The sequence below is a fragment of the Saccharopolyspora phatthalungensis genome, assembly GCF_014203395.1.
Lineage (GTDB): Bacteria > Actinomycetota > Actinomycetes > Mycobacteriales > Pseudonocardiaceae > Saccharopolyspora > Saccharopolyspora phatthalungensis.
This window is the reverse complement of sequence record NZ_JACHIW010000005.1, coordinates 1-53,811: the sequence shown is the minus strand read 5'-3', so window position 1 is coordinate 53,811 and position 53,811 is coordinate 1. Positions and strand designations below refer to the sequence as shown.

Genomic DNA, 53,811 nt, shown 5'->3' with positions numbered 1-53,811 from the left:
GAACTCCGCTAGCAGCCCATAACCCCAAGCCAAACTTTTGCCGAAATGCCTTGCCAAGGTCACGCCGCTGTGGGGCTCACCTGCCTCCTCAGCACGGCGCACCTCCGCCCACACCGCCTCCCGCTTCACCACATCCGCCCGGGTCGCCCCCTCCCGTTCCCTGGACTCCCCAAGCCGCTTCACACCCCACGACGCGCTCTTGCCGAACTTGGCCCCCAACGTCGCGCCGGTGTAAGGCTCACCCGCATCACGAGCACGACGAGCCTCCGCCCACACCGCCTCCAAATCCACACCCAACATCCGCTTTTTCACCCCCGCCTGGGGCACACGGTCGCCAGAAAGCGCCGCGGACTCCGCGCCCCCATCACCCAAACCATCACGCCGCCGCTTGCGCCCACTACGTCCACCCTCAGCCGATCCACCCACCTCCCCCGCCAACGACAACCCACCCGAACCACCCGCAAACCCCTCAGCCGCAACCACATCCGCTCCCGGAAGATCCGCACCCAGCACATCATCCATACGACCACCCGAAATCTCATCCCAGTCAAAACCCAACGACTGCTCAGCACTCGGCGGATCAACCAACCACGACCCCATACCAACCGTCGACTCAGCCCACTCCAGCAAAGCCCGCTCCGGATCAGACGCCAACGGATCGAACCCCGCCAAGCCCCCTACCGACTCGTCAGCCACCTGCGAATCAGCAACGCTTGCAAAACCCAGCGTGGCCGCCAACTCCCGAGAAAACCGCAACGCCTCTTCACGACCGAACTCACGAACCTTTTCTGCAACCTGATCCACCACCTCATTCAAAGAACCCGCACGCGCCAGCCGCACCACATCATGAGTCCCTCGCACAATCTCCACCGCAACAACAAACGAGCCCGGTGACACCCCCGACCCCACAACCTCCTCCCGCGCACTGGAATCGCCCACACCCGCATTCACCGAGAACAGCTCGGAAGCCTCGCCAGACCGACCAGCCACACCCACATCCACGGCCGACCCACCTTCCGCTGGCACACCAGCCCCAGACCCCACCAGGTCTGGAACAGAGCCAACCACCTCCCTCCTCTTGAACTCCGCAAGCCGCTGCCAACCCCACGCCGCGCTCTTCCCGAATTTGACGCCCAGCGACCGAGTCGTGTGGGGCTCACCCGCCTTCTCAGCACGACGCACCTCCGCCCACGTCTTCTCCGACTCCGCGTCCCGTGCCCCGGCAACCAACTGCGCCTGCGTCGTACCACCCTCCCTCCTCCTGAACTCCCTAAGCCGTTGCCGCCCCCAAGGCGCGCTCTTCCCAAACTTCGTCCCCAACGTCGCACCGGTGTGAGGCTCACCGGCCTCCTCAGCACGACGCAACTCCACCCATACCTTCTCCAACTCCGCGTCCCGCGCCTCGGCACGCAACGGCGCCTTTGACGTACCGCCCTCCCTCCTCTTGAATTCCGCAAGCCGCTCCTTACCCCACAGCACGCTCTTCTCGAACTTGACACCCAACGACCAACCCGTGTGGGGCTCACCCGCATCACGAGCACGACGCAACTCCACCCACACCGCCTCCAAATCCGCCTCTTGTATCCGCCTTTTCACACCCGCCCGGTGCACACCAGGACCAGACGGCCTCTCAGACTCCGCATCGTTAACACCCGAACCATCAACACGCCGCCGCTTGCGCCCACCACTTCCACCCTCGGCCGGTCCACCCGCCTCCCCCACCAACGACAACCCACCGGAAGCGCCCGCAAACCCCTCAGCCGCAACGACATCCGCTCCCGGAAGCTCCGCACCCAGCACATCCTCCGCACGAGCACCCGAAAACTCATCCCACCCAAAACCCAACGACTGCCCAGCACTCGGCGGATTAACCAACCACGATCCCATACCAACCGTCGACTGAGCCCACTCCAGCAAAACCCGTTCCGGATCAGACTCCAACGGAGCAAACTCCGCCAAGCCACCCAACGACTCGTCAGCATCCTGCGAATCAGCAATCCCCGCAAAGCAATCCTCGACATCCTGCGGAGAAGCCGACCCCGCCCCTGCGCGAACAGCAACCCCGTTCCCTTCGGTACCCTTCGCGGCCGCCAACTCCCGCGAAAACCGCAACCCCTCTTCACGACCCAACTCACGAGCTCGCTCCGCAACCCGCTCCACCACCTCGTCCAAGGAACCCGCACGCGCCAGCCGCACCACATCGTGTGTCCGCCGCACAATCTCCACCGCGACATCACGCCAGCCCAACGACTGCCCCACAACCTGCCCCTGAGCACTCGACCCAGCCACACCCACATCCACCGAGGGCGACTCGGAAGCCTCCGCAGATCGCCCAGCCGAAGCCACATCCACACCCGCACCCGCGGCCGACTCGCCTTCCGCCGGCACACCACCCTTGGCCCCCACCACCTCCGAACCAGAACCGCCCTCCCTCCTCCTGAACTCCGCAAGCCGCTCCTTGCCCCACGACGTGCCCTTTCCGAACGCCTTCCCCAATGACTTTCCTGTGTGAGGTTCACCGGCGTCACGGGCACGACGCAGTTCCGCCCATATCTTCTCCGACTGCGCCTGTGTCGTAGCCCCCTCCCTTCTCCCGAACTCCGCAAGCCGCTGGGCGCCCCACGACGTGCCCTTTCCGAACTTCCTCGCCAACGACACACCTGTGTGAGGCTCACCCGCATCACGCGCACGACGCACCTCCGCCCACACCTCCTCACCCTGGTCCCGCGTCACCCCACCCTCCTGCTCCCTGAACTCCCCAAGACGCAGATAACCCCATGAGCTGCTTTTTCCGAACTTCTTCGCCAAGGTCGAACCTGTGTGGGGCTCACCGGCCTCCTCAGCACGGCGCAACTCCGCCCACACCACCTCCCGCTGCACCACACCCGGCCGCCACACACCCCCCTCCTGCTCCCTGACCTCCGCAAGCCGTGCGTATCCCCATGTTTTGCGTTTTCCGAACTTCTTCGCCAAAGTCGAAGCTTTGTGGGGCGCACCGGCCTCCTCGGCACGACGCACCTCCGCCCACACCTCCTCCAACCCCGCGCCCCGCAGCCGCTTCCCCACACCCGGCCCGGACGCACGAGAACCAGACGTCCTCTCAGACCTCGCGCCCTCATCACCCGAGTCACCAACACGCCGCCGCTTGCGCCCACTAGCCCCACCCTCAGCCGATCCACCCACCACCCCCACCGAAGACAACCCGCCCAAAACGTCCGCAAACCCTTCAACCGCAACGACATCCGCTCCCGGAAGATCCGCACCCAGCACATCATCCACACGACCACCCGAAGCCCCCTCCCACACAGACCCCAACGACTGCCCAAAGCCCACCGGATCAACAGACCACGAATCCAGGTCCCCACCGAACGACAGACCACCCGAAGCATCCCCAAACCCAAAGACATCCGCACTCGCGATCGATGGATCAGCAAGCAGCACGTCGTCCATCCGACCACCCGATGCCTCATCCCACCCAACGCCGAACGACTCCCCAACACTCAACGGATCAACCCGCCACGACCCCAGGTCATCCGCACCCGCAACCGACAGATCCGTACCCGAAGTGGCCGCCAACTCCCGGGAAAACCGCACCGCCTCAGCACGACCAGACTCACGAACCCGCTCCGCAACCCGCCGCACTACATCATCCAAAGAACCCACACGCGCCAGCCGCACCACATCATTCGTCCCCCACACAATCCCCACCGCAACATCACGCGCACTCCTCGGCACCCCCGACTCCACAACCTCTTCCCGCGCACTGGAATCGCCCACACCCACATCCACCGAGAACAGCTCGGAAGCCACCCCAGACCGACCAGCCACAACCACATCCACACTCGCATCCACGGCCGACCCGCCTTCCGCCAGCACACCAACCCCAGACCCCAACACCTCCCGAGCAGAACCAACCCCCTCCACCCTCCTGAACTCCAAAAGCCGCAGATAACCCCACGACGCACTCTTCCCGAACTTCTCCCCCAACGACGCAGCCGTGTGAGGCTCACCCGCCTCCTCAGCACGACGCAACTCCACCCACACCTTCTCCAACTCCGCCGCCCGCACCCCACCCACCACCTGCGCCTGGGCCGTACCCCCCTCCATCCTCCTGAACTCCACAAGCCGCAGATAACCCCACGACGCACTCTTCCCGAACTTCTCCCCCAACGACGCAGCCGTGTGAGGCTCACCCGCCTCCTCAGCACGACGCAACTCCACCCACACCTTCTCCAACTCCGCCGCCCGCACCCCACCCACCACCTGCGCCTGGGCCGTGTCCCCCTCCTCCCTGAACTCCGCAAGCCGCCTCCCGCCCCACGACTTGCTCTTCCCGAACTTCTCCCCCAACGACGCAGCCGTGTGAGGCTCACCCGCCTCCTCAGCACGACGCAACTCCACCCACACCTTCTCCAACTCCGCCGCCCGCACCCCACTCACGACCTGCGCCTGGGCCGTACCCCCCTCCTCCCTGAACTCCGCAAGCCGCCTCCCGCCCCACGACTTGCTCTTCCCGAACTTCTCCCCCAACGACGCAGCCGTGTGAGGCTCACCGGCCTCATCAGCACGACGCAACTCCACCCACACCACCTCCCGCTCCCGGAACTCCCCAAGACGCGCAGTACCCCACGCACTGCTCTCCCAGAACTTCTCCCCCAACGACTCACCGGAGTGAGGCTCACCAGCCTCATCAGCACGACGCAACTCCGCCCACACCGCCTCCCTTTCCCGCTCCCGGAGCACCTTCGCCCGACTCGCACCCCCCTCCCGCGCCCTGAACTCGGCAAGCTGCGTATTACCCCACCTCCGGCTCTTCCCGAACTTCTCCCCCAACGACGCACCGGAGTGCGGCTCACCGGCCTCATCAGCACGACGCAACTCCGCCCACACCGCCTCCAAATCCACCCCCCGCACCCGCTTTCCCGCACCCGCCCCGGGCGCACGACCGCCCGCAGCCCCCTCAAACTCCGCACCCTCATCGTCCGCGTCATCAACACGCGCCCGCTTGCGCCCACTACTTCCACCCCCCGCGGCCGATCCGGCCACCTCACCCACCGAAGACAACCCACCCTGATCACCCTCAAAGCCCTCATGCCCAACGACATCCGCTCCCGAAAGCTCCACACCCACCACATCATCCACACGACCACCCGAAACCCCCTCCCACACAGAACCCAACGACTGCCCAAATCCCACCGGATCAACAGACCACGAATCCAGGCCCCCACCGAACGCCAGACCACCCAAAACGTCCGCAAACCCTTCAACCGCAACGACATCCGCACTCTCGATCGATGGATCAGCAAGCAGCACGTCATCCATCGGACCACCCGAAACACCACCCCACCCAACACCCAACGACTCCCCAACACGCAACGGATCAACCCGCGACGACCTCAGGTCATCCGCACCCGCAAGCAACAGATCCGCACCCGACACATCGACCGGTCGGCCATCCGAAACGCCATCCCAGGCAAAACCCAAAGACAGCCCAAAGTACGACGGATCAATCGTCAACGACCCCACATCGCCCGTCGGATCCGTCCACTCCGGTAAGGCGCGTCCCGGACCAGAGTCCACCGGACCAGACGCCACCAAGTCACCCATCAACTCGTCAGCATCACGCGAATCAGCAATACCCGCACGGGCATCCTCGAAACCGCCCGGCGAATCAGGCCCCGCTCCAGCACGAATAGCGAACCCTGACCCTTGCGAACCCAACGTGGCCGCCAACTCCCGAGAAAACCGCACCGCCTCAGCACGACCCGACTCACCAACCCGCTCCGCAACCCGCCACACCACATCATCCAAAGAACCCACACGCGCCAGCCGCACCACATCATGCGTCCCCCGCACAATCCCCACCGCAACATCACGCGAACCCGACGACACCTCCGCAGCCTCCCCCCGAACACTCGACCCAGCCACACTCGCCCCCTCGGCCGACTCACCTGCCGCCGGCACATCACCCGCGGACTCCAACGCCTCCAGCGCAGAACCACCACCCTCCATGCCCCTAAACTCCGCAAGCCGCTGCCTACCCCACCGCGCGGTCTTCCCGAACTTCTTCCCCAACGTCAGACCCGTGTGGGGCTCACCCACATCACGAGCACGACGCACCTCCACCCATACCTTCTCCAACTCCGCCTCCTGTGCCGCAGCAAGCAACTGCGCCTGGCTGGTGCTGCCCTCCCGCCTCCTGAACTCCGCAAGCCGCGCATAGCCCCACTGCTTACTCTTCCCGAACTTCTTCCCCAACGTCAGACCGGTGTGAGGCTCACCAGTCTCATCAGCACGACGCAACTCCGCCCACACCACCTCCCGCTCCGGCTGCGCCAACTCCAACCCACTCGCACTCCCCTCAATCTCCCGGAACTGCGCAAGCCGCTGCACACCCCACGGAGCACTCTTCCCGAACGCCGCCCCCAACGACCTGCCCGTGTGCGGTTCACCCGCATCACGGGCACGACGCACCTCCACCCATACCTTCTCCAACTCCGCCTCCCGCACTGCGGCAGCCGACTGCGCCGGGGGCATACGCCTCGCCTTCCTTCTGAACTCGGCAAGCCGCCTCCCGCCCCACGACGAGCCCTTTGCGAACTTGGCCGCCAATGACGGACCGGTGTGGGGCTCGCCCGCCTCCTCAGCACGACGCACCTCCGCCCACACCTCTTCCAGCGCCGCATCCCGCTTCCGCTGCGCGAACTCCGACGAATTCACACCCCCCTCGGTCTCCCTGAACTCCGCTAGCAGCGGATAAGCCCACGCCGTACGTTTGCCGAACTGCCTTGCCAATGTCACGCCACTGTGGGGCTTACCCGCCTCATCAGCACGACGCAACTCCGCCCACACCTCCTCCCGCCCCGGCAACTCCGCCCGCCCCGGACTCCCCTCCCGCTCCCTGAACTCCCGAAGACGCTCCTTACCCCACGACGAGTTCTTCCCGAACACCTTGCCCAACGACGCACCGGTGTGGGCCTCACCAGCGTCACGAGCACGACGCACCTCCACCCACGCCTCCTCCCGCTCCCGCAGCGCCAACTCCGCCCGACTCATACCCCCCTCCCGCTCCCTGAACTCCCGAAGACGCTCGATACCCCACGACGAGTTCTTCCCGAACACCTTGCCCAACGACGCACCGGTGTGGGCCTCACCAGCGTCACGAGCACGACGCACCTCCACCCACGCCTCCTCCCGCTCCCGCAGCGCCAACTCCGCCCGACTCATACCCCCCTCCCGCTCCCTGAACTCCCGAAGACGCTCGATACCCCACGACGAGTTCTTCCCGAACACCTTGCCCAACGACGCACCGGTGTGGGCCTCACCGGCCTCCTCAGCACGACGCAACTCCACCCAGACCGCCTCCAAATCCACCCCCCGCATCCGCCTTTTCACACCCGCCTGGGTCACACGATCGCCAGAAAGCGCCACAGACTCCGCATCGTCATCACCCGAACCATCACCACGACGCCGCTTGCGCCCACTACTTCCACCCTCAGCCGATCCACCCGCCTCCCCCACCGAAGACAACACACCCGGATCACCTTCAAACCCTTGAGCCGCAACCACATCCGCACCCGTAAGCTCCGCATCCAGCACATCATCCATACGACCACCCGAAATCTCATCCCACCCAAAACCCAACGACTGCCCAACACTCGGCGGATCAACCATCCACGAACCCATACCCACCGTCGACTCAGCCCACTCCCGCAATGCCCGCTCCGGATTGGGCTCCAACAAATCAAACTCCGCCACGCTACCCGCCGACTCATCAGGCACCTGCGAATCAGCAACACCTGCAAGAGGATCCTCGGCACCGGCCGGTGACTCCGGCCCTTCCCCAGCACGAATAGCCAACCCCGCACCCTCCGAACCCAACGTCACCGCCAACTCCCGAGAAAACCGCACCGCCTCGGCACGACCCGACTCGCGGACCCGCTCCGCAACCCGCTGCACCACCTCATCCAAAGAACCCACACGCGCCAGCCGCACCACATCATGCGTCCCCCGCACAATCCCCACCGCAACATCACGCCAACCCGACAACACCGCCGCAGGCTCCGCCTGAACACCCTGCTCAGCCAGACCCGCATCCTCGGTCGGCTCACCTTCTACCGGCACACCACCCCCAGGCTCCAACGCCTCCAGCCCGGAACCAACCCCCTCCCCCCTCCGGAACTGCGCTAGCCGCTGCTTACCCCACGACGCGCTCTTCCCGAACTTGACGCCCAACGATCGACCCGTGTGCGGCTCACCCGCCCCCTCAGCACGACGCACCTCCACCCACACCTGCTCCAACTCCGCCTCCCGCTCCTCGGCACGCAACTGCGCCCGGGTCGCACCCCGCTCCCTCCTCCTGAACTCCGCAAGCCACTCCTTACCCCACGTCACGCTCCTTCCGAACGCCTTCCCCAACGTCACCCCGTCGTAGGACTCACCTGCGTCACGAGCACGACGCAACTCCGCCATCACATTCTCCGACTCGTCGTCCCGCTTCCGCCTCGCCGCATCCACCGCCCTCAAGTCGCCCTCTTGCAGCCTGAAATCCGCAAGCCGCTTACAACCCCAGCTCGCGCTCTTTTCGAACTTGGCCCCCAACGACGCACCGGTGTGGGGTCCACCCGCATCACGAGCACGACGCACCTCCGCCCACACCGCCTCCCGCTCCCGCTTCTCCGCATCCGCCCGACTCACACCCCCCTCCCGCCCCCTGAACTCCCCAAGACGCGCCCCACCCCACCTCGCGCTCTTCCCGAACTTGGCGGCCAACGACGCACCGGTGTGGGGTTCACCCGCCTCCTCAGCACGACGCACCTCCGCCCACACCTCCTCGAACTCCGCCGTACCGCCCTCTCCCCTTCTGAACTCCGCAAGCCGTTCCTTACCCCACGTCTTGCTCTTTCCGAACTTGGCCGCCAACGTCACACCGGTGTGGGGCTCACCCGCATCACGAGCACGACGCACCTCCGCCCACACCTCCTCCCGCTCCCGCTGCGCCTCATCCGCCCGAGTAGCGCCCCCTTCCCACTCCCTGAACTCCCCAAGCCGCGCACAACCCCATGACACGCTCTTGCCGAAGTTGGCTGCCAAGGTCGCACCGCTGTGGGGTTTACCCGCATCACGAGCACGACGCACCTCCGCCCACACCGCCTCCAAACCCGCCCCCCACATCCGCTTTTTCGCACCCGTAGGAAGCACAGAACCGCCAGAAAGCGCCGCGGACTCCGCACCCTCATCACCCGATTCATCAACACGCCGCCGCTTGCGCCCACTACGTCCGCCCTCACCCGGTCCACCCGCCTCCCCCACCGAAGACAAACCGCCCTGATCACCCTCAAACCCCTCATCCGCAACCACATCCGCACCCGTAAGATCCACACCCAGCACATCCTCCGGTCGACCACCCGAAACCCCATCCCACCCAAAACCCCACGACTGCTCAGTACTCGGCGGATCAACCCACCACGACCCCAGATCAACCGTCGACTCAGCCCACTCCGGCAAGAAACCCTCCGGATCAGACACCAACGGAGCAAACGCCGCCAAGTCACCCAACGACTCATCAGGTGAATGCGAATCAGCAACACCTGCAAGAGGATTCTCGGCACCGGCCGGTGAATCCGGCCCCGCCCCAGCACGAACGGAAAGCCCCGTCCCCTGCGAACCCAATGTCGCAGCCAACTCGCGCGAAAACCGCAACGCCTCTTCACGACCCGACTCACGAACCTTCTCCGCAACCCGCCGCACCACCTCATCCAAAGAACCCGCACGCGCCAGCCGCACCACATCATGCGTCCCCTGTACGATCCCCACCGCAACATCACGCGAACTCCTCGGCGCCCCCGCCTCCGCCGTCTGCCCCGGAGCACTCGACTCAACCACGGCGGTATCTGCACCGGACAACTCGGAAACCAAGGGCTCAGCCTCAACCTCCTCCGTCGACATACCCTCGCCGCTCCCCAACGCCTCCGCGGCCGAAGCATCGCCCTGGCTCCTCCTGAACTCCGCAAGCCGCTCCGCACCCCACGACCTGCCCTTGTTGAACAACGCCCCCAGCGACCTGCTGGTGTGGGGCTCACCTGCGTCACGAGCACGACGCAACTCCGCCCACACCTGCTCCGACTCCGCATCCGGCGCCCCGGTCGTACCGCGCTCCCTCCTCCTGAACTCCGCAAGCCGCTCCTTGCCCCACGTCGCGCTCCTGCCGAACGCCCTCCCCAACGTCACCCCGTTGTAGGCCTGGCCCGCGTCACGAGCACGACGCAACTCCGCCATTACCTTCTCCGACTCGTCGTCCCGCTCCCGCCTCGCCGTAGCCACCAGACTCACGTCGCCCGATTGCAGCCGGAAATCCGCCAGCTGCCCATAACCCCACGACGTGCTCTTGCCGAACTTGGCTCCCAACGTCGCACCGGTGTGGGGCTCACCCGCCTCACGAGCACGACGAACCTCCGCCCACACCGCCTCCAAATCCCGCCCTCGCCGCCGCTTCATCACATTCGTCCGGGACGCACGACGACCAGCGTCCGCACCCTCTTCACCCGAGTCCTCGACACGCCCCTGTGTGCGCCCGCTCCCCACTCCAGAACCACCCACACCCGAAACCGAAGACAACTCAACCGAGCCATCCGCAACCGGCACAGTCGCAACCCGCACAGCCGCAACCCGCACAGCCGCACCCTCGACGGCACCGCCACCCACATTCCACCCCAACCGATCAGTCCTCACCCGCTCCAGCAATTGCGTGGCCTGCCCCAACCGCCTACGCAAGCCCGCCACATCCGCGCCAGCCAACTCACCCCGTCCCAACCGCGCCGACCAATCCTCGACCCGCGCACGTAATCCGGGCCGATACCCCTCCGGGGCAATAACCAAAAGCTCCCACAACGAACCCACCAACCCCACCAACTCCGAAACCAGGCCCAACCGCTCAACCTCAACCGCATCCGCCCTCCCCGACGGCCCAGCCTCCGCGGACGACCCAGGCTCCGCAGACCCCAACCGCTCCGAGGCTGAACCGCCACCTTCCATTTCCCAGAACCCGCCGATCCGCTGCTTACCCCACGACTTGCCCTTTCCGAACTTGGCCGCCAACGTCTCCCCGGTGTGGGGCTCACCCGCATCACGAGCACGACGCAGCTCCGCCTCCGCCTCCGCCAACTCCGCCTCCCGCCCTTCCCTCGTCATATTCGTCCGCGGGACACGCGGAGCAGATGACTTCTCGGACTCAGCATCTTCGTCAGCCGAGTCGTCAACCCGCCCCCGCTTGAGCCCGTGACTCTCCTCCACTGCGGACGCCCCACCCGCATCCGCGAAAGAAGACAACCCACCCGACTCACCCGCAAACCATTCAGCCCCGACCGCATCCCCGCCCGCTACCGACATACCCTCCGCCGACACGCCACCCATGTGACCGCCCTGAATGGCATCCCACCCAAAGCCCGACGACTGCCCGACGCTCGATGGATCGGCCCACCACGATTCATCTATAGCGGCCTGCGAATCCGCAAGGCGAACCTGAGGTTTCTCGGCATCTTCCGGCGAATCCGACCCCGCTCCGGCGCGAATGGACACCCCCGCCCCTTGCGTCCCCAGCGTGGCAGCCAACTCCCGAGAGAACCGCACCGCCTCAGCACGACCGGACTCACGAACCTTCTCCGCAACCTGGTCCACCACCCCGGCCAACGCGTCCTCACGCGCCAGCCGCACCACATCATGCGTCCCCCGCACAATCTCCACCGCAACAACAGACGAGCCCGACGACACCCCCAACTCCGCCGTCTCCCCCTGAACACCGGCACCCGGCTCAACCACAGCCGAACCTGCCCCGGACAATTCAGAAACCACCCCAGAATGCTCACCCGCACCCACACCAGCGGCCGACGCACCTTCGGCCGACACACCACTCCCAGACCCCACAACCTCCGCAGCCGAAACACCTCCCTCACTCGCCTTGAACTGCGCAATCAGCTGCTTACCCCACGCCCTGCTCTTCCCGAACTTTTTCCCCAATATCCCACCGCTGTAGTGCTCACCGGCGTCACGAGCACGACGCAGCTCCGCCCACGCCGCCTCCCGATCACGCTTCGCCAACTCCAGCGGACCCACACTCCCCTCCTGCTCCCGGAGCTCCGCAAGCCGCTCCGCACCCCACACCGCGCTCTTCCCGAACTTCTTCCCCAACGTCACACCCGTGTGAGGCTCACCGGCGTCACGAGCACGACGCAACTCCGCCCACGCCGCCTCCCGCTCACGCTTCATCAACTCCGCCCGACCCACACCCCCCGCCTGCTCCCGGAACTCCGCAAGCCGCTGGTGACCCCAAGACACGCTCTTACCGAACTTGGAGGCCAAAGACTTACCCGTGTGGGTCTCACCCGATCCATCAGCACGACGCAACTCCGCCCACACCGACTCCCGCTCCCGGAACTCCGCGAGCCGCTCATGGCCCCACGTCGCTCTCTTACCGAACTTGGCTGCCAAAGCCTCATCGGTGTGGGGCTCACCCGCCTCGTCAGCACGACGCAACTCCGCCCAAACCGCCCGACCCACACCCCCCGCCTGCTCCCGGAACTCCGAAAGCCGCGAACAACCCCACCTCGCTTTCTTTCCAAACGCATTCGCCAATGACCGACCGGTGTGGGGCTCACCCGCCTCGTCAGCACGACGCAGCTCCGCCCACACATCCGCCCTACGGACATGACGAGCAGGCGGACTCTCAGACCCAGCATCTTCCGCAGCCGGATCCGCACCCGCTACCGACACAACTCCCACCGGCCCATCATCGGTATGAACGCCCTGAACCTCCTCCCACCCAAAACCCAACGACTGCTGGAAACTCAACGGATCGGCCGACCACGATTCCGTCTCACCCACGGGCTCAGCCCAGTCCAGCAAAGCGCGAATCGGCTCCGAATTCCACGGATCAAACGCCACCAAGCCACCCTGCGACTCATCAACGGTCGCCCGCGAATCCACCACACCCGCCTGGGAACCCTCAGCACCCGGCAATGAGCTCGGTCCGGCCACCCCCGCCCGACGCGCTGCCCTTTGCTGCTGCCTGAATTCCCTAAGCCGCCGAAGGCCCCAACTCTCACTCTTCCCAAACGCCTTCCCCAACGATCGGCCATTGTGGACCTCGCCCGCGTCACGAGCACGACGCAACTCCACCCACACCTTCTCCAACTCCGCCTCCCGCATCCGCGTCCAGCGCACACGACAACTAGGCGGCCGCTCAAGCCCGGCAACCTCATCACCCAAGTCGTCGACACGACGGCGCTTGCTCCCGCTACGCTCGCCCACCCCAGAACCATCCACATCGCCAACCAAAGCCAACCGACCCGAATCATCCACAGGCCACTCGCCCGCCGCCTGATCCGCACCCGGCAAACCATCCGCCGACGCACCAGCCATGTCACCGCCCGCGACCTCGTCCCACCCCAATCCCGACGACTCCCCGGCGGTCAACAGGTCACCAGACCAAGAAACCAAATCGCCAACAAACGACAGGCCGCCCGGATCACCAGCAAACCCCTCAGCCGCAACCTCATCCCCACCCGCCATCGGCAGATCCGCTCCCAACACGTCGTCCCCTTGACCAGCCGGAAACTCACCGCGCCCAGAACCCGACGGCGCCATCGACGGATCAACCAACCACGACGCCGTACCAACCGCCGACGCAGCCCACTCCAGCAAAGCACGCTCCGGCTCAGACTCCCCCGGATCAAACTCCGCCAACCCGCTCACCGGCTCATCGGCAGCCACCTGCGAGTCAGCAATCCCCGCAGAGGAATCCTCCACACCCACCGGAGAATCCCCGCCCCCACCAGCGCGGACGGCCAGCCCCGATCCTTGCGTACCCATCGAGGCCGCCAACTCCCGCGAAAACCGCACCCCCTCAGCACGACCGGACTCACGAACCCGCTCCGCAACCCGCTCCACCACCCCATCCAACGCGTCCGCACGCGCCAGCCGCACCACATCATGCGTCCCCCGCACAATCCCCACCGCAACATCACGCAAACCCAACGACGCTCCCCCAGCCTCGCCCTGACTCACGCCCGCCGACACCTCCTCCGTCGACATACCCTCCCCACTCCCCAACGCCGCCGCGCCTGAACCAGCGCCCTCGCTCCTCTTGAACTCCGCAAGCCGCTCCACACCCCACGACCTGCCCTTTCCGAACAACGCCCCCAGCGACTGTCCGGTGTGCGGCTCACCCGCGTCACGAGCGCGACGCACCTCCGCCCACACCACCTCCCGCTTCCGCCTCGCCAAATCCGACTGAGTCGCGCCCCCCGCCCGCTCCCTGAACTCCGCAAGCCGCTGAGAACCCCACCTTGAGCTCTTTTCGAACGCCTTTCCCAACGACACACCGGTGTGCGGCATACCCGCCTCATCTGCACGGCGGACCTCCGCCCACACCTGCTCCAAATCCACCCCCCGCCGCCGCTTCACCACTTTGGTCCCGGACATCCCCTCCCGATCCCGGAACTCCGCAAGCCGCTTAACGCCCCACGACGCGCTCTTCCCGAACGCGTTTCCCAACGACGCACCGGTGTGGGGCTCACCCACCTCACGAGCACGACGCACCTCCGCCCACACCTCCGCCAGCCAGCCCGTCGACTCGGCAACAACCTGCGAATCAGCAACAGACGCCGGGAATATCTCGGCACCGGGCGGTGAACCCGAAGCTGCTTCCGGATGAAGGGACGACCCTGCCCCCTGAGTGCCGGCCGAGCGCGTAACCGCATCTACCCCCGCAGCCGACTCACCCTCGACGGCCCTCCCACCCACATTCCCGCCCAACCGATCGGTTCTCACCCGCTCCAGCAATTCCGCGGCCTGCGCCAGCCGCCTACGCAAACCCGTCACATCCGCGCCATCCAACTCACCCCTTCCCAACCGCGCCGACCAATCCTCAACCCGCGCACGCAACCCAGGCCGATACCCCTCTGGCGAATCCGTCAACAACCCCCGCAACGAACCCAGCAACCCCACCAGCTCCGAAAGCAACCTCAACCGCTCAACCCCAACCACATCCGTCTCCGCCGCCGGCACGGCCTCCGCCGACGACACGGCCTCCCCAGCCCCCAACGACTCCGAAGCCGAACCGCGACCCTCCATTTCCCGGAACTCGCCGAGCCGCTGCTTGCCCCACGTCGCGCTCTTGCCGAACGTCTCTCCCAACGACCTACCGCTGTGGGGCACCCCCGCGTCGCGTGCACAACGGATCTCCGCCCACACCGCCTCCAACTCCGCCTCCCGCTCCTGCTGCACCACATCCGCCCGACTCAGGCCCCCTTCCCTCGCCCTGAACTCCGCAAGCCGCATAGAACCCCACGACCCGCTCTTGCCGAACTCGGCCGCCAACGTCTCTCCGGTGTGGAGCTCACCCGCGTCACGAGCACGACGCAGCTCGGCCCACACCGCTTCCCGTTCCCGCACCGAAAGCTGCGCCCAGCTCATTTCCCCCTTGCTCGCCCTGAACTCCGCAAGACGCGCACAACCCCACGACTCACTCTTCCCGAACACCTTCCCCAACGACATACCGGTGTGGGACTCACCCGCGTCACGAGCACGACGAATCTCCGCCCATGCCTTCTCCAATTCCGCATTCCGCCCCCCGGAAGACGACTGCCTCTGGGTCGTATCCCCCTCCCTTTTCCTCAACTCGGCAAGCCGCTTCGCACCCCACGACGCGCTCTTCCCGAACACCTGCCCCAACGACACACCGGTGTAGGGCTCACCCGCATCACGCGCACGACGCAGCTCCGCCCACACCGCCTCCCGCTCCCACTCTGACAACTGCGCCCGACTAGCCCCGCCCTCCCTCGCTCGGAACTCCCCAAGCCGCGCATAACCCCACGACTCACTCTTCCCGAACGCCTTCCCCAACGACCCACTGGTGTGGGGCTCACCCGCGTCACGAGCACGACGAATCTCCGCCCGCACCTCCGCCAACTCCGCCTCTCGCCCCCGCTTGCGCCCGCGGCTTTCCCCCACCGCAGACGACCCACCCACATCCGCGACAGAAGAAAACCCACCCGAATCACCCGCAAACCACCCATCCTCAACCACATCCCCACCCGTTACCGACAAACCCTCCGCCGGCACGCCACCCGTTTGACCGCCCTGAATGTCACCCCACTCAAAACTTAACGACTGTCCGACGCTCAATGGGTCGGCCGACCACGGTTCCGCATCGCCCATCGACTCCGCCCACGCCAGCAAAGCATGCCCCGGCCAAGACTCCAACGGATCAAACATCATCAAGCCACTCATCGATTCATCAACAGTGGCCGATTCATCAACAGCTGCTAGCGAATCCGCAATGCGTACCTGGCCCCCTTGACCAACCGGAAACTCACCGTGCCCAGAACCCGACGGCTGCATCGACGGATCAACCAACCACGACGCCGTACCAACCGCCGACGCAGCCCACTCCTGCAGAGCACGCTCCGGCTCAGAGCCGCCCGGATCAAACGCCACCAACCCGCTCACCGGCTCATCGGCAGCCACCTGCGAATCAGCAATCCCCGCAGAGGAATCCTCCACACCCACCGGAGAACCCGCACCCCCACCAGCGCGGACGGCCAGCCCCGATCCTTGCGTACCCATCGAGGCCGCCAACTCCCGCGAAAAGCGCACCCCCTCACCAGGACCGGACTCGCGAACCCGCTCCACAACCCGCTCGACCACCCCATCCAACGCGCCCTCACCCGCCAGCCGCACCACATCATGCGTCCCCCGCACAATTCCCACCGCAACATCACGCGAACCCGGCGACACGCCCGCCGACGACATAGCCTGCTCTGCCCCCAAGCCCACTGCGGCTGAATCGCCGCCCTCCCGCCTCCTGAACTCCGCAAGCCGCGCATAACCCCACGACGCACCTTTTCCGAATGCCTTCCCCAGCGACGGACCGGTGTAGGGCCCACCCGCGTCACGAGCACGACGCACCTCCGCCCACACCTCCGCCAACTCCACATCCCGTTGCCCACCAACCAACTGCTCGTCTGTCGTAGCGCCCTCCTGCCTCCTGAACTCCGCGAGCCGCTCCCTTCCCCACGACGAGCCCCTTCCGAACGCCTCCCCCAACGACTTACCCGTGTGCGGTACATCCGCGGCGTCAGCACGACGCACCTCCGCCCACACTGCCTCCAACCCCATCTCCCGCAGTCGCTGCGCCAACTCCGCACTCGGATCCCCCTCGCTCTCCCTAAACTCCCTTAGCCGCGCATAACCCCACCGCGTACGCTTTTCGAATGCCTCCGCCAATGTCGCACCGGTGTGGGGTTCACCCGCGTCATCAGCACGACGCACCTCCGCCCAGACCTCCTCCAGCGCCGCATCGTGCTTCCGCTTGGCCGCCTCGGCCCGACTCTCTCCGCCCTCCCGCTCCCGGAACTCCGAAAGCCGTGTATTGCCCCACCGCACGCTCTTCCCGAACACCTCGGCCAACGACCGACCTGTGTGCGGCTGACCCTCCTCATCGGCCCGACCCACCTCCTCCAGTACCGCATCGTGCTTCCGCTTGGCCGCCTCGGCCCGACTCTCTCCGCCCTCCCGCTCCCGGAACTCCGCAAGCCGCTTATTGCCCCACCGGCCGCTCTTCCCGAACGCCTCCGCCAACGAGTTACCCGTGTGCGGCCGACCCTCCTCATCGGCCCGACGCACCTCCGCCCACACCCCTTCCAGTTCCGTCTCCCGCTCCCGCTTCATCAACTCCGCCCGGCCCACACCCCCCTCCCGCTGCCGGAACTCCGCAAGCCTCGCGACGCCCCACGATTTGCCCCTTCCGAACACCGTCGCCAAGGTCGTACCGCTGTGGGGCTTGCCCGCCTCATCGGCACGCTGCAGCTCCGCCCACACCTCCGCTAAGGTCGCACCGGTGTGCGGTTCACCCTTTTCACCAGCGCGACGCAGCTCCGCCCGCACATCCGCCAAATCCGCATCATGCTTCGGCTTCGCGACGTCCGCCTGGCTCACATCCCCCTCGTGCTGCCGGAACTCCGAAAGCCGCTTTTTGCCCCACGACTTGCTCTTGCCGAACGCCTCCGCCAACGACCGACCTGTGTGCGGCCGACCCGCCTCATCAGCCCGACGCAGCTCCGCCCACACCTCCCCCGGCCGCCTTCCCGCCACGACCGCCCGACCCGCCTCACCATCTCTCCTTCTGAACTCCGCTAGCCGCTCCTTGCCCCACGACTTGCTCTTTCCAAACTTGTCGCCCAACGTCGCACCGGTATGACGCTCGCCCACTTCGCCAGCACGACGCAGCTCCGCCCACACATCCGCAAAATCCACGGTCCGCTTCCGCTTCGCCACCTTCGCAGCCCGCCCATGACGCTCGGACTCAGCATCCTCATCACCCCCGTCTTCAACCCGCCCCCGCTTGCGCCCACTACTTTCACCCACCGAACCCGACCCGCCCGCATCCCGACGCGAAGGCACCTCTCCCGAAGCCTCCGCAGACCACACCGCCGCAACCACACCCGCGTCCGCTCCCGACACGCCCGCCGACACCCGATCCGTTTCACCACCCTGAAATTCATCCCACTCAAGGTCGAAGAACCGCCCGACGCTCAGCGGATCAGCCGACCAAGGTTCCGCCTCACCCGCCGGCTCAGTCCACTCCAACAAGGCGGTCCCGGACTCCAACGGATCAAACGCCAAGAAGCCATCCATCGGCTCATCAACAGCCGCCTGCGAATCAGCCTGCCCCGCGTCCCGCTCCGTCCTCTTCATCTTCGCAATCCACCTGCTACCCCACGACGAGCTCTTCCCGAACGCCTCCGCCAGCGACTTAGCTGTGTGTGGCTCACCCGCATCACGAGCACGACGCAGCTCCGCCCACACCTGCGCCGAACCCGCCTCCCGCTTCCGCTTCGCCGAATCCGCCCAGCTCTCGGCTCCTTCCCGCACCCTGAACTCCGCAAGCCGCTTCACGCCCCAACTCTCGCTCTTTCCGAACTTGCTCCCCAACGTCGCACCTGTGTGGGGCTCACCCGCGACTTCAGCTCGGCGTACCTCCGCCCACACCGCGTCCAGCTCCTCATCCGCTGTACGACCTTCCCGCCGCTTGAACTCCGCAAGCCGCTCCCTGCCCCACGACCTACCCATTCCGAACGCCTCCGCCAACGTCGTCCCGTTGTGGGGCTCACCCTCCTCAGCAGCACGACGCACCTCCGCCCACACATCCTCCAACTCCACCGTCGATTTACCCCCTTCCCGCCTCCTGAACTCCGCAAGCCGATCCCTACCCCACGACCCACTCTTTCCGAACACTTTCGCCAACGTCGTACCGTTGTGGGGCTGCCCCTCCTCAGCAGCACGACGCACCTCCGCCCACACATCCTCCAACTCCACCGTCGGCTGGCCACCTTCCGTAACCGCCGACCTACCCCCTTCCCTTCTCTTGAACTCCGCAAGCCGATCCCGGCCCCACGACTTGCTCTTTCCGAACGCCTTGCCCAACGTCTCCCCGGTGTGGGGCTCACCCGCCTCACGAGCACGACGCACCTCCGCCCACACCGCGTCCCGCTCCCGCTGCCGCACATCCGCCCGACTCACACCCCCCTCCTTCTTCTGGTACTCCGCGAGCTGCTTTTGGCCCCATCTCGCGCTCCCGCCGAACACTTCTCCCAATGACTGACCCGTGTGGGGCTGACCCGCCTCATCAGCGCGACGCATCTCCGCCCAGACCTCCGCCGAATTCGCCAACTGCTTGCGCCCTGGCATCTTCGCCGAGAGCGCAGCCCGCCCACGCCGCTCGGACTCAGCATCCTCGTCACCCGCGTCTTCGACCCGCCCCCGCTTGCGCCCACTACTTTCACCCACCGAAACCGACACACCCACATCACCAACCGAAGACAACCCATCCAAATCGTCCCCAAACCCGTCAGCCGCAACCACATCCGCGTCCGAAGCGGATCCACCCTCCGCCGGTACACCGCCGCCCGGAACCTCATCCCAGGCAGAACCCAACAACTGCCCAACGTCCAACGGATCAACCGACCACGACCCCACATCACCCCCTATCTCGGGCCACTCCAGCAAGGCACTCCCCGACTCCAACGGATCAAACGCCATTAAGCCATCCGGCACGCCATCAGCACCCGGCAGCGAATCACCATCAGCCACCGGTGAATCCGACCCCGCCCCAGCGCGCACGCCCAGCGAGCCACCCTCCGTACCAAGCCAAGCCGCCAACTCCCGCGAAAACCGCCGTGCTTCAACAACGCCCTGCTCCAACCGCCTCGCCGCCACCAACTCAACAACCTCGGCAACCGAAACCAGCTCGTGGCCAGCCAATTTCGTGACATCATGGGTATGCTGCACCAGCACCAACGCCGACTCACGCGGCCCAGCCACCAACCGCGCCCGCTCGATCTCCCGCCGCAAATCCCCCACCGACCACCCCGCCACAACCTCCCCCCGCACACGCGACCCAGGCACAGCCACGTCCGCCACCGGCCCAGCCTCCACATCCGGCAGGTCCCGCAGCATTGCTTCCGCCGAACCCGGAACAGCGGCAGACAGTCCCGCACCTGGACCCTCACCGCCCTCCACAGCCCGCTGCGGCACCTCGGTCCACTCCAGCCCGCCCACCGGCCGAGGACGAGAACCATTAGCGGCAAACCGCATCCACCGATGGCCACCACGCCCCGGTACCAACGCGACAACATCACGACCCAACTCCCGCGCCACCTCCGACGCCTGCCCCCGCGACACCACCACACCAGACCCCGGAACGTCTGCCGACGCCATAAGCACCGGCCCCCCAGCCGATCCCCGCACCCGACTTCGCAGGAACTCAGCGACCGCGCCCCCGGACACCAGCCCCGCAGGAACCTGCACTCGCACCGAATCCGGAGGCAACCTCAACGAATCCAACGCCCCCGCCACGGGATCGCCCGGGCGGGGCGAATCGCCGGGACCGGTAGCCACATCCGCACCTGAAACCACAGCGTGGCTGCTCGTCTCACCCCGTGACGGCTCCCGCCCCACAAGCGGGACGCCGTCCGGATTCATTTGACCGTGCGGAGCCCGGCTGGTAGCCGACGGCGCGGGGTCCGGCGATGGACCAGAAGCGTGAGCAGAACCAGCGGAGGCGCCATGCGTAGCTTCGGCACGCTCATTTCGTTGCCCACCATCCGTGATCGCACCGGTATTGTCCACATCAGACGGTCGATATCCGATGGGATCGGCGTCAGAAGCCCAGACCGGCGGTGTCTTCGCTCCGACCTGCCCGACCGCACGCTCAGTCGAGTGCGCCGGTGGCGGCGGAGCACCGGTCCCGACCTGCTCAATGTCCGCCGCCGCAGGCGAATATGCCGGTGGCGGTGTGCCTGGCCGGGACTGTCCGGCGTTCGCGGGCGAGTACGCCGGCGGGGGTGTACCGGGCCGGTCTTCGCCCCTCGTTACCTGCACATCCGTTCCGACGGCCCCGGAGTGCGGTGTCGGCGGGAAGTCCGTGGAATTTTCGGTGATTCCGGTCTTGCCGTGCTCGGCCCACCGGACACCACCGTCGGCAGTCCCATCGGCCGCAGTGGACTCTCCCCGGACCGGTCGGGCACCCGTCACGTCCCGACTATCCGACGGCTTCCCGGAATCCGGGCCCAAGCTTCCCTGCGTCAGATCACCAGTAGGAGCCGCGCCGGAGGCAGACGCCATGCCGGAAGCGCCCCTGCCCACACTCCCTGGGCCGTCCGGTTTCTCGTTGGAAGGAGCCGGACCAGTCGCGGGGGCAACAGACGCCGACAAGTCACCGCTGCGCCCAGGGATTCCAGCCCCATCACCAACACCAACCGAACCGTCTGGGGCCCCCGGACCGGCACTGACCGAACTCGTATGCCGTGCTGCCTCGACATGCCCGGCCCCAGAACGACCATCCGCTGACACAACGCCCGAATGCGACACCCCCGCCGAACCAGCCGACGACGAAACCACCCGAGCACCCGGTACCCGATCCTTGCCTTCAGCCGCCCCGCCTTCGACACCCGGCACCGCACCCTCTTCTCCAGCTATCCCGCTCTTGCCTTCAGCAGTCCCGCCCTCGCCATCCAGTACCCCACCCTTTTCCCCGGCAACCCCGCTCTTGCCGTCCTCCATCCCAACCACACCAGCACGGAAACCACCATCGCCACCACCCGAAACCGAAAAGCCCGTACTGTCAACGGTTTCCAGCTCAGAATCCGAAGGCAATAAAGGAGTCTTCTCACTACCACTGGTCGACCCGTCCCGGTAACGCGTGCCCGGCGGAATCAACTCACCCCGCAACACCAAACCCGCCAACCTCCCCGCACCCGAAGCCACCGACTCCGACACCCCCGCCGTAAACGAGAACGGATTGAACTGCACACCCTGACCAGTCGCCACCCCATATGCCAACTCACCCACCATCTCCGTCAAACCCTCCTCCAACGACTCCCCCAACCCCCGACCAAACCGCGCCGCCCACAACCCCCGCACCGACATCCCCACAAACTCATCCACCCCCTCCGCCACCACATCCGCAAACCTCGCCAACCCCGACACCGGATACAACTCCGCATGCTCCTCCACCGCCCGCCGCGCCGCCGCCACCAACAACCCCCTATCCACCTGATCACCCAACCCCGCCACCAACACCCGCGCCACGGTTTTGCCCACCACATTCCCCAACGCCGACAACGGCAACCCCACCCCCGCCGACATCGCCCCCACACCCGCCGCATCCCGCGTCCACGACGACGACCAACCCTCCTTCCCCTCCGACACCAACACACCCTGCGCCACCACATCCGGCAACACGTTCAACCCCACACCCACCCCCGCACACACCGCCAACCGCATAAACAACTGACCCCACCACCGCGACAACACAAACCGCATCACCGCCACCCTCGCCGCCAACCACGCCAACGACGCCCCACCCGTCGCACCCGCCATCGCCACCGCCCACGCAATCTCCCCCAACAACAACACCAACCCACCCACCGTCACAAACTTCAAATACTTCACCTGCCACCCCACATCCCGCACAAACACCCCCAACCCCCGCAACACCCCACCCGAGACCTCCAACACACCCACAAAACCCCCCACATTCTCCGCAAACCGATCCGCCGCCTTACCCGAAAACTCACCCCGCACCCGCGCCACCACCTCCCGTAGCCCATCCCTCAAACCCTCCACCGCACCCGCACCCGCCACCAACACCTCCCCCACCCGCAACAACCCATCCTCATCCGCATCCGTCATATCCTCACCCGTCAACACCTGAAAAAGCCGCCTCACCTCCTCCGGCACCACAATCGACACCCACACCACCCACTCAGAAAACGTCGGAACCTAAGAAAACCACGACCCACCCGGCGGCCGCCCCGGCCCCGCGTGATGTTGAGAGCGCCGCACTCCACCAATACGGGGCGGAAACAACGGCAAACGGCCGAATGGCTTGAGCCACCCGGCACAGCAGCGTCATCAACCTTCCCACGACAAGACCACGTGTCCCATCAAGCAGCACCGTTCAACACTTCACCCAAGACGCGCCGGCCCCATCGAACCGCCACTTTCACTGCAAGGGAACATGACCTTTTGACCTTCGCGTGGTTCATCTAGCAGGAGCATAGATGCATGGCGGCAACGGTAGTTTGCGGACTCGCCGATGAAGGGCACACATCACACCGGTAGCGCATTGCGACCACCGGCCCGGGCCGCCCGACACCAAGAGCCCGGCCATCTCATCGCAGACCACGTCGTCACCGGCCCGCTCCGCCCAGGTCAGGTGGCCGGTCAATGCGGGCCCGCCGGAGACACAACGATGTCCTCGTCCAACGAACCTGTATTGAACACGGGAAGGGCGCCTTGCCCGAATGTTCCAGCCAATCTGCGCCCCAACGCCCGACGCCGTTGAGCCGGCAAGCACTCCGCAGGCCAGGTCCGAACAAAGGACCCGCCCACCAACACCCGACCGAGCACATGTCCGGCATCCGGCCGGCCGGACCGAGCACCAGTTCGCTCCCGGTTCCCGAAGTCCGCCACCAGTCACGCCCCTCCGGTTCGCGGACGGGCCACGGGTACGACGTCTCCGGTGTCCGTCGTCCCACAACCGCGGTGGTACGACTGCCGTTGTTGCTCGACACGCGCGGGTGCACTACAGGTGTGACGCTTTCCCAATACGCTCAAAATCCACCTGTTTTCCCCAAAATTGCGAGGAACTCTCAAATGCGGCGTCACTGCACCGAATGTGGTTCGTGTTTGCGCGCAGGCAATTCCGATACAACATGTGCCCCATGCCGCCGGACAAAACCACTGGTTCCGGCAGGCTTCTACGACACACCCGAACTCCAGAACGCCCTCCGGAATTACGACTTCCGCCAAGTATTTCCGGCCGTACGCAAGGCCGCCGGACTCTCCCAGCAACGGTTCGCCGAACTCACCGGCATCACCCAGCAGATGATCTCGCTGGTCGAACGAGGCAAGCGGAACCTGCGGGACGTACTCCATATCGCACAACTCGCCAACGCACTACGCATACCGCCCCATCTGTTGGGTTTTGGCACCGAATCTGGCAGCCTGGACCCCAATAGGGAGGTGAGCCAGGTGCAACGCAGAGACTTCCTCTCAATCGTCCTCGGGATCACAATGAGCTCCACACTCCATCCCGACATCGCCCGCCTGAGTGAGATGCTGCCCGCCCACACCGACTCGATCCGGCGACGCCGCATCGGCGTAGCCGACGCCGAGGCAATCGAGAACATGACCGACTGGTTCCGCCAAACCGTCTACGCACAAGGCGGCGGACTGATCCATTCGGCCGCCCTCGCACAGCTACAAGCGGTCCGTTCCTTCGACGACGCACTCTGCACCGAGGAGATCCGGGAACGAGTCGACCTGGCGATCGCGGACTTGGCGTGGATTGTGGGCTGGGCATCTCGAGGCATCGGAGCACACGAGCAGGCCGAGCAGCTGTTGCTTTTCGCCCTCAACCGCGCGAAGCGCGCCGAACAGCACCCCCGGAGCACTGACCTGACGATCGGAGTGTTGCTCGACGCTGCGGCCCAGGTCATGCGGCCACGTCAGGACCACAGCCGCCAAGCGCGCTCGGCACTGCGCCTGGTCGAGCTCGGCTTTAACGTCGCGAACACCAGCATCCACAACGCGAGCGCAAGCACACACGCTGATCTCTATGCCAACCGAGCTTTCTACCACGCTACGCTGGGCAACTCTGACCAGTGCCACGACGCGCTGAACAGGGAGGTCGAGACGTTCGCGACGATCCGGCCGGACACCGTGCCGCCCTGGGACCGCCACGTCACCGAAGCCGAAATCGCCTCGCACCGGGCATACGCGATGGGTCTGCTGGCCCGCACCCAGCCCGAATTCGTCCCGACAGCAATCGAACAACTAGACGCCGTCGTAAACGACCCCAACCTCACCTATGCTTCAACGCGAGCGTTCCAACTGACGAACCTGTCCGAGCTCTATATCCGCGGTGGAGACCTCGACACCGGCATCCGGATCGGCCACGAAGCGATCACCGCGGTCAACGGGCTTTCATCGCGCCACATGCGAGACCGCTTGCAGGCCATCGCCGACGCCGCCGAGCCCTTCGCCGCGAAATCATCCGACATGGCGCAGTTGCGCAAAGACGTTCACGCCGCCGTACACGACACCCAGTCATAACCCGCGGCGCGGTGCCTGGTTGGCGATTTCATTGGAAATCAACGCTAATTTCCATTGAAATCGCCCGCACCGGGCCAGGAACTTCGGCGTCGCGCCCCATCGTCAAGCGGCTTGTCCGGAGCCGTTGCACCAGGCCAGGACAGACGGCTCCGGGGGTCATTACCGTCCGAGAACCCATCCAGCCCAGGCGAATCAGCCGAACGGTCATGAACACCACCGACCACGTCATCGCCCGACACCCGCAACCGATCCAGCCGCTCCCGCAACCGATCCCACTCATCCTCCGACACCACACCATCGACATCCGAATCCCCAGCCTCACCCGTCGTGCCACCCACCTCACCCGAGCCCGGCAGAAACTCACCCCCATCCTGAACCGGCCCCGCACCCGCACTCACACCCAACGCCGTAGCCATCAACCGCGACAACCTGATCCGCAGTGCATCAATAGCCGCCACATCATCCCGATCCCGCAGCAACTGATGCGCCATCACACGCCGAAACGCCGCAACCTCCCCAAGAGTACTGCCAAGGCGCTCCCCCGCCTCCACCAACAAACCATCCACAGCCTCATCCCCATACACCCCCCGCCCCTCCTCCAACACCGCACTCGCCCCACCATCCAACTCCACCAACTCCCCAAGCTCGACATCAGCCCGACCCTGAGCATCCGCCTGCTCCCGCAGCCCCACCACATCCGCACGCCGGTACGAAAGACCCGACGCGATATTCAACCACCCCACGATCCGCCGGTTCACCACAGCCCGATACTCCGGCGGCGCAACCGCCAAAAGACGCCGCAACGACGCCGCCGCCGCATGACACCGAGACGTCAACCCAGCCTTGGCATCCCGAATCCGCTCAGCGCCCCAGCTCTCGTTCCGATTGAACTTCTGCCCCAAAGTCCGGCCAATATAACGACGACGAAGCACCTCAGCCTGCGCCTCCTCATCCAGCAACCTCCGCACCTCGGCCACGCCAACCACACCACTAGCCTGCTCCGCCACCCGCAAACTCTCCCCCGCAAAAGCATCAACCACCAAAAAACCCACCAACCGCTCCCGCAACGCCCCAACACCCTCCGCATCACCCGGATGCGTCAACAACCGATGCGCCATCACACAACGGAACCGAGCAGACCGCGCAAGCGGCCCCAAAACCTTATCCGCCTCAGCAAACAACGTCCGCACAATATCCCGATCCAAACCCCCCAACACCCGCTCCGCCGCCTCAAACTCCCGCTGCAACGCCACAGACTCACCACCGCTCTCCCACACCTCCGGCTCAGACTCATCATCGCTCTCCCACACCTCCGGCTCAGACTCATCATCGCTCTCCCGTAACCCCGGTTCAGACCAGCCCGACCCCGACGGCCCGGCAAGGCCCGACGCACCTTCCTCAGCAACCCAAACATCAACACCTTCCAGGCTGCCACCGCTCGTACCCGTCGACACCGCTGCCCCGACACCGCTACCCGTCGCCTCCGCATCCAAGGCACCGCCCCACGCCGCCGCATCCACCCCCGTCCCCCAGTCAACGCTCGACGGATCAACCGGCCACGACCCCGAATCAGCCGCCGGCTCAGACGCCCACGCCAGCAATTCCCGCACCGATTCAGCGGCCAACGGATCAAACGACATCAACTCGTCCACCGGCCCAGCGTCCGCCCCGCTACTACCGGAGGGTTCCTCCGGCAACCAAGTGCTCTCCGATGATTCCGCTCCCTCCGAAGTGTGCACAACCGGACCTGCCATACCTGCCGCGGACACCCCCGAAACCAGCCCCGACGACCCCGCCTCAACCACGCTTGCGGCCGGCTGACCCTCCACGGCACTGCCACCCACACCCCAACCCAACCGATCAGCCCGCACCCGCTCCACCAACGCCGCAGCCTGACTCACCCGCCGACGCAAATTCCCCACATCCGCGCCACCCAACTCACCCCGCCCCAACCGCACCCACCACTCCTCCACCCGCGCACGCAACCCAGGCTCATACCCCACCGGCGCACCAACCAACAACCCCCGCAACGAACCCACCAACCCCACCAACTCCGAAACCAACCCCGACCGCTCCGCCTCAACCACATCCAGACTCGCCGTCGGCGTACCCTGCGCACGCCCCAACGTCTCCGGAACTGGACCAAGTAGTTCCGACCTCCGGAAATCCGCAAGCCGCTTCAATCCCCACGTACCGCTCTTCCCGAACTTCTTCCCCAACGTTTCACCGATGTGGACCTCACCTGCGTCACGAGCCCGACGCAGCTCCGCCCACACCCGCTCCAACTCCGCCGCCCGCTCCCGCTTCGCCTCATCCTTCCGATTCGCCTGCCCCTTCTGCCTCCGGAACTCCGCTAGGTGGCTGGTGTTTTGTGTTGCTAAGGATCGGGGTGTGTCGGTGTTCCGTCGTGGTGATCGTTTGGCAGGATGTCGGGGGTGACGTTGGGACGCGCGCCGCGGCAGGGTGATCTGCTGCGCTCGACGGTGGAGTTCTGTGAGGGGCGGGTCGCGGCTGACTCGATTTATGGGGTGTTGCATCGGGAGTGCTTCAGTCTGTTCCCGGATGAGATGTTCGCGGATCTGTTCACCGATGTGGGTCGCCGGTCGGTGCCGCCGATGATCGTGGCGGTGGTGATGGTGTTGCAGCGTATCGAGGGCCTGTCGGATCGGGGGGCGGTGGAGCGGTTCGTTTTTGACACGCGTTGGAAGTACGCGGCCGGTGGCCTGGATTTCGACTATCCGGGGTTCGTGCACACGGTGCTGGTGGACATGCGGGCCCGGTTGGCCCGCTCGGCTCGGCCGGACCGGATCTTCGAGGCGGTGCTGGAGGTCGCGCGTCAGGCGGGGCTGATCGGGTGCAGAAGGGTGCTGGACTCGACCCCGTTGTATGACGCGGTCGCGACGATGGACACCATCACGTTGATCCGCTCGGCGATCCGTGGTCTGCTGACCACCGCTGAGGCCGGACTGGCCGCCCGGTTGCGGGCGGTGCTCACCTCCGGAGACGACTACGCCGGAGCGGGCAAACCCCTGATCGACTGGGACGACCAGGCCGCCCGGGAGGCGTTGATCGATTCCCGCGCGCGGGACGGGTTGGCGATGCTGGCCCTGATGGAAGGCCAGAGGTGGACCAAGGGTGTGGATGAGGCCGCGCGCCTGCTGGCCACGGTGCTGGGCCAGGACCTGACCGAAGAGCGCGACGGGGTGTTGCGGATCGCCCGCAGGGTCGCCCCGGACCGGGTCATCTCCACCGTCGATCCCGAAACCCGCCATGGCCACAAAACCCAGGCCCGCGGTTTCGACGGCTACAAAGGACATCTCGCCATCGACCCCGACAGTGAGATCGTCACCGCCACCGAAGTCAGCCCCGGCAACAGCGGCGACGCCGAGACCGCCGAGACCCTCCTATCCGACATCCTGCCCGCCGAAGCCGAAGCCGGGGATGAGGGTCAGGCGGCGGTGTATGGGGATGCGGCCTATGGGGCGGGGGAATTGCTGGAAAGGCTGGATGAGAATGGGATCCACAATGGGATCAAGGTGCAGCCGCCGGCTGCGGTGAAAGGCCATTTTCCCAAGGACCGTTTCGACATCGACCTTGAGCAGCAGACCGTGACCTGCCCGGCCGGGCATACCGCACCCATTCGCGCCCGTGAGCGTCACGCTGGGGCGGCCAACTTCGGCGTCGCGTGCGCCACCTGCCCGCTGGCCGCACAGTGCACCACCGCCAAGACCGGCCGCACCATCACCATCAGCCCCCACGAGGCCGCACTGGCCGCCGGTCGTGCCCGCCGGACCGACCCCGCCTGGAAGGCTGACTACCGCGCCACCAGGCCCAAAGTCGAACGCAAGATCGGCCACCTGATGCGCCACCGCCACGGCGGACGACGGGCCCGTGTCCGAGGACTGCGGAAAGTGGCCGCTGATTTCTCGCTGCTGGCCGCCGCGGTCAACCTCGCTCGACTGGGCGTGCTCGGGATCGCCCGCAAAGCAGGCGGATGGGCCGTGACGACCGCCTGACCAGACCAACACCCAGCCCATCACCAACACCAAACGTCCTGCCCACCGATAACTGGCACACGCGACACACAAACCCACCGACCACACTCGAAAACGATCGGCAATCACACACCCACCCACCCGCCCCGCTAAGACCAGATCAAACACCTCAAGACCCCGTTCGACACCAGCCACCTAGCCGCTGATCACCCCACGACCTGCTCTTCCCGAACTTGGCCGCCAACGATTTACCGCTGTGGGGCTCGCCCGCACCATCAGCTCGACGCAGCTCCGCAAACGCCCGCTCCCGATCCCGCTTCAGTGCCTCCGCCCGACCCGTACCCCCCTCCAGCTGCCGGAACTCCGAAAGCCGCTTCAAACCCCACGAACCGCTCTTGTTGAACGCCTTCCCCAACGATTCACCGGTGTGGGATTCACCCGCGTCACGAACCCGACGCAGCTCCGCCCACACCCGCTCCAACTCCGCCTCCCGCTCCCGCTTCGCCACCTCCGCCAGACCCGTACCCCCCTCCCGCTCCCTGAATTCCGAAAGCCGCTTCTCTCCCCACCTCAGGCCCTTGTGGAATTTGACCGACAACGTCGCACCGCTGTGGGGCTGACCCGCCTGATCAGCACGACGCAGCTCCTCCCACACCGGCTCCAACTCCGACTTCCGCTCGCGCTTGTGCACCTGCGCCTGACTCACCTCCCCCTCGCTGGTCCTGAACTCCGTAAGCCGGTGCGAACCCCACGACACGCTCTTTCCGAACTTGGCCCCCAACGACTTGCCGGTGTGGGGCTGACCCGCCTGATCAGCACGACGCACCTCCGCCCACACCCGCTCCAGATCCGTTTTCGACTCCATCGAAACCAGCCTGAACTCGGTAAGTCTGTCGTTGCCCCACGACCTGCTCTTTCCGAACTTGCCCGCCAATGACTTGCCGGTGTGGGGCTCACCCGACTCTTCAGCACGACGCAGCTCCGCCCATACCTCCCCCGCTAGCGGCTTCCGGCTCCGCTTCGGTCTCTGCGACTCAGCCGCCTCATCACCCGGCTCAGCAACACGACCCCGCTTCTGGCCACTACTTTCACCCACCGAAGCCAACCCACCCACGTCACCCGCAAATCCCCCAGCAGCAACCACATCCCCACCCGCCACCGCCTGAGACGGCATCTCACCCGCCTGTCCACCCCGAACCTCACCCCACCCAAAACCCCAAGACAGCCCCGAACTCACCGGATTACCCGACCACGACCCGACCCCACCCGCCGACTCCAGCAAAGCCCACCCCGACTCAGACACCAACGGATCCAACGACACAAGACCACCCAACCCCGCGGCAGAAAACGCCGGCGGCTCCTCCCCACCCGCCGGCGACTCCGCCCCACCCGCCGATGAATCCGACCCCGCCCCAGCGCGAATAGCCGACCCCGTCCCCCGCGAACCCAACGTCTCCGCCAACTCCTGCGAAAACCGCAACCCCTCAGCACGACCGAACTGAGCAACCCGCTCCGCCACCCGCCCCGCCACCTCATCCAAGACACCATCACGCGCCAGCCGCACCACATCATGCGTCCCCCGCACAATCCTCGCCGCAACATCACGCGAATTCTGCAGCAACTCCGCAGCCTTGCCCTGGGCACCGGGCCCGGCCACCGTCACATCTGACGAGGGCAACCCGGCAGCCATCCCAGATCGTGCTGCCTCAACAACATTCCCACTCGCGCCTGAGGCACCCTCAACGGCGATGTCTCGCGCACTCGGCCCTGATCGCTCAGTCCGCACCCGCTTTACCAACTCCGCGGCCTGCCCCACCCGCTGGCGCAGACCATCGATGTCCGCACCATCCAGCTCACCCCGCCCCAACTGGACCGACCACTCCGCAACTCGCGCACGTAACCCAGCCCGGTAATCGATCGGCGCAGCAGCCAAAAGCCCATGCAACGAACCCACCAACTCGATCAACTCTGTGACCAGACCCAGCCGCTCAGTCGCAACGACGTCCGCACTTGCCGACGACGCCCCCTCCGCCGGCATATCACCTCCGGACCGCGACGCCGCCGAAGCCGAACCGTCATCCTCCCACCGCTTGAACTCCGCAAGCCGCGAATAACCCCATCTTTCGCGCTTTCCGAATTTGGTGGCCAACGTCGCGGCTGTGTGGGGCTCACCCGCATCACGAGCGCGACGAAGCTCCGCCCATACCTCCGCCATCAGCGCATCCCGCTCCTGCTTCGCCACATCCGACCGACCCACGCCTTCCTCGCTTCTCCGGAACTCCGCAAGCCGCTGCCTACCCCACGACAGGCTCTTTCCGAATTTCGCCGCCAATGTCGCACCCGTGTGGGGCTTACCGTCGTCACGAGCCCGACGCAGCTCTGCCCGCGCCGCCTCCCGGGCCTGTGCCTCGTCCGCCGGGGGCATCCGCCGACCAGACCGCCGCTCAGACTCAACGTCCGCCGAGGAATCCTGCACGCCGGCCGGGAACTCTGGCCCTGCTCCAGCGCGAATGGTCAACCCAGTTCCTTGCGTACCGAGCGCGGTCGCCAACTCACCGGATAACCGCAATCCCTCATCGCGGCCGAATTCACGAACCTTCGCCGCAACCCGCTCCACCACCTCATCCAAGTGGCCCGCCCGCGCCAGCCGTGCCACATCATGCGTCCGCCGTACAATCCCGACCGCAACATCACGCGAACTTGTCGACACCCCTGATTCCGCAACCTTCTCCCGTGCACTCGACTCAGCTACGGCCGCATCCGTCCCGGACAGCTCGGAAACCCGGCCCGGCCGCTCAGCCACACCCCCATCCACACCCCCATCCACGCCCCCATCCACGCCCCCATCCATACCCACTGCCGATGCACCTTCCGCCGACAGACCACTCCCAGACCCCAGCCCCTCCGGAGCCGAACCACCACCCTCCCGCCTTCTGAACTCCGCGAGCCGCTCGATAGCCCACGCCCTGCTCTTTCCGAACGCCTCTCCCAACGTCTTCCCGCTGTGGGGTTTGCCCGCGTCACGAGCACGACGCACCTCCGCCCACACCTTCGCCGTACCCGCATCCCGGTCCCGCTGCACCAACCCCGCCGGCCTCACATCCCGCTCGCTCCTTCTGAACTCCGCGAGCCGCTCCACACCCCACGCCTTGCTCTTCCCGAACGCCTGTCCCAACGTCTTCCCGCTGTGGGGTTTGCCCGCGTCACGAGCACGACGCACCTCCGCCCACACCGATGCCAAACCAGCATCTCGCTCCCGCTGCGCCACCTCCGCCCGGCTCACACCCCCCTCCCTCTCCCTGAACTCCACAAGCCGCGCATAACCCCACGAAGTAACTTTTCCGAATGCCTCCGCCAAACTCTGACCGGTGTAGGGCTCACCCGCGGCTTCAGCACGACGCACCTCCGCCCACACCTCCTCCCGCTGCACCGCATCCGTCCGACTCGACCCCCTCTCCTCCGCTCTGAACTCAGCAAGACGCTGCCCACCCCACGAGGCACTCTTTCCGAACGCGTTCCCCAACGACTTACCGCTGTGGGGTTCGCCCGCGGCCTCAGCACGACGCACCTCCGCCCACACCGCCTCCCGCTGCCGCTTCGCCAAGTCCGCCCGGCTCGTCCCCCCGTCCTTGGCCCGGAACTCCCTAATCCGCGCATAAGCCCACGGCGTACCTTTTCCGAATGCCTTCGCCAAACTCTCACCGGTATAGGGCTCACCCGCGTCATCGGCTCGACGCAGCTCGGCCCGCACGGCCGCCAAATCCACCTCCCGTTCGGGCTTCGCCACATCAGCCCCTGTCGCATCCCCGTTTCGGAACTCCGCAACCTGCGCATACCCCCATGACTTGCCCTTCCCGAACTTGGCTGCCAGCGTCACACCGGTGTGCGGCTCACCCGCGTCATGAGCACGACGCAGCTCCGCTCGCACCTTCTCCAACTCCGCCTCCCGCTGCTGCTTCGCCGCATTCCCCCGCTGCGCACGCCGACCAGACTGCGGCTCGGATTCCACATCCTCATCACCCGAGTCAAACCGTTTCCGCTTGGGTCCGCTGCTTTCACCCGCCGCAGACGGCTCACCCATATCTACAACGGAAGGAAACGCATCCGCGCCATCCCCGAACCACTCGGCCGCAACCACGTCCGCACCGAACAACGATGGGTCCGCCGCCCACCCATCATCCGATCGACCGCCCTGAATCTCGCCCCACTCAAAACCCAGCGACTGCCCAGCATTTGACGGATCGATCGCCCACAACACCGGATCCGCAGCAAACGGCAGACCAACCGAATCCGCGAACACATCCTCGCCCGGTACCGACCGATCCGCCGGCCCTGCCCACTCCAGCAAAGCGCGCCCCGACTCAGACTCCAGCGGGTCAAACAGCACAAGGCCGCCGACCGATTCGGCAGCGGCCGGTGAGTCCTGCGGTCCTACCGGCGAATTCTCCTTATCTGCTGGTGAATCCGGGCCTACTCCAGCGCGGACGGCCAGGCCCGTGCCTTCCGTGCCCAGCTCGGCCGCCAGCTCCCGGGAAAACCGCACCGCCTCAGCACGACCGAACGCACGAACCCGCTCCGCAACCCGATCGACCACCCGATTCACCATGCCCGCGCGCGCCAGCCGCACCACATCATGCGTCCCCCGCACAATCCCCACCGCAACATCACGCCAACCCAACGACGCTCCCGACGCCGACGTCTCCCCCTGCGCACTCGACCCGGCCATGCCCGCGCCTGCCGAGGACAACCCAGGAACCGCCCCCGAGCACTCGGCCCGCACCCGCTCCAGCAACGCCGCCGCCTGCCGCACCCTCCTGCGCAAACCATCCACGTCCGCGCCACCCAGCTCACCCCGCTCCAACCGCCCCGACCACTCCTCCACCCGCGCACGCAACCCAGGCCGATACCCCTCCGGCGCAGCAACCAACAACTCCCGCAACGAACCCACCAACCCCACCAACTCCGAAACCAACGCCGACCGCTCAACTGCCACCGCATCCAAGCTCTCCGCCGACGTCTCCTCCTGCGACACACCTTCCTGTGACACCCCGGCCGCCGACGTCTCCTCCTGCGACACCTCCCCTGCCGGCACCTCCTCATCCGACGCCTCCCCTGTCGGCACCTCCCCTGCCGGCACCTCCTCATCCGACGCCTCCTCCGCCGGCACCTCCTCCGCCGACGCCTCGTCATCCGACGTCTCCTCCGGCGGCACCTCCACGGGCGCAGCCTCCCCAGACCGCGACGCTGCCAGGGCTGAACCATCACCGTCGCTCCTCCTGAACTCCGCAATCCGCTCCGCACCCCACGACGTGCTCTTCCCGTACTTCTTGCCCAACGACTGACCGGTGTAGGGCTCACCCACATCACGAGCACGACGCAACTCCGCCCAAATCGACTCCAACTTCGCATCCCGCACCCGGTCTTTACCGCCCTCCCGCCTCCTGAACTCCGCTAGCCGTGCATAACCCCACGCCGTACTTTTGCCGAACGCTTTCGCCAACGACGGACCGGAGTGGGGCCCACCGACATCACGAGCACGACGCACCTCCGCCCACACCGCCTCCAACTCCGCATCCCGCGCCCGGGCCGAATCCCTCTCCCGCCTCCCGAAATTCCGAAGCCGTTCCCTGCCCCAAGTCCTACTCTTTCCGAACGCCGCCCCCAACGACTGCTCGGTGTGGGGCTCGCCCGCATCGCGAGCACGACGCACCTCCGCCAGCACATCCTCCAAATCCGCCTCCTGCCCTCGCCTCGCCAACTCCGACCAGGACAAAACGCCCTCCCCTGCCCTGAACTCCGCAACCCGCTCCGCACCCCACCGCATGCTCATCTCGAATTTCGTCGCCAGCGATCGGCCCGTGTGGGGTTCACCCGCTTCGTCAGCACGACGCAGCTCAGCCCGCACCAGAGCCAACTCCACATCCCGTTCGCCAGCGTCGGTCGTACCGCCCTCCTGCCTGCTGAACTCCGCGAGCCGCTCCTTACCCCACGACGTGCCCTTTCCGAACGCCTCCCCCAACGTCTCAGCGGTGTGGGGCTCACCCGCCTCGCGAGCACGCCGCACCTCCGCCCAAACTGGCTCCGACTCCGCATCCCACACCCGCTGAGCCAACTCCGCCTGACGCACACCTCCCTCCCGTTCCCTGAACTCCGCTAGCCGTGCATAACCCCACGACTTGCCTTTTCCAAACGCCTTCGCCAGCGTCGAACCGCTGTGGGGCTCGCCCGCATCACGAGCACGACGCAGCTCCGCCCACACTGCCTCCAAGTCCATATCGCGTTCTCCAGCAGCCAACGGCGCCTCGGTCGTACCGCCCTCCCGCCTCCTGAACTCCGCAAGCCGCTCCCTACCCCACGACGTGCCCCTTCCGAACGCCTCCCCCAACGACTTACCCGTGTGAGATACACCCTTGTCTTCCGCGCGACGCACCTCCGCCCACACTGCCTCCAAGCCTTCCTCCCGCAGTCGCTGCGCCAACTCCGTAGCTGTATTCGCCTCGCTCTCCCTGAACTCCCTAAGCCGCGCAAAACCCCACGCACTACTCTTTCCGAACGCATTCGCCAACGTCACACCCGTATGGGGCTCACCTGCTTCGTCGGCGCGACGCACCTCCGCCCACACCTCCTCCGACTCCACCTCCCGCTTCTGCTTCGCCACATCCGCATGACTCGCGCCCCCCTCCCGCGCCCTGTACTCCGCAAGCCGCGCATTACCCCACCGCACGCTCTTTCCGAACACTTCCCCCAACGACCTACCCGTGTGCGGCTCACCCGCGTGATCGGCACGACGCACCTCCGCCCACACCGCCTCCCGCAGTTGCTGGGCCGACTCCGCACTTGGCTCCCCCTCGATCTCCCTGAACTCCCTAAGCCGTGATTGACCCCACCAGGCGCTCTTTCTGAACGCCTCCCCTAACGTCACACCTGTGTGCGGCTTTCCCGCCTCCTTCGCACGACGCACCTCCTCCCACACGGGCTCCAAATCCACCGCCCGCTTTCGCTTCGCCACATTCGCCCGATGCACGGGCCCCGCATCCTCAGCATCCTCAGCATCCTCAACATTCGATTCCACGCGACCCCGCTTGCGTCCACTGCTTTCACCCACCAACGCCGACCCACCCGTGTCCGCTACAGCTGGCAACCCACCCGGATCACCTGAGGGTCCCTCCGCCACAACCACATCCGCGCCCGGGAGCGAAGCATCTTCCGCCGGAACACCGCCTCTTTGACCACCCTCAACCCCATCCCACTCAAAGCCCCAGGAATGCCCGGCGCCCAACGGGTCAACCGACCACGACCCCATCGTGTCCGCCGTCTGAGCCCACTCCAGCAACGCCACTCCGGGCCCGGACTCCAACAGGTCAAACGCCGCCAAGCCGAATGCCGACTCATCGGGCGCCGCCTGCGAATCAGCAACGCCCGCCTGGGAATCATCCGCACCGGACGGTGAATCTGGCCCCGCTCCAGCGCGAATCACGAACCCCGTCCCTGCTGTACCCATCGTGGCCGCTAACTCCCGGGAAAACCGCAACCCCTCATCACGGCCGGACTCACCAATCTTCTCCGCAACCTGCTCCACAACCTCATCCAAAGAACCCTCACGCGCCAGCCGCACCACATCATGCGTCCCTCGCACAATCTCCGCCGCAACATCACGCGAACCCCGCGGCACCTCCGCAGTGTCCTCCGGAACACTCGACCCGGCCACGGCCGCATCTGCCAAGAACAAATCAAAATCCACACCCCACTGATCAACCGCATCCAACCCCGCCGCCGACGGGCCTCCCCCAGGCCCCAACGCCGCCAAGGCCGAACCTTCACCCACGCTGCTCCCGAAATCCGGCAGCGGCGCTTGACCCCACGACATGCTCGTCTCGAACACGTCCCCCAGGTCCAGGTGGGGCTCATTCGCGGCTTCGGCACCCGGCTTCGCCCACGCCTCCGGCAATTCCGCATCCCGCTGCCCGGCAGCCACCTGCGCGTCGGCCGTACCACCTTCTCCGATCCCGAACTCCGCAAGCCCCTGCGACGTGGCCTCTCCGGAGGCATCCGTCGACGCCGCACCGTTGTAGGGATCCTCGCCAGCGGGAGGCACCTCGGCTCCTACGTCCCCCGAGGGCACCTCAGGGTTTTCCCCCGCCGGATCCGCCTGCCCGTTAGCCCGCTCCCTCTTCCGGAACTCCGCAATCCACTTACTGCCCCACGACGTGCTGTGGCCGAACTTCGACGCCAACGACTTGCCGGTGTGTGACTCGCCCGCATCACGAGCACGCCGCAGCTCCGCCCACACCTGCTCCAACTCCGCCTCTTGCTTTCGCTTCGCCACGTCCGCCCGACTGCCGATCCCGTCAGGCGCCCTGAACTCCGCAAGCCGCTTTCTGCCCCAACTCTCGCTCTTTCCGAACTTGGTCCCCAACGTCGAACCCGTGTGGGGCTCACCCGCCTCATCAGCACGACGCACCTCGGCCCACACCGCCGCCAAGTCCACGTCCCGCCTCTGCTGCGCCACATCCGCCCGGGCCACCTGCTGGTCCGCCGGCCGCGCAGGCTCGGCATCACCCAAAACTTCAACAGGGCCCCGCTGGTGCCCGTTACTTTCACCCGATGACGCCGCGCCACCCACATCCCAAACCGAAGACAAGGCATCCACATCAGCCGCAAACCACTCCGCCGAAAACCAATCCGCGTCGGCTACCGACACACCCTCCCCCGGCGCCCCACCCGTTTGACCGTCCGGAAACGCACCCCACCCAAAGTCAAACGACTCGTCAATGCCCCACGACGTGCTCTCGCCCAACGTCTCCTCCAACGACTGGCCGGTGTGGGGCTCGCCCGCCTCGTCGGCGCGACGCACCTCCTCCGACGCCGCCGCCAAATCCGCATCCTGCGCCCGGTTCTTGCCCTTCTCCATTCTCTTCAAATCCAAAAGCCGCTCTTTGCCCCACGACTTGCTTTTTCCGAATACTCTCCCCAGCGTCTCGCCGGTGTGGGGCTTACCCGCGTCGCGCGCACGACGCACCTCCGCCCACACCGCCTCCAAACCCGCCTGCTGCCGCCGCTTCGCCACCTCCGACCAGGCGACACCGCCCTCCCTTGCCCTGAACTCCGCAACCCGATCCGCTCCCCACCGCACGTCCATCCCGAACGCCCCCGCCAACGACCGACCCGTGTGGGGCTCGCCCGCCTCATCGGCCCGACGCACCTCCGCCCACACCGCCGCCAGATCCACATCCCGCTCCGTCACAACCGGTTGCGCCTCGGTCGTATTACCATCCCTGCGCTTGAACTCCGCAAGCCGCTCATAACCCCACGACTTGCTCTTTCCGAACGCCTTGGCCAGCGTCGCACCGTTGTGGGGCGTCCCCGACGCCTCCGCACGACGCACCTCTGCCCAGACGTCCTCCGAATCCGCCCCCTGCTTCGTCCTCGCACTAGCGGCCTGCGCCGTATCCCCTTCCCTCGCCCTGAACTCCGCAAGCCGCTCCTTGGCCCACGACTTGCCCTTTCCGAACGCCGTCGCCAACGTCGCAGCGGTATGGGGCTCACCCGCGGCTTCAGCTCGACGCAACGCTGCCCACACCGCCTCCAAATCCACCGTCGGCTTCCTCCCGGCCCTACCCGGCGGCGCACCTTCTTGCTTCCTGAAATCCGCAAGCCGCTCATAAGCCCACGCCTCACTCATTCCGAACGCATCTGCCAACGTCGCACCGGTGTGGGGCTCACCCGCCTCATCAGCTCGACGCACCTCCGCCCGCACCGCCTCCGAATCCACCGTCGGCTTCCTCCCCGCCCTACCCGGCCGCGCAGGACTCCCTTCCCGCTTCCTGAACTCCGCAAGCCGCTCCCTAGCCCACGACGCGCTCTTTCCGAACTTGGCCGCCAACGTCGCACCGGTGTGGGGCTCATCCGCCTCATCGGCACGACGCACCTCCGCCCACACGACCGCCAAGTCCACCGCCGGCTTGCTCCCGCCCCTAGCCGCCGGCCCGCTCCCTTCTTGCTTTCTGAACTCCGCAAGCCGTTCCTTAGCCCACGACGCGCTCTTTCCGAACTTGGCCGCCAACGTCGCACCGGTGTGGGGTTCACCCGCCTCACGAGCACGACGGACCTCCGCCGACACCGCCGCCAAGTCCACCTCTCGCTTCCGTTGCTCCACAACCGACCAACTCTCGCCTCCCTCCCGCTTCCTGAACTCCGCAAGCCGCTTTTGGCCCCACCTCGCGCTGCCCCCGAACACTTCGCCCAACGACTTACCCGTGTGCGGCTTACCCGCCTCACTAGCACGACGCACCTCCGCCCACACGTCCTCCAAATCCACCACCCGGCCCTGCTCCACGACGCCCGCCGGAGGCACACGCCGACGAGACTGCATCTCGGCCTCGGCGTCCTCATCGCCCGAGTCAGCAACCCGCCCCCGCTTACGCCCACTACTGTCACCCACCGTAGCCGACCCACCCACGTTCCCAACCGAGGACAACCCCACCGAATCGGCCCCAAACCGTTCAGGCGCAAGCACATCCGCGTCACCAACCGGCGGCTGCGCCGCCAGCCGACCACCCGTTTCTCCGGCCCGATTGTCATCACCGTCAAAATCCGACGACTGGCCAACACCCAACGGATCAGCCGACCACGACTCCACCTCACCCCCCGCCTCAGCCCACTCCAGCAAGGCACGACCCGACTCAGACTGCAACGGATCAAACACCACCGAACCACCCAGCAAGTCATCAGCAGTCGCCGACGAATCCGATCCCGCTCCAGCATGGACGCCCAGCGAATCACCCTCCGTACCAAGCCAGGCCGCCAATTCCCGCGAAAACCGCCGTGCTTCGACAACGCCCTGTTCCAAACGCCGCGCCGCCACCAACTCAACTACCTCGGCAACCGAAACAAGCCGGTGACCCGCCACCTTCCTCACCTCATGCGTGTGCTGCACCAGCATCAACGCCGGCTCACGCGGCCCAGCCACCGACCGCGCCCGCTCGATCTCCCGCCGCAAATCCCCCACCGACCAACTCGCCACAGCCTCCCCCCGCACGCGCGACCCAGGCACAGCCGAGCCCGCCACCCCCGCTGGAACGGCAGCAACCGGACCCACGCCTGGCCCCTCACCGCCCTCGACAACCCGCTCCGGTGCCTTGACCCGACCCGGCCCGACCACCGGCCGAGGACGAGACCCATCAGCGGCAAACCGCATCCACCGTGGACCATGCCGACCATGCCCCGGCACGAACGCAACGACATCACGACCCAAGTCCCGCGCCGCCTCCGACGCCTGTCGCGGCGGAACCACCGCACCATCCCCCGACACCAACATCACCGGACCCTCGCCCACCTGACCACGCACGAACGCCGTAATCCCGCCACCGGACAGCATCTCCACGGGCACCCGCACCGCATCCGAGGGCAGCCCCAACGAATCCGGCATGGCCACCACATCACTACCGGGCCGAGGCAAATCGCCGCGCGCGGTCACCGCATGCACACCAGCAGACACGTCGTGGCCGCTCGCCTCACCCTCCCGCCTCACCGGCGGTTGACCATCCGCACCCACGTGGCCACCCGAAACCGCCTCGGTCCCGGGGGAATCATTCATCCACAAACCGTGATCCGCCGCCGCACCAGCTGCCGCAGAAGACGCTGCCAGCGGCTCACTCACCGACAAGTCACGCACCGGCTCTACCACCCGCGGACCGGAAACCTCACCGGCAGGCGCGTCGTAGTCGCTCGTCTGACCCCGCGACAGCTCGGGCCCCACACGATCCGGATTCACCTGGGCGTGCGGAACGTGACCTGTCGTGGACGGCACAGGGTCCGGCGATGCACCAGAAACATGAGATCGGCCAGCAGCGAAGTCCCGTGCATCTGCCCCGGGACCAACCGTTTGCGCCCTTGACACATCACTACTATCCACACCAGACAATTCAGGGCCGCCGCCGTGATTGTCACCGGAGAGCGGTCCGAACACCGACGGCGCGCCCCCACCGATCTGTCCAACCGCACCCTCGGACGGCAACTCCGATGTCGCAGTGGCGGGACGAGCCCGCTCAACATCCGCCGCCGCAGGCGAATACGCCGGTGGCGGTGTATCGGGCCGGGCCTGCTCGGTATCCGGTATCGCCGGCGAGTACGCCGGTGGCGGCGCGTCTAGCGGATCTTCGCCGACCATCTCCGGCACATTGGTGTCAACAGCGCCGTGCACCTTTCCATCGGCGGCCGTGGACTCGCCCAGGACATGCCGGCCACCCGCCACGCCCTGGCCCTGCGGCGGTGTCCCGGAATCCGACGGCGCGGTCCCCGGCGCCAGATGATCCGCAGAAGCCATGCCGGAGCCAGCCGATACTCCTGCGACGTCCCTGCCCAGGCTCTCCGAACCACCTGGTACCCGACCAGAGGAAGCTTGACCGCCCACAGTGGAGCCGTCGGACGGGGACGATTCACCGCTGAGCCCAGGAATTACGGGCCCGTCACCCTCACCAGCCGAATGGTCTGGCGTGCGCGGACCATGACCGGCCGAGGCCGTGGCCCGGCCAAAGTCGAAACGCCGGCCCGCAGGATCGCCATCCACTGGCGCAACACCCGAATGCGTCGCCTCCGCGAAACCTGCGGACGGCGGGACCATCCCCGCGCCTGGGAACGCCTCCTTGCCCTTCGCCCAACCGCTTTCGCCATCCGGCACCGCGCTCTTGCCTTCTGCGGCTCCCTTCTCGCCACCCAGCACCTCACCCTTTTCCCCGGCAACCCCGCTCTTGCCGTCCTCCATCCCAACCACACCAGCCCGGAAACCACCGACACCACCGCCCGACACGGGGCCAGAAAATGCCGAACCCCCGTCAGACACACCACCGGTATCCGAAAAGTCCTTCTCATCAACGATTTCCCGCTGGGAATCAGCCGCCACCAGCGGAGTCGTCTCCTCACTGGTCGACCCGTCCCGGTAACACGTGCCCGGCGGAATCAACTCACCCCGCAACACCAAACCCGCCAACCTCCCCGCACCCGAAGCCACCGACTCCGACACCCCCGCCGTAAACGAAAACGGATTGAACTGCACACCCTGACCAGTCGCCACCCCATACACCAACTCACCCACCATCTCCGTCAAACCCTCCTCCAACGACTCCCCCAACCCCCGACCAAACCGCGCCGCCCACATTCCTCGCACCGACATCCCCGCGTACGAATCCACCGCCTCCGCCACCACATCCGCAAACCGCGCCAACCCCGACACCGGATACAACTCCGCATGCTCCTCGGCAGCCCGCCGCGCCGCCGCCTCCAACAACTGCCTGTCCACCTGATCACCCAACCCCGCGACCAGCACCCGCGCCACCGACTTGCCCACCACATTGCCCAACGCCGACAACGGCAACCCCACCCCCGCCGACATCGCCCCCACACCCGCCGCATCCCGCGTCCACGACGACGACCAACCCTCCTTCCCCTCCGACACCAACACACCCTGCGCCACCACATCCGGCAACACGTTCAACCCCACACCCACCCCCGCACACATAGCCAACCGCATAAACAACTGACCCCACCACCGCGACAACACAAACCGCATCACCGCCACCCTCGCCGCCAACCACGCCAACGACGCCCCACCCGTCGCACCCGCCATCGCCACCGCCCACGCAATCTCCCCCAACAACACCACCAACCCACCCACCGTCACAAACTTCAAATACTTCACCTGCCACCCCACATCCCGCACAAACACCCCCAACCCCCGCAACACCCCACCCGAGACCTCCAGCACATCCGCAAAACCCCCCACATTCTCCGCAAACCGATCCGCCGCCTTACCCGAAAAATCGCCCCGTGCCCGTGCTACTGCCTCCGCCAAACCATCCCTCAGCCCCTCCACCGCACCCACACCCGACACCAACGCCTCCCCCACCGCCAACAACGCATCCTCATCCGCATCCGTCATATCCTCACCCGTCAACACCTGAAAAAGCCGCCTCACCTCCTCCGGCACCACAATCGACACCCACACCACCCACTCAGACGATTCTCAGAACCAACCGGAACGACTACACTTCGTTATCTGGGCGATGGCATCTCACCGAGGAGTGCCGCCCCCATCTCATTGAACATACGGGTGACATGGCACTTCCCTTCCTTCCACGAGATTGGCGACTATCGCGCTATGCTCATCCGGTCGCGGCCTCCTCGTCCTAGCCGCCATCGGTGGGCCGCCGCATCGGTGGGCGCTGATCGCGAACCCGGTCGGCGGCCACGATTGAAGCTCCGGACGAACCCAGCCCGAACGTGGCCCTGCACTTGCGTTGCGGAGAACGACTCGGCGGCTATCCATAGCCTGGTCGCAGCGACCTCACCACAGCGTCGCCAATCCACTCCCACCAGTGAGCGGGCGCTCCGACACGGTTTTCAGCGCCGTTAGCGGATTGAGGCCGATGAGGTCCGGCTGCGAGTCCTTGTCCAGCGACTCGCGATCTGCTCCGGTCTGCGCCGCCCAGCTGCGCATGCTGCTCTCCGTTTCTGGGTAGCACACGGGGTGAGTGCCGCTGCGGCATCGCCTGGCGATTCCTTCGAAAGTCAACATAGGGTACCCGGTGGGCGGATACCAGGGAACGAAGGGGAAAAGTCCCCTGGTCGCAACGCCCTTGCGAGATCCGGAGGCCAGATAAAGATTTCACAATCCGCGCCCAACCAGGTACGTTTCCAAACCGGACTGACGACCCTAGTCATCCGAGTTGGAGCGCGGTCAAGATTCCACTCTATTCATGCCTGATTTTCGCGCCAGTGTTACCCGTTTACACACTCCTTCGCTCCCTTTCCATCTACCGGCGGCCGAGGTCTGCCGGGCTCTCGCGTTCCCAATGATCCACATCATCTGAAACGATCAGGAGGTGACACCGCCGGCACCGTTTCATCCTCGATCAGTGAGTGTGGGAACTCGCGGGCGGCTACGTCGACCCGAACGAAGAAACGGCACTGACCGCGGCCCGTGAGGTCGAGGAAGAGACCGGCTGGCGCCCGCTGTCCATCCGGCCGTTCGGCACTTTCCAGCCCGTCACCGGAAGCGCGGACTTCGAGAACCTGCTGTTCCTCGCCGACGGCGCCGAGGACACCGGTAAGCCGGCTGACATCAACGAAACGGCACGCGTCGAATGGATGCCGTCGACCGAAATCCCCGAGCGCATCGACCCAGGCGAGATTCCGGGCGCCGCGCGCGTGGTCGCCAAACGCCTACGGCTCACGGCTTCGCCGACGCTGGAGGACCTGTGTGTGCTGCTGCCGGAAGACATTCCGGGACCGGACGAGATCGTCGGCACGTGATCGCGGCGATTTCAATGGAAATCGCCGGCAACAGAAGCGCCCCCGGCACGTGGTTGGGATGCCGGGGGCGCTTCGCTGTGCACGGTCAGAACCGGCCGGACTTCACGGCGTCGATGAACGCCGACCACTGCGCGGCGGTCGTAGTGAAGTACCCGGCGGACCGGTCCTTCGTGTCGCGGACAGCCGCCCCGTCACTGGCGCGGCCGATCTCGACGCAGTTGGTTTGAGAGCTGCTATAGCTGGACTTCCGCCATCCGTAAGGCATGCGGGGTATCGTCATGTTGTCGTCTCCAGTTCAGTGATGACATCGGCGATGAGCTTGGTTGTGTCGGCCGGGCTCATCGCCACGCTTTTCACCCTATCGACGGCGTTTCGGTACGCCTCGATGTCGTCCGGTTCATGGAAGAACAGCCCGGCACGTCGGTTCTCGACATGCACGATCGGTCGTTCGTCGTCGAAGTCGATCAGGACGAACGGACCTTCGAGCGCTGGGCTCCATCCCGCTGTTGATGAGACTATTCGGAGGTCGACAGTGGGCATCTGGGCGTAGTTCAACAGGTGGTGCATCTGGTCGAGCACCACATCTCGACCGCCGATCTCCTGCCGAATGGCCGCTTCTCCGACGAGCGCCAGTAGGTTCGCCGGTTCCCGCCGAGTCAGCACCTCGCGCCTCCCCACCCTGACGAGTACGCGAGTCTCGATCTCGTGGGTGGGCACCTCGGCGGCCACCATGATGGCGCGGGCATATTCGGCGGTCTGCAGCAAGCCAGGAATGAGCAGCGGTGCCACGTCGGTGATGCGTTGAGCGCTGCGCTCGAACTCCAGTAGTGCGGCCATCTGCCGATCCCTGTCACCACTCTGCACCGAGAGCCAATGCGGGTCGCCGGCCCCGCGTGCCAGATCGAGCAATTCGGAACGCTCCGCGCCATTGACGCCGGTGGCGGCAAGGATCGATGCAACGTCCTCCGGTTGAGGCGACCTTGCACCGGTTTCCCAACGAGAGATGGCGCTGTGCGAAATTCCGAGCTGTTCAGCCAACCCACGGACGGTGAAACCCGCAGCCTTACGGGCATCGCGAAGTCGTGCGCCGAGCGCGCGTGCCTTCGGTGATCCGTTGGTGCCAGACATGCACCACATCATAGGAGAGGCGGAGGCTCGTCGATCTATCGCCCTTTCGATGCATTGCCCTCTTCGTGCCACAGGTGCCACGGTATTGGCACCTTGTCACCACCTCGATGGCGCCAACCTGGGGCCGCAGCGTATTGGGAGGTATGTCTTGTGATGTACAGACCCCACTTCTTCAGCTGGGTGCCTGCCGATGGTCTGCGGCATGCCAGCACCGACGCCAAACCTTTCAGGGGCTACCCGACCGGTTTCGTGGTGGCCACCCTGTGCGGTCACCAGTTGGCAGCGGAAAACACCGATCTGGCGTGGTTTTGGGAGACGTGCCGGACCTGCGACGACAAGGCTCACGAACTTGCTAAGACCCCGACGCCACCCGCCGCGAGTGCGAGATGAGCGCGACGGAAGCCGACCGGGCAGTCACACTCGCCACTCTGTTGACGAGCGCGGCCGTCGCGTTGAACGGCCTGGCCAAGGCCGTCCTCATGGGACGGGCAACCGATGACGCTTACCTGGACACCGAACGACTGTTGTCCGAGCTGGTCGACATGCTCAGGGACCGGTGTCAGACCTACGTGCCGCCGCGCGTGGTCGACTCGAAACGGCCCGACCCGTGACGGCCGCGCTCGCCTCTACCGGCCTGTTCATCTTCGGCGCGCTCGCAGTGTGGGCGACGTTCTACTACGCCCCGGCCCGGCACGCAGGAAGCGGTCAAGGCGCGTTGACAGTCGACTACCTGATCGCACGGGTGAAAGCGGAGACCAGCGGCGGCCGACACCGGCTCCGCGAACGCGAGCCGCGCACAGTCCAGCTGCACGGCGACCTCTCCGACGCGCTCGCGAACGAAAAAACCCGGATCCTGCCGCTTGTCGAGTCCGGTCTCCCGGCCGACCGCGAATCGTACCTACCGGCCCGGGACCGAGACGCGCTGGCCCGGAATCGGGGAATGCTGCGGCGAATCCTGGGCGTGCCCGAAGACGTCGCCGACACGGCGCCCAAGGGCGACCCCATCGGGGTCCGACACCGCACGGTCGCGGCGATCGAACAGGCCGGGTACATCGTCGACCGCGAGCTATGGTTCAGCGAGGGCGCGATGCTGTGCAGCCAGTGCCACAACGGCTGCTACGACGACCCGCCGCCGAAGAAGTGAGCACCGATGACCCGACGTGACTGGGACGAACTGCCCGCCGCCGTGCGTGCCGCGATCGAGAACAAGTGTGGCACGGTGACGCGGGCGGTGTTCCCGGACGCCGGGCGGAACTCGGACGTGTCCGCCACCCTGCACGCCGGTGGCGGACACGTCCTGTTCTGCAAGGGCGTCCGACTCGACACCTCGCGCGCCCGGATGTACCGGCACGAGGCGCGGGTGAACCCGTACCTTCCGTCGGAAGTGGCGCCGCGGCTGCTGTGGCAGACCGAGGTCGACGGATGGTTGCTGCTCGGGTTCGACCACGTACCCGGGCGGCATGCCGATCTCGCCCCGGATTCCCCGGACCTGCCGCTGATCGCCGACGCACTTCGTACGATCGGCGCCTCGTTGACGCCGTCGCCGGTCGACGCGCCGCAGCTCGCCGAGCAGTGGGCGCGGCTGGCCGCGTGGCGTCGCCTGGCGCACGACCAGGACGCCGAGCCCGACCAGTGGCTGCGTGATCGGCTCGGGGACTTCATCGACCGGGAACGCCGCGCGTTCGAGGCGATCGAGGGCGACGCCCTTGCCCACACCGATCTGCACCCTCTCAACGTGCTGGTGTGCGACCGAGCGCGGGTTGTCGACTGGGCATGGTCGCGCCGCGCCGCGCCGTGGGTCGACGCCGCATTGCTGGTGCTACGGCTAATCGACGCCGGGCACACCGCAGCCGCAGCCGAATGCTGGGCCGCCGACGCCCTGCCCGCGTGGTCCGCGGCAAGCGATGAGACGCGCACCGACTTCGCCGTTGCCGTACTCGGGGTCTGGCACCACATGGCGCGAGCCAACCCCGGGCCCCAACGGGCGCCGCTGGTAGACACCGCCCGTCGGTGGGTCGCGCACCGGCTCGGCGACATTGCGCCCCCGTTACTCGGCGCCGTGCGGTAGGCACCACCGGGAAAACGAAATCGGTCAGGAATCCAGGCGCAGGACCAGTTTGCCGCGGGTGTGGTTGTCCTCTCCTCGCCTGTGGGCCTGGGCGACCTCCTCCAGGGGGAAGACCTCCTCGACCTCGACCGCGACCGCTCCCTCGTCGATGAGGCGGGCGATCTCGGCCAGCGCGGTCCCGTCCGGCTCGACGAGGAAGGGACTGGTGCGCACCCCCCGAGCAGCGGCGGCCGCCCGCAGCTCGGGTGATACGCCGCCGGGGACGGCGACGAGCAGCCCGCCGTCCTTGAGGACCCGCAGGGAACGGGTGCTGGTGGCGTCGTGCCCGTCTCCCAGCAGGTCGATCACGACGTCGATGCCGGAAACCGTGTCCTCGAAGCGTTCCTTCGTGTAGTCAACGTGCACCGCTCCGAGTCGCGTAAGCCACTCATGGCGGCTTTCGCGGGCGGTGCCGACCACCTGCGCTCCCAGATGCCGGGCGATTTGGACGGCGAAATGCCCGACTCCACCGGCTGCGGCGTGCACCAATACGCGCTGCCCGGCCCGCACCTGGGCGGTGTCCGCCACGATCTGCCAGGCGGTGAGGGCCGCCAGGGGCACGGCTGCCGCCTGTTCATGGCTCAACGCGACCGGCTTTCGCGCGAACTGGCGGGCCGGAGCCGTGACGAACTCGGCGTACCCACCGGCCTGGCGGGGAAACCAGGGCATTCCGTAGACCTCGTCGCCGGGTGCCAGCGTGGTCACCCCGAAACCGACTTCCTCGACGACTCCCGAGACGTCCCAGCCCAGAACGAACGGCGGTTCGCCGAGCACGCCGGCCATACCGCCGCCTTGCCGGGTCTTCCAATCAACCGGGTTGATCCCCGCCGCGTGCACCCGCACCAATACCTCGGTCGGCAGTGGTTCGGGCCGGGGGACCTCCTCGACCCGCAGCACCTCCGGACCGCCGAAAGCACGCTGCACCACCGCACGCATCACTGACGTGGACAAGAGATCTCCTTGAGGTTCATGGATTTCAGTCGGCCGCTGTTCGCGGCCTCGACCGCACGCTAACCCCAGGGCCCTAGTTACCATCAAGGGCTAGTACTATCCAAAGGGAAGTACGAGCGTGGGAGGAACCAGCCATGAGCACTCGATGTGACACCGGCCAGCACGATCACCACGACGTCTACGAGGCCCAGTGCCCCTGCCGGGCGATGCTGGATCTGCTCGCGAACAAGTGGTCGGCGCTCGCGATCGGCGCGCTGGAGGAGGGACCACACCGATTCGGTGCGCTGCAACGCCGTCTACAGGGGATCAGCCCCAAGGTGCTCACCCAAACACTGCGCCGTCTCGAAGACGTCGGGCTGGTCGATCGAACCATCTACCCTGCCGTGCCCCTCCACGTCGAGTACGAGCTCACCCAACTCGGCCGCAGCGCCGCCGTCCCGCTCAACAATCTCCGAACCTGGGTCGAGGAAAACCTCGACCTCACCACCGCCCAGCGCTAATACCGGGTCCAGGAACGTTGGCCGGGCCACCGAGGGCGCGTAGCGATTTCGCGCGAAGTGGGTTAGGGCGTAGAGAGTGATCACCTTTCCCCCCAACCCGGACATGCGCAGCAATCCGGCTGTGTGACGGGTGCAGGGGTGTCCGTCCGGGCCATTGGCCTTGGATTCGGGGTGGTGCTGATACTTCAACATCACCCGCCGGTAGGTGATGATCCGGACCAGGTCGTCAGGCGGTTCGATGCTGTATGACTCGTCTTGGTATTCCCACGCCTCTGCGGTGGTGCGGTAAGTGGTTCCGTTCGGGTCGTAGAGGAGTTAAACGGCTTGATCTGCTCCCGGAAGAGCTTGCCGGTATTCCATTCGGTGAATGGTCGGCACAGTAGCGGTGATGAGATACTGCGCCGTGTCAACGCGGGGCGGTCAAGTCGCTACGGTGCTGTGATCAGGCGTTATAGGCCACCGCGGAACGCGGTCGGCGACACCTACCCCCAGCGCGTACCAGCCAGAACGGTCCCGGACTGAGACGTCAGCCCGGGGCCGTTCGTCGTCGGATCGGGCCAGCGATCACGTGCGGATGGTTGCCGCCCGCACGAGATCCCGGTACGGCAGGGTCACGACCGGATACCCCGAGAGGTCTAGCTCTCGCTCGATCTCTTCCAGCAGACCAACCCCGGACTCGTCCACTGCGGTGATCTCGGTTTCGACGAACGCACCGAGAGAGCCGATCGTGTCGATGGCGACGGCAACGTCATCGTGCTTGGGATGCCGGTACAGCGTCCGGGCCTTCTCGACTCTGGCGAGCGTGACCATACCGGTGCACGTCATCAGGCGGTTGGCGGCTTCTGCCTGTTCGGCACCAGCGAGGAGAACGTTGGTCTCCACCTTGGCGATCACGTCGGTCGTGCTGTGCGTGCTCTCGTCCGAAGCGGGCTTGTAGGTGATCTCGGCGAAGCCGTCCCGCTGCCGAACCCGTAAGCACTCCACGGTTTCCAGGTAATCGACATGCCGGGGGCTGTAGTAGGTGTCGATCTCCGTGAACGTGCCGTGTTGCCGATATCCCAGCTCCGCCAGGCGGGACCGTAGCGCCTCGCCGCTGTCGGGTAGCTCGCGTTTCCGCTCGACCTCAATGGGACTCATGACCGGGATTATCTCCTTGAGTTGATCGCTGTGTACGCCCGTGCCAGGTTGGACTTGCCGCAGTGGTCTTGCACTGAATCCAACGCTCGTCGAAGCGCGGTCTCGTCGGACAGGGGAATGTTCTGGAACAGCACCAGTTGCTTAGCGTCGGTCAACGGGTTCGCCAGCCGCTTGGTCAGGAACCTGTTGTAGTAATTCCTCTCCGCCCGGAAAATATCACCGTCCTGAACAGGCATCAGGACCGTCTCACTATCCGAGTCGGCCGAATTGACCGCGAACGCTGTCAGCAGTTCGTCAGTGGTCAGGTAGGCGTAGGTCTCGCGGCCTTCTCTCGCCAGCCAAGACATCCACACTTCCGCACACGCCGTGTCGCCGTTCTCGGCAGCGGCGAGGAACGTGGTCAAGGCAACATCGGTCACTTCGTCCAGGATGTCACTATCGATGGTGTAGTGATCTCCGTACGCCTCACTCATCGCCAGCAGCGAGGCTTTCTGTGATCTCGGGAGCCAATCCGCCTCGGTCAGCGTGTAGTGCGCCCGCTTGTGACCGCGTTTGAAATCAACCCAGTCGTGCGCAAGCTGCCCATCCAAGATCGGTGTGAACCCCAGCACGCCGGAACGCCACACGTGATCCCGGAACGTGATGTAGTGCCGCTGAATCTCCCGGAACAGTCCAATGGGGGCGACGACAAACACGCAGGTGTTCACGTCAAGTTCCCCAACGGGGACGATCCGCGAGTTTTGACGGGCAAGGATGTCATCCGATGCGTGGTGGTACGGGTGCGTTCCCTCCCGCAGATACTGCGGGACGAACATCCGCATGAACTGCAACCACGCCAAAGCGTCGTACGACTGGATAGCCCGCTCATGCAACGAAGGGGACGCCACCGCGTACACGTCGCGGTAAACAAAAAAGCCGTATGGCCGCAAGACAGTGGGCAGCGTTCGCATCATAGCGTGCAACCCACTGTATCCCCCGCCGTACGAGTACACCTCATGCAGCAGAGCAGAGGCGCTGATGACGTCGGCTGGCCCGGAAAGAATGCTGCCGATGTCTTGCGCTAGACCATGCCGGAGAACGCAGGTCCCGCCCGCCTGGTTGAACTGCTCGACAGCCAGTGAAAGTGACTGCGACACCACGCCAGGAGCTTCCACCAAAGTGAGATGAAGAGTTCCGATGTCGTCAGCGCCAAGGTGGGACGCGAGGTAGGACACCGCTGCCCCGCCACCAGGGCCAACTTCCACCGCCTTCGGCTCCGCGTTCTGAACCCGACAAAGGGCACGACGCAACAGAAGTCCCTTTTCCGCACCGTGCGAATTGGCAGCCACGTCAAGGTACCCAACGTTCGATTTGTGCGCCCGAGCAAAGCCTTCCAGCGTCATGGCACCCCCTGTCAGAAACGGTCGCCCGGCAGGTACATCACAGCGGCTGGACACACTCAGGCACGTTGTGTTCCTCCATACCGCCGAAATACCAACCTCCGTGCAGCCATGCGACCAGCATCAACACCCCCACCCAGAAAATCAGGTTCCCTAAGTTGATCGGCGACTCACTCGAAATCTTCGCACCCATATGGACTTATCCCTCCGAATTCGTGTTGCCAGTCAGTGCATCGTGACCTGTTCCCTTTGGGGGGCTGGTGTCCGGTGCGGGTGCCGGTCGGGGGGCGGAACTGCGGCACCCGCACCGGGGTCTAGACGACCGCCGTGAGCTGTGTCGGGGCAGCTCGGCGGGCGGCACAGTTCCGGCAACCGACCACGCTGACCTGAGCATGCGTCGGTGCATTACCGCCGATCACCCGAACGTCGCACAACGTCCTCCCACGCCGGGCCTGGGCGCGTTCGTGGGCGGTCCGGTGGTGGTCGACCCAGATGTCAGCGGGTGCAGTGCCGATGTCGTCGGAGGTGAACCACGCAACCGGCGTCCGGGACTGCTGCGGAGCGATCGTCGCCTCAAGAGCGCGGACAGGGAGACAAGCCATCGTCATCGCTGCCCCTCTGGTCCTTGAAGGCGCTGCAACTCGCCGGGGCACCCAGTGCATGGGGTGGGGCTCCGTCTGCGCGGGTCAGCAGGCGCGAGGACGCCGAGCAGTACTCCGCACAGGGACTCGAGCTCCCCATAGAGAACGTAGTGCTCAATTCCGTTGCGGCTGACGAGCTTCCGGTAGCCGGTCACGACGGGATCGCCCCGCTAATCGTGGGCCACAGGTTGCTGCATGGAACCTGGCTGCTGGTCATTGCGGCGGACGCCTGCGAGTAGGCGTCCTGCCATTCAGCACCGTAGTGGGTCCATCGTTCGTGTTCACGGACTTCGTTGTAAACCGGGTCGGTGTGCAGACACGCGGGTTCGCTGCATCGCCACACGGTGGCTCCGTCAGGGTCGTAAGTTCGACGCGGCATCACTGATCACCCCTGGTTGTGTCTGGGTGGCGGGGGACCGGCGCTCGTGTACCCGATGCCGTGCCGATCCCCCGCCAGGCCGCGCCGGTGTTCCTGGGGGACGGGCTGGACGGGCCTACGGGAAGAAAGCAGCGGAGTCTTCCGGCGGCGGCTCGCCAGCCACACCATTGCGGCTCTGCGTGATCACTCACGCACTCAGAGTGTGCAGCCGGGCAAAGGCGCGAACTGACACAGAATTGACACAAAGATCAGCGTTACCCTTGGATCACGCCTCCTGCCCGGAGGAACCGGCCCCCGGACTAGGCCCCCGGAGGTCTCGGGCAGGCCAGGCACACGGCACCCCGGGCGAGAGGACGTTCACCATGACCGCCACCGGTCCCGAGCACATCGGCTCGAACATGGCTCTCCGACGCAAGGCGAAAGGTCTCACCCAACATGCGTTCGCCGCGCGGATAGGGATTTCCCCTTCCATGCTGACCAAAGTGGAGCGCGGGGAGCGAGAGGCCAGTCATTCCACCGTTGCCGCTGCCGCACGGGCGTTGCGGTGCACGATCGAGGACTTGACCGGTCAGCCCTATGTCGACAACAAGCGAGACAAGGCCGTTCAC

Annotated in this window: 19 protein-coding genes and 1 pseudogene; 10 read left to right on the top strand and 10 right to left on the bottom strand. The window is 66.0% G+C overall.

Annotated elements, in window-relative coordinates; genetic code table 11:
* Positions 1 to 23,310: pseudogene (locus BJ970_RS36855) on the bottom strand (hypothetical protein); the annotation flags it as partial.
* 843 nt (positions 23,311 to 24,153) lie between these two features.
* Between BJ970_RS36855 and BJ970_RS36850 the strand changes: the two are divergent.
* Complete coding sequence (locus BJ970_RS36850) at positions 24,154 to 25,677, top strand: helix-turn-helix domain-containing protein (protein WP_184733254.1); 1,524 nt, start codon at positions 24,154 to 24,156, stop codon at positions 25,675 to 25,677.
* A 44-nt stretch (positions 25,678 to 25,721) separates the two neighbouring features.
* On the opposite strand, the gene BJ970_RS36845 is transcribed toward BJ970_RS36850, so the two are convergent.
* Positions 25,722 to 27,953: a transcription initiation factor TFIID subunit 7 family protein gene (locus tag BJ970_RS36845; protein WP_184733252.1), complete on the bottom strand. Its 2,232-nt coding sequence runs from the start codon at positions 27,951 to 27,953 to the stop codon at positions 25,722 to 25,724.
* 159 nt (positions 27,954 to 28,112) lie between these two features.
* On the opposite strand from BJ970_RS36845, the gene BJ970_RS36840 reads away from it, so the two are divergent.
* Positions 28,113 to 29,693 (top strand): IS1182 family transposase, encoded by a 1,581-nt coding sequence (locus tag BJ970_RS36840; RefSeq protein WP_446689115.1) that lies wholly within the window; start codon positions 28,113 to 28,115, stop codon positions 29,691 to 29,693.
* Between the two features lie 148 nt (positions 29,694 to 29,841).
* Here BJ970_RS36840 and BJ970_RS36835 read toward each other — a convergent pair whose 3' ends face one another.
* Positions 29,842 to 43,668 (bottom strand): hypothetical protein, encoded by a 13,827-nt coding sequence (locus tag BJ970_RS36835; RefSeq protein WP_184733248.1) that lies wholly within the window; start codon positions 43,666 to 43,668, stop codon positions 29,842 to 29,844.
* A gap of 345 nt (positions 43,669 to 44,013) precedes the next feature.
* Entirely contained in the window at positions 44,014 to 44,166 is a 153-nt protein-coding gene (locus tag BJ970_RS36830; RefSeq protein ID WP_184733246.1) for a hypothetical protein, read from the bottom strand.
* 422 nt (positions 44,167 to 44,588) lie between these two features.
* Here BJ970_RS36830 and BJ970_RS36825 point away from each other — a divergent pair, with 422 nt between their 5' ends.
* Positions 44,589 to 44,981, top strand: a complete 393-nt coding sequence (locus tag BJ970_RS36825) for an NUDIX hydrolase (protein WP_312864658.1) — start codon at positions 44,589 to 44,591, stop codon at positions 44,979 to 44,981.
* A gap of 85 nt (positions 44,982 to 45,066) precedes the next feature.
* On the opposite strand, the gene BJ970_RS36820 is transcribed toward BJ970_RS36825, so the two are convergent.
* Both BJ970_RS36820 and BJ970_RS36815 read right to left on the bottom strand, forming a co-directional pair.
* The gene (locus BJ970_RS36820) at positions 45,067 to 45,261 is read right to left on the bottom strand and encodes a DUF397 domain-containing protein (protein ID WP_184733244.1); all 195 of its coding nucleotides are present in this window, start codon (positions 45,259 to 45,261) and stop codon (positions 45,067 to 45,069) included.
* A complete protein-coding gene (locus BJ970_RS36815; protein WP_184733259.1) occupies positions 45,258 to 46,109 on the bottom strand; it encodes a helix-turn-helix domain-containing protein in 852 nt (283 codons plus the stop codon). The genes BJ970_RS36820 and BJ970_RS36815 overlap by 4 nt, the downstream gene beginning before the upstream one ends.
* Positions 46,110 to 46,262: 153 nt before the next feature.
* Here BJ970_RS36815 and BJ970_RS36810 point away from each other — a divergent pair, with 153 nt between their 5' ends.
* Genes BJ970_RS36810 through BJ970_RS36795 form a run of 4 tightly spaced genes read left to right on the top strand, consistent with a single transcriptional unit; the run spans position 46,263 to position 48,177 of the window.
* Positions 46,263 to 46,499, top strand: coding sequence for an HC3 family zinc finger protein (locus BJ970_RS36810; RefSeq protein WP_184733242.1), 237 nt, complete (start codon positions 46,263 to 46,265; stop codon positions 46,497 to 46,499).
* Positions 46,496 to 46,720, top strand: coding sequence for a hypothetical protein (locus BJ970_RS36805; protein WP_184733240.1), 225 nt, complete (start codon positions 46,496 to 46,498; stop codon positions 46,718 to 46,720). Before BJ970_RS36810 ends, BJ970_RS36805 begins: the two co-directional genes overlap by 4 nt.
* Entirely contained in the window at positions 46,717 to 47,253 is a 537-nt protein-coding gene (locus BJ970_RS38715; RefSeq protein ID WP_312864657.1) for a hypothetical protein, read from the top strand. The genes BJ970_RS36805 and BJ970_RS38715 overlap by 4 nt, the downstream gene beginning before the upstream one ends.
* Before the next feature lie 6 nt (positions 47,254 to 47,259).
* Positions 47,260 to 48,177, top strand: a complete 918-nt coding sequence (locus tag BJ970_RS36795) for a phosphotransferase family protein (protein WP_184733238.1) — start codon at positions 47,260 to 47,262, stop codon at positions 48,175 to 48,177.
* A 24-nt stretch (positions 48,178 to 48,201) separates the two neighbouring features.
* Here the strand turns inward: BJ970_RS36795 and BJ970_RS36790 are convergent, their stop codons facing one another.
* A complete protein-coding gene (locus tag BJ970_RS36790) occupies positions 48,202 to 49,152 on the bottom strand; it encodes an NADP-dependent oxidoreductase (RefSeq protein ID WP_184733256.1) in 951 nt (316 codons plus the stop codon).
* A gap of 149 nt (positions 49,153 to 49,301) precedes the next feature.
* On the opposite strand from BJ970_RS36790, the gene BJ970_RS36785 reads away from it, so the two are divergent.
* Positions 49,302 to 49,667, top strand: coding sequence for a winged helix-turn-helix transcriptional regulator (locus BJ970_RS36785; RefSeq protein ID WP_184733237.1), 366 nt, complete (start codon positions 49,302 to 49,304; stop codon positions 49,665 to 49,667).
* A gap of 564 nt (positions 49,668 to 50,231) precedes the next feature.
* Here the strand turns inward: BJ970_RS36785 and BJ970_RS36780 are convergent.
* The 3 genes from BJ970_RS36780 to BJ970_RS36770 are packed head-to-tail and all read right to left on the bottom strand — an operon-like array spanning position 50,232 to position 52,376.
* Positions 50,232 to 50,804 carry a class IV adenylate cyclase gene (locus BJ970_RS36780; RefSeq protein WP_184733235.1) on the bottom strand — a complete coding sequence of 191 codons (573 nt, stop codon included), beginning with the start codon at positions 50,802 to 50,804 and terminating at the stop codon, positions 50,232 to 50,234.
* An 8-nt stretch (positions 50,805 to 50,812) separates the two neighbouring features.
* Positions 50,813 to 52,186 carry a hypothetical protein gene (locus tag BJ970_RS36775; protein ID WP_184733233.1) on the bottom strand — a complete coding sequence of 458 codons (1,374 nt, stop codon included), beginning with the start codon at positions 52,184 to 52,186 and terminating at the stop codon, positions 50,813 to 50,815.
* Between the two features lie 37 nt (positions 52,187 to 52,223).
* Entirely contained in the window at positions 52,224 to 52,376 is a 153-nt protein-coding gene (locus tag BJ970_RS36770; RefSeq protein WP_184733231.1) for a hypothetical protein, read from the bottom strand.
* Between the two features lie 432 nt (positions 52,377 to 52,808).
* Between BJ970_RS36770 and BJ970_RS36765 the strand changes: the two genes are divergently transcribed.
* Positions 52,809 to 53,063, top strand: coding sequence for a hypothetical protein (locus BJ970_RS36765; protein WP_184733230.1), 255 nt, complete (start codon positions 52,809 to 52,811; stop codon positions 53,061 to 53,063).
* A 502-nt stretch (positions 53,064 to 53,565) separates the two neighbouring features.
* Positions 53,566 to 53,811, top strand: a 246-nt coding sequence (locus BJ970_RS36760; protein ID WP_184733219.1) for a helix-turn-helix domain-containing protein, incomplete at its 3' end; no start/stop codon positions are given.

Excerpts from the sequence above, each read along its gene's own strand:
- BJ970_RS36785 (WP_184733237.1), top strand. The coding sequence starts at position 49,302 with ATGAGCACTCGATGTGACACCGGCCAGCACGATCACCACGACGTCTAC.
- BJ970_RS36770 (WP_184733231.1), bottom strand. The coding sequence starts at position 52,376 with ATGGGTGCGAAGATTTCGAGTGAGTCGCCGATCAACTTAGGGAACCTG.
- BJ970_RS36790 (WP_184733256.1), bottom strand. The coding sequence starts at position 49,152 with ATGCGTGCGGTGGTGCAGCGTGCTTTCGGCGGTCCGGAGGTGCTGCGG.
- BJ970_RS36830 (WP_184733246.1), bottom strand. The coding sequence starts at position 44,166 with ATGCGCAGCTGGGCGGCGCAGACCGGAGCAGATCGCGAGTCGCTGGAC.
- BJ970_RS36810 (WP_184733242.1), top strand. The coding sequence starts at position 46,263 with ATGTACAGACCCCACTTCTTCAGCTGGGTGCCTGCCGATGGTCTGCGG.
- BJ970_RS36805 (WP_184733240.1), top strand. The coding sequence starts at position 46,496 with ATGAGCGCGACGGAAGCCGACCGGGCAGTCACACTCGCCACTCTGTTG.
- BJ970_RS36820 (WP_184733244.1), bottom strand. The coding sequence starts at position 45,261 with ATGACGATACCCCGCATGCCTTACGGATGGCGGAAGTCCAGCTATAGC.
- BJ970_RS36795 (WP_184733238.1), top strand. The coding sequence starts at position 47,260 with ATGACCCGACGTGACTGGGACGAACTGCCCGCCGCCGTGCGTGCCGCG.
- BJ970_RS36780 (WP_184733235.1), bottom strand. The coding sequence starts at position 50,804 with ATGAGTCCCATTGAGGTCGAGCGGAAACGCGAGCTACCCGACAGCGGC.
- BJ970_RS36775 (WP_184733233.1), bottom strand. The coding sequence starts at position 52,186 with ATGACGCTGGAAGGCTTTGCTCGGGCGCACAAATCGAACGTTGGGTAC.
- BJ970_RS36815 (WP_184733259.1), bottom strand. The coding sequence starts at position 46,109 with ATGTCTGGCACCAACGGATCACCGAAGGCACGCGCGCTCGGCGCACGA.